Here is a 56,158-nt window from a genome sequence, read left to right as displayed (position 1 = left end):
AATGCCGAACGCGACCCGCTTGGTGCCCTCCAGCGGCAACCCGATGCCGACGTTCTCGGCGCCGATGGCGGTCCCGAGCTGGACGGCCTGCAGGGCGGTGGCCGCGTGGTACATGGCGGTCTTGCCGCCGGCCAGCGCGCCGCCCTCGATGTCGTTGCCCTTGCTGGCCGCGTTCTCCGGCAGACCGCCGGCCGCCTTGAGATCGAGCAGGAGTTGCAGGCTCTCGACGCCCTCGGGGCCGTTGAAGGCCACGCTCTTGCCGTCGGGAGCGAAGACGCTGCCGCCGTTGGCCCACAGGAACGGGTAGAAGCTCTGGTTCAGGCTGACCTCGGGTTTGCCCGGGTAGTCCAGGATCGCGACCTTCTTGGCGGCCAGCTTGGGAGCGGCCTCCTTGAGCTCGGCCAGCGTCTCGGGCACCTTGTCCACGCCCGCCTCGGCGAACAGCTTCTTGTTGTAGATGGGGGCGGTGATCGTCTGATAGATCGGGACGCCGTAGAGCTTGCCGTCCACTGTCAGCGCGGTGAGCGAGTTGGGCAGGTACGCGGCCTTGTCCGGGGCCACCAGATCGTCGAGGGCCTCGATGGTGCCCTGCTGGGCGTACTGCGGGATCTGGTCGGGGCCGAGCACCACCAGGTCGAAGCCCTTACGCGAGACCAGAGCGGTGGTGATCTTCTCCTGACGACCCTCCCACGGCTGCTGGTCGATCTTGACGTCGACGGTGGGGTTCTTGGCCTCGAAGTCCTTCTCGACCTTGGCCCAGAACGCCTGGTTCTTGGCCTGGTCGCTGATGACGGGGTACATCCACAGGGTCACGGTGCTCTTGTCCGAACCGCTGGATGATCCGCACCCGGCGGCGGCGACGCTCAGAGCGAGTGCGACGCCGGCTGCCGTGGTCTTCCTCATGGCGCGACATCCTTTCGTTTAATACCGGTCCTGACCGAAACCTAGTAATGCGTGTTAGTCGAGTCAATGGCTGATACATGACCGTAACTACGGCCGAGGCCGAAATCTCATGATCTCGCGCGCCACGAGGCTGACGTGATCAGGGGTGTAGTTCTCGTTCCAGTCGATGACCAGCAGCGTCCGGCCGACCATCCGCTCGGCCTCCGGGCAGGAGCGGGGCGCGTAGCCCTCCAACGGAAAGCGAGAGCTCCCGTACACCGGCCCGGCCCACACCGGCGCGTGGTTCAGCGGCTGGTCCAGATAACCGGCCCGCGCCGGAATCCCGGCCTCCCGCAGCCGCGCGGCCAGCTCCGGCGCCTCTCCCCCGGGCAGCACGATCGGGAACAGCCACCAGGCATGCCCCTCCTCCCGCGGTGTCCAGAGTCCCGGCACCCCCTCCAGGGCCCGCAGGAGCAACCGGGCGGTCCGGCGGCGGGCCGCGACCACGCCGGGCAGCTTGGCCAGCTGCGCCCGCGCGACGGCGGCCTGGAGCTCGGTCATCCGGTAGTTCAGTCCGAAGGAGGCGTGCGAGCGGCCGGCCGCGCGGTCCCAGCCCTTGTCCGAGAACAGCCGCATCCTCCTGGCCAGCTCGTCGTCGCCGGTGAGGGCCAGGCCGCCGTCGCCGCAGGTGATGTGCTTCCACTGCTGGAGGCTCAGGCACGCCACGTCGCCCACCGTTCCGGCCAGCCTCGTCCCGGCCGACCCCGTAGCGGACACGCCGGATGTGCCGGACGTGCCGGACGTGCCGGACGTGCCGGGCAGTTCGGTGAGCCATGCCTGGGCACAGTCCTCGATCAGCGCCAGGCCGTGCGCGTCGGCCAGCGCGCGCAGCTCGTCCACCCTGGCCGCCGCCCCGAACAGGTGCACCGCCATGATCGCCCGGGTACGCGGCCCGATCAGCTTCGCGACCGCCCCGGGATCCAGATTGCCGTCAGAAGGATCAACGTCCGCGAAGACAGGAACCGCGTTCTGCGCCAAGATGGGGGCCACAGTCCCGAAGTCCGTGATCGGCGTCGTGATGATCTCGTCTCCGGGATCCGGCGCGGCGGCCACGACCGCAAGATGGAGGGCAGCGGTGCCGGAGCTACACGCGATCGCGTGGCGCACGCCGTACCTCTCGGCGACCTCGCGTTCGAGTGCCCGCGCCTCGGTGCCCCACACCGCGCTGAGCATGCCGGAGCGGATCACCCGCTCCGCGGCGGCCACCTCCTCGTCACCCAGGGTGCGGCCATCGGCCTCGGCCATGGACGGAAACTTCATTGAGCACCTCACAAGATACAATTGCGGTCTTGACCGAAACGAGCGAGAGGGAGGCGGGTGTGGCGATCGTCATCGGTGTCGTCGGTCCGCATGACCTGGTGGACCAGGTCGCGGCCACGTGCGAGGAGCAACCCGGCGTCAGCGCGCTGCGGCTCGACTACGACCACGAGTCGCAGGCTCCCTCGATCGTCGAGGCGCACGCCTCCGCCGTCGAGGGCTGGCTGTTCACCGGCATCGTCCCCTACATGCTCACGCGCGACGCCGAGGCGCTGACCCGGCCGGCGGCGTTCGTCGACTACTCCGGCGCGACGCTGCTCAGCGCCCTGGTACGCCTCCAGCACCAGGGCCAGGATGTGACCCACCTGTCGATCGACACGCTGTCGGCGAGCGACGTGACGGCGACGTTCGCCGAGGCCGGGCTGCCGACCGAGTCGCTGCGCACGCTCCCCTACTGGCCCGGGATGACCTCCAGGAAGGCGATCGCCTTCCACCGGCGCGGCCCGGAACACCCGGTGATCACCTGTCTCAGCTCGGTGCACGAGGCGCTCCGCGACGACATGCGCGTGCTGCGCCTCGCGCCGTCGGTGCATTCGGTCCGGGTGGCGCTGCGCCAGCTGCTGCTGACGGCCGAAGGCCAGGCCCAGGAGGACGCCCAGATCGCGCTCGGGCTGATCGAGGTGCGCAACGAGGACGGCCTGCTGCGCGAGGCCACCGCGCTGGGCGGCACGATCGCCGCCTTCCGCGGCGGCACCCACCTGCTGGTGACGACGCGCGGCCCGCTGCACGACGCCACGGGCGGCTTCACCGGCCTGCCCATGCTGGGCCGGCTGGCGGCCCAGAACGACATGGTCCGCGTCGGTTTCGGGCTGGGCCGCAGCGCCGCGGAGGCGGAGAGCCTGGCCCGCCGCGCCCTGGCCAGGGCGCGGCGCATCGGTGACGTGGCAGCGGTCCTGTCGCTCAGGGCCGACACGGACATCGTGCTGGAGTCGGCTCCCACCGGCCCCGCGGCGCAGCAGAACCTCTCGGTCATCGCCCGCCGCGTGGGCCTGTCGGTACCGACCCTGGAACGGCTCCTGGAGGCCCGGGATGCCGCCGGCGACACGCCGCTGACCACCCGCGAGATCGCCGATCGCCTCGCCATCCAGCAACGCACGGCCCGCCGCATGCTGCACCGCCTGGAGCTCGCGGGGCTGGCCGAGCGGACGGGCAACCTCACCAGCGGCTCCAGCGGCCGCCCGCTCACCCTCTACCGCCTCACCCTCTGACCCGCCTGACGCCGGCCCGCCCGCGGGTGGCCCGGCGGGGCGGCCGGCGTGAAGTGAACGGACGCTCACGGGTCAGGAGAGCCAGCGGCTCAGGCCGTCGGAGACGAAGTCGTCGTCCCGGAGCCACGGGTAGGCGGCCCAGATCCGATCGATCTCCGCGTGCTGCCCCGGCGAGAGCTCCTCCGCCGGGTCGAGACACCAGCGCCCCGCCAGCAGCCCCTGGCGGCGCAGCACCTCGTGGATCCCCGGGACACACCCGTGAAAGGCGTTGGCCGTGTCGAAGATGGCCGCGTTCGCGTCGGTCAGGTGGCCGTCCAGGGTGAGCAGCCGCCGCACCGCGGCGTCGTCACCCGAGCGGGCCGAGGTGGCCTCCTCCAGCAGCTCGACCGCCCGGCGCACCCAGACCGCCCACTGACCGAGCAGCCCGCCGACGAACTCGACCTCCACCTCGCGCCCGTCGATCACGACCCGGTGCGTGGTGATGAGATCCGTCAGGATGTGGTCGTCGTTGCCGGTGTAGAGGGCGACCTCGCCGGCCCGTCCGGCCCGCGCCACGCCGTGCAGGACGTCGAGAGTCCGGTAGCGGTCGAAGGGGGCGACCTTGATGCCCACCACCGACTCGATCGCCGCTAGCCTTGTCCAGAAATTTCGCGACAAGGGGCGTCCGCCCACGGCGGGCTGCAGGTAGAAGCCGATCACCGGCAGCACCTCGCCCACCGCCCTGGCCCGTTCGATCAGCCCGTCCTCGTCGAGCTCCCGGTAGGGGCTGAGCAGCACCATGTGGTAGCCGAGCGACCTGGCCAGCTCGGCCTCCGCGACCGCCTGCGCGGTCGGCCCGGTCGCGCCGGCCACCAGGACGACCTCGCGGTCGTACTCCCCGGCCGTGCGCGCGGCCAGGTCGAGCACGGGCGCCAGCAGGTCCGTGCCGTGGATCGCGAACTGCGTGGTGTGCACGCCCACCGCGAGCCCGCCCGCGCCCGCCTCGACGTAGTAGCGGGTCAGGGCCCGCTGGCGCCGCTCGTCGAGCCGCCGATCCTCGGTCAGCGCGAGCGGATGCGCCGGGATCACCAGGCCGCGCCTGAACAGGTCGCGCACGGACGTCTGCGCCTCTGGAGCCGTGCTGAGCACGTCAGTCCCCTCTTCCGTGAAATGAGTTGATATCGGGCACGCGGTCAGAAGCGGCCGTCACGCCGTTCGAACTTGGTCGGCTTGCCGAGCAGCGGCCCGCCGCCGGCCACCCACCGCGCGGTGTGCTCGATCAGTTCGGCGGGTGTGAGCTCCGGGTAGCCGAACAGCCGGTGGCACCGGGAGGCGTTCGACAGCAGCGCCGTCGGCGCCTCCTCCCCGGTGAACACCGGCTCCTTGCCGAGAGCGGCGCCCAGCGCCTGAGCCGCCTGCCGTACCGAGATCAGCTCGGGGCCGGTGACGTTGAGCACGTACGGCGGAGCGGAGGCGAGCAGCAGCGAGCGGAGCACGACCTCGTTGGCATAGCCCTGCCAGACGACGTTGACCTGGCCGGTGGCGAGGTCGACGGGCTCACCCGCCAGCACCTTCTGGGCCAGGTCGACGAGCACGCCGTAGCGGAGCTCCACCGCGTAGTTGAGCCGGATCAGCGACATGGCCGTGCCGTTCGTCTCGGCGAAGTGCGACAGCACGCGCTCACGGCCGAGGCAGCTCATCGCGTAGTCGCCGACGGGGCCCACCGGGGAGTCCTCGGTGCTGCCGCCGCTCGTGACGGGGACCAGCGGGTAGACGTTGCCGGTGGACAGGGCGGCGATGCGGCTGCCGGAGAACCGGTCGGCGACCCGGCCGGGCAGGTAGCCGTTGGTGAACCAGGTGGCGTGCTCGCGGCCCTGGGTGCCGAACTTGGCGCCGACCAGGAACACCACGTTCGGCGCGTCGGGCAGGTCGCGCAGCGCCCGCTCGTCGGCCACGTCCGCCGCCACCACGGTGGCACCCGCGTCCCGCAGGGCCTCGGCGAGGCCGGGCTCGGAGAAGCGCGACACGGCGATGATCCGCCGCTCGCCTCCGGCCGCGTTGAGCGCCAGCCGTACCAGGCTCGGCCCGAGCTTGCCGCCGGCGCCGAGGATCATGATGTCGCCGTCGAGCCGGCCGAGATCGCCGACGAGCCCGGCGCTCGGCCGGGCCAGCCGCTCCTCGAGTTCCGCTGTCGTCCGCACGCGTCCCCCTCTGTCCACAAGTAACGGTCCAGACCGTAACTGGGTCAGAGTCCGGCTGTCAACGGGCCGGGGCTCGCTCAGGTGTTCTCGCGCGCGTGGACGAGGACGTCGAGGATGGCCCTGGTCTGCGCCCACGGCACCGGGCTCGGCGCTCCGGCGACCATCGACAGGAACGCCTCGACCGTCGCTTCGTAGCCGAGCCCCTTCATGGGGTCGTCGCCGCTCTCGATCACGATCGTCTCGCTGCCGTCGCGCCCGTGCAGGGTGACGGTGTAGGACTCGTCATCGGACACGCCGAGGATCTCGACGACGCCGGTGATGCCGTTCGACCAGCGCAGCGCCATGACCGCGGTGTCCTCCGAGCGCAGCGTCCCGTAGTGCCGCCTGGACCCGGCCGCGCCCGCCAGCCGCACCTCGGGCCCCAGCAGCGCGACCAGCAGCTCGACGCCGTGGATCCCCATGGTCACCATCGTCCCGCCGCCCTGCTCGGGGGTGTCCTGCCAGGCGTTGTAGCCGGTGGCCCAGAGCCCCACGTCATGCCGTACGGTGGCGCGCACGGACAGCACCCGCTCCGGGTCGGCCCGGACTCCCGCGAACGCCGGCGCGAACCTGAGCACCGAGCCGGACATCACCCGATCGTGGATCGGCAGCCGGTCGAGCCGCTCCAACTGCTCACGGGTGGCGGCGGCGGGTTTGTTGAGGAAGCACGCCGCCCCGGTCTCCAGGACGGCCGCCAGCGCCCCGGGCACGTCGGGAGTGGGCACCGTGAGCACCACCCCGTCGGGCTCGGCCGCCAGCAGCTCCGCCAGGCCGGGCACCACCGTGGCGCCGGGGTGCTCCTCGGTGAAGCGCCGCAACCGGTCCGCGTCCTTCTCCCACACCACCAGTTCGGCGTGCCGGGCGAGGGTGCGGGCGTCGGCGTAAGGATGGCTGGTGGCGAGACCGGCGAGCGCGATGCGCACGGTTTTCTCCGTTTCAGGCGGCAAGTCCGTATCCGTAAAGGGAGACCATCATGCCAGCCGGCCGTCCGGCGCATCCGGGCGACGGAACTCCTTACAACTCGTCCACCTCGGCGTGCGTGCGGCCACCGGAGAGTCTCGGGTAGCCGGGGCCGCGGTCGAAGAAGCGGCCGGCGGCGGGGCGCAGGTTGGCGCGGAGCTGGGCGGTGCCCTGCTCGTCGATGCGGTCGCCGTCGAGCACCACCCCGTAGTCTCCGAGCGCCCCCGCGATGGAGACCTTGCCGTCGCGGACGTCGGCGGCCACCGCGCGCGGGTCGCGGTCGTAGGGCGAGCCCCAGCCGCCGCCCCCGGTGGTGCGGATGCGGATGATCTCGCCGGCCTGCACCGGGTGGTCGTCCACCAGGCCCTCCATCTCCTTGCCGGCGATCTCCACCCGGAACGGGCGCCCGGCCAGGCCGCCGTTGACGCCCCAGCACGACAGGATCGAGCGATCGGCGATCGACATGTACGAGGCGTCGCGCAGCATCCGGATGTGCTTGTCGTAGCCGAGCCCGCCCCTGAACATGCCCGGCCCGCCCGAGTCGCAGGCCAGGGCCAGCCGCTCGACCCGGAACGGCCAGCGGGCCTCGGCGAACTCGACCGGGATGTTGCGCGAGTCGGGCACCACGTGGATGGTGTCCTCGCCGTCGGCGTACCAGCGCCCGCCGGAGCCGCCGCCGAGGACCTCGCGCATCAGGTAGGGCCGGCCTTCGGCGTCGGCGCCGTAGACGCCGGTGTAGCGGATGGTCTCCTGGTCGGCGGGCATGCGGCCGCCCGTGGCCTTGGCCAGCACGCCGGCGAGCACGCCGAGCAGGCGCAGGATGACGAAGGTCCGGGCGTTGGTGGGGGCCGGGAAGACCGGGGTGAGCAGCGTGCCCTTGTCCGGGAAGATCATCTTGATCAGGGGGACGACGCCCTCGTTGACGTCCAGCTCGGCCATGCGCTCGGGGCTGTCGGCCAGGTTGCGCAGGATCGGGGCCAGCCACTTCTTCAGGAACACGCCGCCGGCGTAGTCGCCCGCGTGGTTGATCGGCCCTTTGGCCTGCGGTGACGTGCCGGTGAAGTCGATCGTCAGCGGAGATTCGGCGGCGTGGTCGACGGTCAGCGTGATGCGCTGGGTGTGCAGCCGGGGCTCGTCGACGCCGTCGTGCTCGGCGTAGTCCTCCCAGGTGTAGGTGCCCTCGGGGATCTTGGCCAGCAGCTCGCGGCGGAACGTCTGCGTGGTCTGGTCGATGATCGCGTCGAAGCACTCCTCGACGGCGGCCCGGCCGTACCTCTCGAAGAGCTCGCCGAGGCGGCGCGCGCCCATCAGGCAGGCCGAGCACTCGGCGTCGAGGTCGCCCGCGAGCGAGTCGGGCATCCGCGAGTTGCGCGTCATGATGCGCAGCGCGGCCTGGTTGGGCACGCCCTCGTCCCACAGCTTGATCGGCGGGACCATCAGGCCCTCCTCGAACACGCTGCGCGCGTGCGAGGGCATGGAGCCGGGCACCGACCCGCCGATGTCGTCGTGGTGGCCGAACGCCTGCACGAACGCCACGACGGCGCCCTCGTGGAAGACCGGGACCGTGACGCACAGGTCGGGCAGGTGGCCGATGCCGCCCTCGGACAGGTAGACGTCGTTGTGGAAGTAGACGTCGCCGGGCTTCATCGTGTCGATCGGGAAGTCACGGACCACCGGCTGGACGAGCGCGCTGTAGGAGCGGCCGGTCAGCTTGCGCAGCCGGGCGTCGTGGATGCCGGCCCGGAAGTCGTGGGCGTCGCGGATCATCGGCGACCGCGCGGTGCGCGCGATCGCGGTCTCGACCTCCTTCTCCACCGAGGCCAGCGTGCCCTCGACGATCTCGACGAGGATCGGGTCAGCCACGCCGCACCTCCACGTTGCCGTACTCGTCCACCTTCGCGGTGAAACCTGGGTGGATGGGAATGGTCGAGCCGTACTCCTCGATCACCGCCGGGCCCTCGACCACCGCGCCGGGGTCGAGCGCGGCCCGCTGGTGGATCGGGGTGTCGTGCGGCTCCTCGAAGTGCACCGGCCTGCGCACCGCCGTCGGCTCCACCTTCTGGTAGGGCCTGCGCCTGATCGCCGGGCGGGTGATGGGCCCGATGCCGGAGACCCGGAGGTTGACCCATTCGACCTGGTGCCGGGGGTCGTCACGGTAGGCGTAGCCGTACAACTTGTCGTGGGCGTCGTGAAAGCCCTCGATCACCCGCGCCCGCCAGTCGTCGTCGAGAGGACCGGACGGCACCGGGACGCGCACCTCGTAGGCCTGGCCGTAGTAGCGCAGGTCGGCGCTGCGGGCGTAGACCGGGTCGTCGAAGCCCTCGCGGTCGAGCGCCTCAGCGGCCTCGCCCTCCAGCTCGCCGTAGATCCGGGCGGCGGTCTCCAGGGACAGGTCACGGGTGACGTACGTGCGCACGTAGTCGTTCTTGACGTCCACGGTGAGCAGGCCGAACGCGGAGACGTTGCCCGGGTCGGGCGGGACGACCACCGCGGGCAGCCCGAGGATGTCGATCAGCCGGCAGGCCAGCAGCGGCCCGGACCCGCCGAACGTCACCAGCGGGAAGTCGCGCACGTCGAGCCCGCGCTTGACGGTGAGCCGGCGGATCGCGTTGCTCTGGTTGAACGCGCTGATCTCCAGGATGCCCGTCGCGGTGCGCTCGGGCGCGAGGCCGAGCTTGTCGGCCAGCGCCTCGATGCCGGCCCGCGCGGCGTCGGCGTCGAGCGGGATCTCGCCGCCGAGCAGGTGGGGCGGGATGCGGCCGAGGAAGACGTGCGCGTCGGTGACCGTCACCTCGGTGCCGCCCCTGCCGTAGCAGAGGGGGCCGGGGTCTGCGCCCGCCGACCTGGGCCCCACCTTCAGCGTGCCCTCGGGCGAGATCCAGGCGATCGAGCCGCCGCCCGCGCCCACGGTCACGATGTCGATCATCGGGATCTTGCACGGATAGCGGCCGACGGAACCCTCCGTGGTGATCGAGGGCTCGCCGTCGATCACCACGGCGACGTCGGTGGAGGTGCCGCCGCCGTCGAGCGTGATCACCGACGGATGCCCGGCCGTGGAGGCGATGAGCGCCGCGCCGAGGGCACCGGCGGCGGGCCCCGACAGCACGGTGGTGATCGGCTGGTTGACCACCTCGCGCGCCGACAGCACCCCGCCGTTGGACTTCATCACCGAGAACGGGATGCCGAGGCGTCCGGACAGGTTGGCGATGTAGCGGCGCATGGCCGGCTTGACCGCGGCGTCGACGAGCGTGGTGACCGAGCGTTCGTACTCGCGGTATTCGCGCAGCACGTCGCTGGAGATCGAGACCACGGCCTCCGGATGCTCGCGGGCCAGCACGTCGCGCATGCGGCGTTCGTGCTCAGGATTGGCGTAGGAGTGCAGGAAGCACACGCCGATCGAGGTGATGCCCCTGGCCCTGAACCAGCGGGCCACCTCGACCGCCTGGTCCTCGGCGAACGGCCGCACCTCCGCGCCCAGGTGGTCGAGCCGTCCTCCGACGGTCTTCACCAGGTGCACCGGCACGATCCTGGGCGGTTTGACCCAGAAGTAGGAGTTGCCGTAGCCGTCGGGCACGCTCTGCCTGGCGATCTCCAGGATGAACTCGAAACCCTCGGTGGTGATGAACCCGAGATCGGCGATCCGGTCCTCGAGCAACTGGTTGGTGGCCACGGTGGTGCCGTGGACGATCGAGCCGACGTCCAGCTCGCCCAGCTTCTCGATGCCCGTGACGAACCCGTCCGCCGGGTTGGCGGGCGTGGAGGGGGTCTTCGTGGTGACGATCTCACCGGTCTGCTCGTCCACCGCCACCACGTCGGTGAAGGTGCCCCCGGTGTCGACTCCGATACGGACGCTACGCATGGCTCCTCAGATTCGGCGTCGGCCGAGAACTTCGTCGATGACGCGGGGCGCGTTCGCCGTGCCGACATAGGCGGCGAGCCGGATCACCAGCTCGTTGGAACGAACCAGTTCGGCCTCCACCCTGGCCTTCCCCGACTGCCCCGCCTGCACCCCGAAGTACGCCCCGATGATCGTTCCTATCACTCCGGCCACCCCCGCGAACAGGGCCGCGAACTGACCGGTGGCGAAGACGGCGGCGCCGAAGGCCACGAGGACCGCGACGATGCCCGTCAGGACCACGTAGAACCCGTAACGCCATCGCGCGGCGTCGGCCTGTGCCGCCGTGATGTCGTCGGGCGTCATCAGCGCTTCGAGCGCCGCGGGGGGCTTGTCTGTTACCACGCCTGCCTCCTGATGCTTCAGGGGAGAAATGTCCCACGAGGTCAGGGAACAAGCCAACCGAGCGCCGCCACGCCCGCCGCCGTCACCGCGACGGCGGCCCACGTGGCGGCGCCCGCCTCGAAGCCAAACGATAATGTGGCACCCCGTGATCGAGATGTCCGCCTTGTCAGCCGTGCCGTCCGGCTCCCGCGATGCCGTGCTGAAGTTCTACTTCGGCCCCATGGACTGCGGGAAGTCCACGCTGGCCCTGCAGATGAACTACAACCACGGCCGCCAGGGCAGGCGCGGGCTGGTGCTGACCAAGCACGACCGGTCGGGCGGGCCCAAGGTCACCAGCAGGATCGGGCTCGGCCTGGAGGCGATCGAGGTGGTCGACTCCCTCGACCTGGTGGAGCTCGTCACCGGGCACGACCGGATCGACTACCTGATCTGCGACGAGGCCTGCTTCTACACGGTCGAGCAGATCGAGCAGCTGGCGGACCTGGTCGACGAGCACGGCGTCGACGTGTACGCCTTCGGCCTGGCCTCGGACTTCCGGTCGGTGATGTTCCCGGCCGCTCAGCGGCTGTTCGAGCTGGCCGACGAGGTGTGCCGGCTGCAGGTCGAGGTGCTGTGCTGGTGCGGGCGGCCCGGGCTGCTGAACGGCCGGATCGTGGGCGGCCGGCTGGTGCGCACGGGCGAGCAGGTCGTGATCGGCGACACCGACGCGTCTCCGGTGCGCTACCAGGTGCTCTGCCGGCGCCACCACCGCTCGGGCCTGCTCGGCGAGGGCCCCGGGCGACCGGCCCCCCCGACGGGCGATCGTCCGATCGGAGATCGGCCCGTCGGGAAGGCGCCGGTCGGGGATCGTCCCGTCGGAGATCCGCCGGTCGGGGATCGGGTCGTCGGAGATCGGGTCGTCGGAGATCGGCCCGTCGGGGATCCGCCGGAGGCGCCGGTCGGGGAGGCGGGCGTCGCTCGCTGACGGCGATCGCCGGGGTGGCCGGCGAGATCGTCTCTCAGACGGCGCAGAAGCCGTCGTCACAGCCGTCGGCGGGGGCGGCGAGCTGGGTGACGGGGGTCTGACCGGTGCGTTCGGCGACCTCGTCGATGGCGGCCGAGAACGTCTCCTCCGGCTGCGCGCCCGACACCGCGAACTGGCCCTCGAACAGGAACAGCGGCACACCGGAGATGCCCAGCCGCCCGGCCCGGCCGAGCTGGGCCCGCACCTCTTCGGCGCCCTCGCCGGTGTCCCGCACTCCCGCCTCGGCGGCCAGCCGGGCCAGCACCGCGGGATCCGCGACGTTCAGCCCTTCGGTGAAGTGGGCGCGGAACAGGCGCTCGGCCAGCTCCTCGCCACGGCCCTGCCCGGTCGCGACCTCGATCAGGCGGTGCGCCTCGAACGTGTTGGCGCTGATCGCCTCGTCGAAGCGGAGGTCCAGGCCGTCTCCGGCGGCCGTCTCGGTGACCCGGGAGGTCATCTGGCGGGCGTTGCCGCCGAACTTGCGCTCCAGGGCCGCGAGCAGCGGCTCTCCCTCGGCGGGGGCGTCGGGGGACAGCTGGTAGGGGCGCATGGTGATCTCGATCGTGCCGCCCTTGGCGCGGAAGCGCTCCGCGGCCCGGGCGAAGCGGACGTGTCCGATGTAACACCAGGGGCAGACGATGTCCGAAAATATTTCAACCTTCATGTTTCCGCACAACCACCGGCCGCTCCGGGCGATTCCCGGCTCAGCCGGCCGCCAGCTCCTCCTGCCGGAAGGGGCAGGCTCCCGGCTCAGCCCGCCGCCAGCTCCTCCAGCCGGAAGGGCAGGTAGGCCGAGTCGTCCACCAGCGCCGAGGCGCCGCGCCACCAGCCGAACCACTCGCCGCTGCGCCACATCCAGTCGACCCGCTCGATCGCGGCCACCACGTCGCCGACGGTCCGCCACCGCTCGCCCAGCTGCTCACGGGTGGCGCCGTGGCGCATGGCCCAGGCGCGCAGGATGCCGACGGCGGCGGAGTCCACCTCGCGGGCGTAGGGGTCGGGCTTCTCACCGGGCAGCCGGTGCGGGCCGAGCCCGGCGGCCACGCCCCAGCTCCACTGGGCCTCGGCCGGGCGGGAGTAACGCAGCGACTGGAAGTCGAGGTTGGATCCCAGGTCGTCGTCGGGCCTGCGCGTGACGACCGCGTCGAGCCGGCCGCCGGCGTCGAAGTGCACGACGAGCCGCTGACCGGGCCTGACCCCCGGCGGCAGCGCGAAGCGGTCCTCGGCGTGCCAGGAGTTGAGGTCGACCTCGGCGACGGGCCGGCCCCAGAGCTGGTCGGCGGCGTCGTCGGAGATCCACGCGGCCAGCATCTCCAGCGCGGTGAGGTCGGTCCACGGCTCGATCGCGACGGACGTCTCCAGCACCTCGTCGGGGGCGGGCAGCTTGCCGTCCCTGGCCTGCTGCCACCAGGCGGCGCCCAGCTCGCGGGTGCCGACCAGCAGCGCGGCGACGGCCGCCAGCTCGGCCGACCGTCTGGTGAGCGACGCGCCGAGCGCCAGGTCGAGGCAGCGCCCGGTCCGCTCGTCGCCGAGCACCGGGCGCGCGTCGGCGATCAACGCCTCGGCCGTCGGACGCTCCTCGCCCAGCAGGTTGCGCACGACTCGCCTGGCCTCGGTCCGAGCGTCTTCAGCATGTGCCTGCCGCATACAGCCACGCTACGCCCGGAGATCCTTTTCCGCGAGAGCCGGGGGAGGTGGTCAGCGGCCCCGGCCTCGCCCGAGCAGCCAGCCCAGGGCCACGCCGGCGAGCGCCACGCCCGCGCCCATGCCGAACGAGGCCAGCATCGTCCACGGTCTCGTCCCGGCCGCGGGCTCGGCCCGGCGCCCGGCGGGACGCTCGTACACCACGGCGCCGGCCCGCCCGGCCGCCTCACCGCCCGCGAGCCCGGCTGCTTCGGCTGCTTCGGCTGCTTCGGCTGCTTCGGCGGGAAGGGCCGTGCCCACCTCCCCCACCGCGACGGGAGCGCACAGGTGCTGCTCGACGGCGGCGAAGAACTCGCCCGCGGTCCTCTTGGCCACGGAACCGAGCATGCGCTGGCCCACGCCGCCGATCATGCCGCCGATCACCGCGTCGGCGTCGTAGTCGACCCGGGTCCCGCCGTCGATCTCGCTGAGCCGTACCAGCACGGTGGCGTCCACCGTCCCGGGAGCCCCCTGGCCGCGCGCCCGCAGCACGAAGCGCTCCGGCGCGAGCGGCTCGGCCAGCGCCACCTCACCCTGGTAGAGGCCCTTGATGGAGGCGACTCCCGCGGTGACCGTCATTCTGTAGGTGTCGGGCCCGCTCTCCTCCAGGCGCTCACAGCCCGGGATGGTGCGCACCAGCACCGCCGGGTCCTGGAGCGCGGCCCATACTCGATCTCTCTCGACGCCGATCACGGCGCTGCCTGCGACCTTCACATCGCCACTCTAGGGACGGGCTCCCGCTCCGATAAGGGCAACACCTGCCAGTTGGACGATCGGTGGTCCTCCGCGGGAGGTAGCCGGACATCAGCCCGCCGGGTGACGCGGCGTCGTGACCTCCTGCGACATGCTCGATAGCACCGATACGAGTGCGTGTGTGACCAAGGTCGCATCGCGTTGCTCTACAACGCGTAGTACTACAATAAGTAGATCGCACTATGGCCTGTAGAGCTCAGCAGCTGGGTGGGGGAATGGACGCGCTTGATCTCGCGCGGTGGCAGTTCGGCGTGACCACCGTTTATCACTTTCTGTTCGTGCCGTTGACGATCGGGCTCGGCGTCTTCGTGGCCGGACTGCAGACCGCGTGGCACCGGACCGGCAAGGAGCACTACCTGCGGCTGACCAAGTTCTTCGGGAAGCTCTTCCTGATCAACTTCGCCATGGGTGTGGTGACGGGCATCGTGCAGGAGTTCCAGTTCGGGATGAACTGGAGTGAATACTCCACGTTCGTCGGTGACGTGTTCGGCGCGCCGCTCGCCTTGGAGGCGCTGCTGGCGTTCTTCATGGAGTCCACGTTCATCGGGTTGTGGATCTTCGGCTGGGACCGGCTGCCGAAGAGGGTGCACCTGGCGTGCCTCTGGGCCGCAGTCATTGGGTCCAATTTGTCGGCATATTTCATCCTTGCGGCCAATGCCTGGATGAAGCATCCCGTCGGCTACGAGGTCGTGGACGGCAAGGCCAGGATGACCGACCTGTGGGCTGTGCTCACCAACTCCACCGCGCTCGCCCAGGTGCCCCACGTGGTGGCCTCGGCGTTCATCGTGGCGGGCGGGTTCGTGCTGGCCGTGTGCGGCTACTGGCTGCTGCGGACGAGGAACGAGAACAGGAACGAGAACAGGAACGGGAAGAGGAGCGAGACGAGGAACGACATGTGGCGCGGCGCCGCGCGGGGCGCGCTGGTCATGACGGCGATCGCGGGGGTCGTCGTCGTAGGCAGCGGCGACATGTCCGCCAAGCTCGCGTTCGAGCAGCAGCCGATGAAGCTGGCCTCCGCCGAGGGCCTGCGCCACGACACCGCCGGCGCGCCGTTCTCGGTCGCGCCCGGCATCGAGATCCCCGGCGTGCTCAGCTTCCTGTCCACCGGCGACTTCGGCGCCACCGTGCAGGGCACCGAGAACCTGCAGCAGCGGTTCGAGCAGGAGTTCGGGCCCGGCGACTACCGGCCCGACCAGGCCGTGGTGTTCTGGTCCTTCCGGCTGATGATCGTTTTCGGGATGGCCACGGCCGGCCTGTCGGTGCTCGGCCTCTGGCTGACCCGGCGCGGGCGCCCGATGCCCCGCTGGCTGTCCAGACTGTTCGTGCTCGCGCTGCCGCTGCCGCTGCTGGCGGTGACCGCCGGCTGGCTGCTGAGCGAGGTGGGGCGCCAGCCGTGGACGGTCGCGGGTGAGCTGCTGACCGCCGCGAGCGTCTCCCCCGGGGTCGGCCTGACCGAGGTGGCCGTCTCACTGGCGATCTTCACGCTCCTGTACGGCGCACTCGCGGTGGCCGAGGCCGTACTCCTGACCAGGCACGTCCGCAAGGGCCCCGAGGAGCCGCGGCGCGTGGCCGTGGCCGAGCGGCGCGAGCCGTCGCTCATGTACTGAGGTGGAGACCGTGATCGACCTGTGGTTCGTCATCATCGCCTTCCTGTGGACCGGCTACTTCGTGCTGGAAGGCTTCGACTTCGGCGTCGGGCTGCTGTCGCCGTTCGTGAGCGCCAACGACGAGGAGCATCGGCAGGGCCTGGCGACGATCGGCCCGGTCTGGGACGGCAACGAGGTGTGGCTGATCACCGCCGTGGGCGCCATGTTCGCCGCCTTCCCCGCCTGGTACTCCGGCCTGTTCAGCACCTTCTACCTGCCGGTCGTGCTCATTCTGGTCGGGCTCATCGTGCGCGGCATCGGGCTGGAGTGGCGGAGCAAGGTCTCCTACCCGGCCTGGTGCGACCTCGGCATCGTGATCGGCAGCGCGCTGCCGGCGTTCCTGTGGGGCGCGGTCTTCGCCAACCTGCTGTTCGGCAGCGCGGTCGCGGCCCTGGTGGGCGGGATTTTCACGCTGGGGCTGTGCGTGCTGCACGGCGCCGTCTTCCTGGCCCTCAAGACCGGCGGCGAGGTGCGCCGGCGCGCCCGGGTGGCGGCGCTGGCCGCGAGCGTGGTGGTGCTGCCGCTGGCGGTGGTGGCCCTGTCCAGCCTCGACTCGGTGCCCGCCCTGGTCGCCATGGGGGCGCTGGCCGCGGCGGCCGCGCTGATCTGGCGCCACCGGGAGGGCTGGGCGTTCACCGCGACGGCGGCGGCCATCGTGCTGACCTCGGTGTCGGTCTTCGCCGACCTCCGCGGTGCGCCGCTGCCGGGGCTCACGCTGGCCGAGGCGGCCTCCGGGCCCTACACGCTGACCATGCTGAGCTGGATCGGGCTGATCGCGCTGCCGTTCGTCCTCGTCTACCAGGGGTGGACGTACTGGGTGTTCAGGAAGCGCGTCCAGGTGGCGCCGGCCGGTTAGGAGGCTGGGGCGACCCGGGCCGCCCCAGCCGGTCCATCCCGCCCAGGCCGGGTCAGCCGGTCAGCCGATCGTCTCCATCTTCTTGGTGCGGTGGTCCTTGAGGTGGAGGTCGCCGCCGAGCCGCTCCTTGAGCGAGTCCAGCACCTTGCGGCTGGACAGCACGGTCCACAGGTTGCCGACCAGGTGCGGGTTGTACTCGGGCGCGATGTCCATCCAGGCGTCCTTGCCCGCCTGGCTGGTGAACGTGGTGACGAAGAACTCGCCGTCCTTGGTCTTGCAGTAGCCGGTGCGGATGTCCTCGGCGTCGACCTGCATCCGCGGCTTGCAGCCGACCTTGGCGGAGAGCTGCTCGACGGAGAGCTTCTCCTTGGGCGCGTCTGAGGGCTGCTCCGCGTGCTGCTCGCCGGCCGCGGCGTAAGCGCCGCCGGCCCCGCCCCCGCCATCGGGTGCGCAGGCGGCAAGTCCGACCAGCAGCAGCGCAGAAGCGGCCAGACGTGGAAATGTCGTCATGTGCCGAGATACGCAGCCCTCCCGGCCCGGGTTCACCTACGAACCGAGTTCACCTCGGGCTTGGTTCAGGCCCGCGTTCAGACCAGACCCGCGTTCAGACCAGACCCGGGTTCACGTCAGGACGACGCAGCCGCGTTCGCGGAGACGGCGCACGACCTCCCGCTCGCCGTCGAGCTTGTTCCAGCGCAGGTCCAGCTTCTCCAGCGCCGGCAGCCCGGCCAGGTCGTCCGGCAGCGTCCTGAGCCGGTTGGCGCGCAGGTCGAGATGGGTGAGCCGGGTCAGCCCGGCCAGCCCGGCGGGCAGCGCGCCGAGCTGGTTCCCGCGCAGGTCGAGGTGGCGCAGCTCGCCGAGCCGGGTGATCGACGCGGGCAGCGCGGTCAGCAGGTTGCCCTTCAGGTGCAGCTCGCGCAGCCGGCCGAGGTCGCCGATCGCGTCGGGCAGCGCCTCCAGCCGGTTGTTGTAGAGCCGCAGCTCCACCAGCGACGCCATCCGGCCCAGCGCCTCGGGCAGGCGCGTCAGCCGGTTGTCGGTGAGGTTGAGGTAGGCCAGCCGGTCGAGCCGGCCGATCGCGGCGGGCACCTCGGTGAGGCGGTTGTCGCTCAGGTAGAGGTAGCCGGTCAGGTTCAGGTCGCCCAGCTCGGGCGGGATCGCGGTGAGCCGGTTGTGGCCGAGGTCGAGCATCCGCAGGCGGCCCAGCCCGCTGACGGCCGGGGACAGCTCGGTGAGCTCGTTCTCGGCCAGGTTGAGCGACTCCAGCCGGGCCGCCTTCCACAGCGACTCGGGCACCCCGGTCAGCCGGTTGCCGCCGGCCGACAGGTGCCGCAGCCGGCCGCCGAACCGGCCGGGCAGCGTCTCGATCGCGTTGCCGTACAGGAAAAGCGCCTCCAGGTGGGGCGGGCAGGCGGGGACGGTCGTGAGCCGGTTTCCGTCGAGATGCAGCGCGCGCAGCGCGGTCAGGCCGGTGAGGCCGGGCAGGGCGCGCAGGCGGTTGCCGTCGAGCCGCAGCTCGGCCAGCGACCGCAGGCCGCCGATCCACGGGGGCAGCCCGGCCAGTTCGTTCCAGGCCAGGTCGATCAGCCGCACCCCGGCGAGCTCGGCCGGGCCGCCGGGCACCGACGCCAGGCCCGCGCCGGGCGCCCGCAGCTCCGTCACCTCGCCGCCGGCCCGCACGTATCGCACCGCCGCGCCACCCGCCCGCACATATCGCACCGCCGCGCCGTCGCCCCGCGTGGACCGCTCCGCCATGCGGCGATCCTGCCATGATCACTGGCGGAGGTCGTACAGCTCCGACGGCGAGATCGGCATGCGGTCGATCTCGATGCCCTCGGCGTCCTCGACGGCCGAGGCGATCACCGCGGAGACCGGGATCACGCCCGCCTCGCCGGCGCCCTTGATGCCCAGGGGGTTCAGCGGCGACGGCGTCTCCAGGTGGGCCGTCTCGACGTGCGGGATCTCCGTCGCGTACGGCATCAGGAAGTCCATGAACGAGGCGTTGAGCAGCTGGCCGTGCCCGTCGTAGACCATCCGCTCGTACAGGGCGCCGCCGATGCCCTGGGCCACCCCGCCGTGGATCTGCCCTTCGACGATCATGGGGTTGATCAGCCGGCCGCAGTCGTGCACCACCGCGTAGCGCACCACCCTGATCTCGGCGGTCTCCGGGTCGGTCTCGACGATGGCGGCGTGCATGCCGGAGGCGAACGTGGACCTGATCGGCGAGTAGTAGTCGCGCCCCTCCAGCCCCGGCTCGTCGCCCTCGGCGACCGGCGGCCGGTCCGGCGAGGCGGTGCCGGAGAACTGGGTGGCCCGGGCCGCCTCCTCGTCGAACGCGTAGCGCAGCGGGTTGGCCAGCACCGCGACCGTGGCCAGCGGGATCGACGCCGACGGCGCGCCCACGACGTGCACCAGGCCGTCGGTGATCTCCAGGTCGGCGGGGTCGGCCTCCAGCGCGTCGGCGGCGATGCGCAGCGCCTTCTCGCGGACCTTGCGGCAGGCCAGCGCGATGGCGTTGCCGCTCATCACGGCGGCCCGCGAGGCGAACGTGCCGACCGCGTAGCCGAACCTGCGCGTGTCGCCGGTGACCACCGAGATCCGCTCGATCGGCACGCCCAGCTCGGTGGCCGCGATCTGGGCGAACACGGTCTCGTGGCCCTGCCCCTGTGAGGTGAGCCCGGTCGAGACGTGCACCCGGCCGTCGGAGGTGATCTGCACGTGGCCGCCCTCGTAGGGGCCCACGCCGGTGCCCTCGACGTAGCAGCCGATGCCGATGCCCCGGCCGGGGGCGGGCCGGAAGTCGTCCCAGCCGATCAGCTCCTTGAGCATGCGGAGCATCTCGGGGTAGTCGCCGCTGTCGTAGATGAGCGGCCGGCCGTCCTGGAAGGTCATCTTCTGGTCGTACGGGAACTCGTCGGGGCGGATGAAGTTGACCTCCCGCACCTCGGTGCGGTCCTTGCCCAGGTAGCGGGCGATCTTGTCCATCGTCCGCTCCATGCAGAACACGCCCTGCGGCCGGCCGGCTCCCCGGTAGGGGGTGACCTGCACGGTGTTGGTGTAGATGGCGCTGAACTCGACCCGGTAGGCGCCGATCCGGTAGGGCCCGAGCAACTGGGTGGAGGTGATGATCGGCACGATGATCCCGTAGGGGGTGTAGGCGCCGTGGTCGTGCAGGATCGTCACGTCGAGGCCGAGGACGCGTCCGTCGTCGTCGAACCCGACCCTGACGTGCTGCACCTGGCCGCGTTCGTGCGCCGAGGAGACGAAGTGCTCGCGCCGGTCCTCGGTCCACTTGACCTCGCGGCCGAGCAGCATCGCCGCCCACGGCACCAGGATCTCCTCCGGCCACGGGTGCACGATCTTCACGCCGAACCCGCCGCCCACGTCGGGCGCGATCACCTCGACGTGCGGCAGCGGCAGGCCGAGCGCGGCGGCGATGGCCATGCGGACACTGGTGGAGGTCTGGGTGCTGGAGTAGACCCGCAGGTCGGTGCCGTCCCAGCGGGCCAGCACGCCGCGGCCCTCCAGCGGCATGCTCGCGCTGCGCTCGATGTCGAGCCGGAAGGACAGGGTGTGCGGCGCGGCCTCGACGGCCTCGGGAGCGCTCAGGCCCGCGGCCGAGCTGACCTCCTGCACCAGGTGGGCGCCCACGTTGCCGGGCACGTCCTCGTGTACGAGCTGCGCGCCGTGCGCCGCCTCCTCCAGGCCGACGACCGGCTTGAGCGGCTCGTAGTCGACCTCGATCAGCGCGCAGGCGTCCTCGGCCAGGTAGCGGTCGGCGGCCACGACCATGACGACCGGCTCCCCCACGTGCCGGACGATCTCCCTGGCCAGCGGGTAGGCGGTGCGGCCGTGGGTGAGCGCGGGGTGCGGGATGAGCAGCGGCAGCGGACGTCCGACCCGCTCGGGCAGGTCCTCCCAGGTGTAGACGGCGACCAGGCCCTCGACGTCGAGGGCCGCGGTCACGTCGATGTCGCGGATGCGGGCGTGGGCGTGCGGCGACCGCACGAACGCCACGGCCAGCGCGTCCGCCCCCAGGTCGTCGAGGTAGCGGCCCTGGCCGGTGAGCAGCCGCGGGTCCTCCCTGCGCTGCACCGGCTCCCCGAACAGCCTGGTCGTCATCGGATCACGTCTCCTCGGCCAGCAGCTCGGCGGCGCGGTGGACGGCCTTGGTGATGTTCTGGTAGCCGGTGCAGCGGCACAGGTTGCCGGAGATGCCCTCGCGCACCTCCTCGTCGGTCGGCGCGGGGTTGTCCCGCAGCAGCGCGGTCACCGTGCACAGGAAGCCGGGCGTGCAGAACCCGCACTGCAACCCGTGGCACTCCGCGAACGCCCGCTGCACCGGCGAGAGCCCGTCGGGCCCGGCCAGCCCCTCCACCGTGGTGATCTCGTGCCCGTCCACCGTCACCGCGAACGTCAGGCACGACCGCACCGGCAGGCCGTCGAGCAGCACCGTGCAGCACCCGCACACCCCGTGCTCGCAGCCGACGTGGGTGCCGGTCAGGCCCAAATCGTGGCGCAGGCAGTCGGACAGCAGCCGCCGTCCCGGCACCCGCACCCGCCGCGCGTCGCCGTTGACGACCAGCGTGATCTCGTGCTCCACTGCCCTCCCTCAGTCCGCGGCGGCCTCGCGGGCCGCCTCTCTCAACGCCTGCCCGGCGAGCACACCCACCAGATGCCGGCGGTACGCGGCCGTCGCGTGGATGTCGTCGTCGGGCTCCGTGCCCTGCCGCACGGCCCGGACGACCGCCGCCCAGTCGGCCGTGGCGGCGGGGCGGCCGTCGCACTCCGGGGTCACGTCCACCACGATCGGCACCGGGCCGACACCGATGCAGGACACCCGGGCCGAGCCGATGCGCTGGTCGTCGTCCAGCGTCACCACGGCGCACACCCCGGCCAGCGCGTAGTCGCCGTGCCTCCTGGCCACCTCCCGGAACGCCGTCCCCGACCGCTCAGGAAGCGCCGGGAAGTGCGCCGAGACGGCCAGCTCGCCCGGCTTCACCGCCGACTCCATGGGGCCGGTGAAGAACTCCGCGGCGCTCACGTCCCGCACGGCGGGCGCGCCGGCCGTCGCGTCGTCTCGCGCGAGCCGTACGGAACCGTCGAGGACGGCCAGCACGGCGGGTAGTTCGGCGGCCGGGTCGGCGTGCACCAGGCTGCCCACCACCGTGCCGCGGTTGCGGATCACGGGGTGGGCGACGAGCCGGAGCGCCTGGCCGAGCAACGGGTGCGCGCCGGAGTGCTCCACCGTGGAGTGGCGGGCCAGCGCGCCCACCGTGACGCCCTCCGGGGTCGTCTCCACCGTGGCCAGCGACTCGATCCGGTTGATGTCGACCAGGTGCTCCGGCGCGACCAGCCGCATGTTGAGCAGGGGGATCAGGCTCTGGCCGCCGGCGAGCACCTTGCCGTGCGCCCCGGCGAGGGTCTCCAGCGCCTCGCCGAGGTCACGAGGAGCGTGGTACTCGAACGACGGCGGTTTCACGTGACGTCGCTCCCGACCGGCACGGGCGACCTGCGGGCGATGACCCGCAGCAGGTGGTAGCCGCCCACCACCACGATGGTGCCGAGCGCGATGCCCTCCAGCCTGAAGTCGCCACTGATCGTCTGCATGACGGGTCCGATCGCCAGGATGATGCCCGCGCCGATCGGCACCATGTTGACCGGATCGGCGAAGTCCACTCGGTTCTCGACCCAGATCTTGGCGCCGAGGAGTCCGATCATGCCGTAGAGGATCACGGTGACGCCGCCCAGCACGGCTCCCGGCGTGGCGGACACCAACGCGCCGAACTTCGGGCTGAAGCCGAACGCGATCGCGATGACGCCGGCGATGTAGTAGGCGGCCGTGGAGTAGACCCGGGTGGCCGCCATGACGCCGATGTTCTCGGCGTAGGTGGTGGTGGGCGAGCCGCCGACCGCGCTGGTGAGCACCGTGGCCACGCCGTCGGCGCCGATCGCGCGGCCCATGTAGGGGTCGACGTCGGTCCCGGTCATCTCGCCGACGGCCTTGACGTGGCCGATGTTCTCGGCGATCAGCACGATGACCGCGGGCAGGACGAGCAGCACGGCCGAGAACCTGAAGTCGGGCGCGAAGAGGTTGGGCGGGCCGAACAGGTCGGCGGAGCTGAAGGTGGAGAAGTCAACCCGGTCGTGCGTGAACGCCGTGGCCAGGCAGTAGGGCCCCTCCGGCGCGCACACGGCACCGGCCGCGTCACGCAGGTTGGCGCCGGGCAGCACGGAGGTGATCTGCCCGATCGTCTTGTCCAGCACCAGGGACAGGAGGAAGCCCACGATCAGCCCGACCAGCACGCCGATCCGCCCGATGAACCCCTTGAACGCGACCACGAGCACGAACGTCACCACCATCGTGATCAGCGCGACCCACTGGTCCTGCGGCCAGTAGACGTCGGCCACCACGTAGGCCAGCCCGAACCCGATCAGCATGACCACCGCGCCGGTCACCACCGGCGGGAAGATCTTGTGGATGACGCCGACGCCGAGGAAGTGCACGGCCAGCCCGACGAGCGCGAGCACGAACCCCGCGACCAGGATCGCGCCGGTCACGATGGCGTCGGCCCCTGCCGTGTCGCCGCCGAACAGCGCCCTGATCGCCAGCACCCCGCCGACGAACGACGCGCTCGTGCCCAGGTAGCTGGGCACCTTTCCCTTGACGATGAGCAGGAACAGGATGGTGGCGAATCCCGACATCATGATCGCGGTGTTCGGGTCGAGCCCCATCACCAGCGGGAACACGAACGTGGCGCCGAACATCGCCACCACGTGCTGGGCCCCGAACCCGATCATGCGCGGCCAGCTCAGCCGCTCGTCCGGTCTGACCACCTCACCGGGAGCCAGATGCTTGCCGTCACCGTGTTTGGTCCAGCCGAAAACCATGAAAGCCCCTCATCAGCCGGGCCGTCGGACAGGTGGCCGCCCCGCAGGCTCCTCCGCGGCGGTACTAAACCATTGCGGGCAGATTAGGCCCGTCTCCGCACTCCTACACGGGCATGATCTGCCAAATTCGCATTCCTGACCAGCGTTCCCCTCACTCACTCCGCCCATCCGAGCCGGTGAGGCCGCTCCCGGCGGCCCGCCGGACCGAAATCCCGGCGCCGTCTCAGTTCCAGTGGGGCGGCCGGTGATAGCTCGCCCCATCCCGCCCCGCCACGACCTCCGGCAACTGCGACCGCCTGATGACGGCCGCCCCGAGCGGCAGCCACGCGTCGCTGCACTTGCGCAGACCGTCCGCGCTCTTACCCGGCGGGAAGACGGAGACGACCCTCGTCTTGGCACCACGGCGCGCGTCGATCTCGCGGAGCGTCTCGACGGCCGCGCACAGATCGGAGTCGGCCGAGACGAGCATCACGACATCGACCCGCCCGAGGGCGACGTCGGCGACCATGGCGCTCGCTATCGCCACGTCGGTCTTCTTCTCCTCGTAGGACCGCCAAGTGGCACCGCACGTCCGGCACCGCTTCACCTGCTCCTGGAACCTGCCCAGGACCACGTCGGTGCCGTGGCACCGCAGAGCCGCCAGGTAGGCCCGCTGCCGGGCCACGGCGGGAGGATCCGCGCGGACCAGCGTCGTGAAGTAGGTGACATGCTCCAAGCGCTGTCCGCTTCGCAGCAGGTTGCGCGCCAGCTCGCCCAGATCGAGCCAGAGATCACGGCGACGGCTCATCAGCCTGAGCCCGTAATAGAGGTTGAAGCCGTCGACGTAGACCCCGACGCGCGCCATCTCTCCGTTCGGCTTGTCACCCAAGGCGATAGCCCCCTAACATGGAGTCATCAACGCCCGGGGCTACGTTCCCGGGCTCTACGGCCCCCGGTTTCGGGGGCCGTTTCTTTTCGCTCGCATGTTCGAGTATAGTCAACAGCCGGTAACGCCGCCGCCACTTTCCGTGAAGGTCAGAGCACCCGGATCGAGAAGCCGTCGCCGGTGACCAGTTGGCCCGAGCGGATCTTGCAGGTCTTGCGCAGCTCCACCTCACCGTCCACGAGCACCATGCCTTCGGCGATCAGTTGCTTGGCCATGCCCCCGGTCTCTGTGATGCCGCAGTATTTCAGCAGGTCACAGAGCGGGATGTAGTCGGAGCGCAGTTCGAAGTCCACGGCAGCCAAGCCTAGATGCCCCGCATCCGCAGCACGTGCAGCGCCAGGGTCAGGTTGAGCCGCAGGTGGGGGTCGTCGGTGAAGTTGCCGAGCATCCGTTCCAGCTTGCCGATCCGATAGCGCAGCGTGTTGTAGTGGAAGTGCAGCCGCCGGGCGGTCTCGGCCACGTTCAGGTTCGTCTCCAGCAGCACCTGGAGGGTCCGTCGCAGGTCGGCGTTCTCGGCGTCGTCGTCGGAGGCCAGCGGGCCCAGCGTCTCGCGGACGAAGGCGTGCAGCTCGCCGGTGTCGTTCACCAGCGACAGCAGCCGGTAGACGCCGAGCTGGTCGAAGTGGGCGACCGCGCCGGGGCCGTGCAGCTGGCGGCCGACCCGGGCCGCCTTGAGGGCCTGCGCGTACGCCTCGGGAAGGGTTCCGGCGCCGGGCGACGGCCGGGAGGTGCCGGTCGAGAACGTGGCGGGCGGGGTGTCGGAGAAGGCGGAGGCGGCGTCCTTGGCCACCCTGGCCGCGTCCACCTCCGAGTCCACCACCGCCACGACCTCGTGGGAGAAGCCGGCCACCGCGCCGCGGGGGTCGTGCCGGCGCATCGCCGCGGTCCAGCAGGCGACGAGCCGGTCCTGGGCGCTGCGCTCGTCGCCGTCGGGGTCGAGCTCGGCGACGAGCACGGTCACCGGCCGCTCCAGGTCCCAGCCGAACGCCCTGGCCCGCGTGGCGACCCGTTCGGCGGTGCCGGCCCGGCCGGTGAGGACGTCGCGCAGGAAGTCGGCGCGGTATTTGCTCTCGACCGCGTTGACCGCCTCCTGCCTGGTGACGACCAGCGCGGCGACGGTGGCGGCGCGTTCGAGGATGCCGACGTCGCTGTCGCGGATCGAGCCCGCCGGGCTGTAGGCGACGATGCGGCCGTGGTGGTGCCCGCCCGCCACGACCGGCACCGAGGCGAGGTCGCGTCCCCGGCCGCCCCCGGCCACGCGGACCGCGCCCACCGAGGGGCCCTCTCGGCCGATCGAACCCCGCAACGCCGCCACGTGGTCGGGCGGGCCGGCCGTGGCCAGCACCCGCCCGCCGCCGTCCACCGCCGCGACGGCCACGTCGAGCAGCCCGGCCACCCCCTCGGTCACCTCGTCCAGCCCGCCTCCGGCGAGCACCACCTGGACCAGGGCCCGGTGCGCCTCCTCGGCGCGGGCGAGCACCGCGGCCTGCCGGTTCAGGATGTCGGTCAGCACCTGGTTGAGGATGTCGTCGAAGCCGACGTCGTTCGGCAGCAGGATGAGCGGGAACCCGAGCCGGTCCGCCTGCTCCACCATCTCCGCGGGCAGCTCGTCCACGTAGCGGCCGAGCTTGATGGCCAGCGCCGCCAGGCCGCGCTCGTCGAGGTCGGCGACGAGGCGGCCGAGCGACTGGGGCGTGTTGCGCAGCGGGTAGCCGGTGGTGAGCAGCAGCTCGTGCGGTTTCACCCAGGCGAGGACGTCGGGCACCTCCATGACGTTGAGGCGCTGCACGATGCGGCCCAGCCCGCTCTCCCCCGCGATCAGCCGGGCATCGGCGAGGGTCGAAACGCCGAGCACCTCTCCGACGGAGACGCCGTGGATGATCGTTCCGGTGCTGGCGAGACGGACGGGGGGTTCCATGTGGAGATTGTGACCCCACAGGCGGTCTGTCAGGAAGAGCCAACCTTCCCGCGCACTGTTGGCAAATTTCTCCGTACGGAGGGTTGGTGGGCCGTTCTACGGTCAGGTCCAAGGTCGGTAAGGAGGTCCGGTGACCGTCGGTACTCATGCGAGACGGCCGCGTACCCACGTGACCGGGGCCGCGAGCTCGGCGGTGCGGCCGCTGCTGGACGCGCCGCGCTCACCCGCCCGGGTGCTGGCCGCGTTCCCCACGGGGGTGTATCTCGAGGTCAGGTCGGACGTGGAGCCGTCGGTGATCGCCGTGATCACGGGCGAGGCGACCCGGCTGCCCAACTCCGTGCTGCTGGCCGCCGACCTCCCGCACGTCACGGTCGGTGACGAAGGGTGGGTGGGCGACGGCTGCGTCCAGCTCGGCCGGCTGAGCCTGCGGGCGCACCGCTGGTGGGATCCCGCGCCGCCGCTCGGCGAGGTCGATCCGGTACGCCTGGAGCTGGCCGCGCCCCGGCTGACCGTCGGCAGTCCGGGACTGGCCGGCAACGCCGCCGTCGACCTGCTGGCGACCAGTTGCGCCCGGGGCTGGCTGCTGGGCGTGATGACGGCGGCGGAGCAGCTCGTGGGCCTGGGGCCGGGGCTCACACCGAGCGGTGACGACGTGCTCGCCGGGCTGCTGGTGGCGCTGCGGCATCTCGGCGCGGGCACGGGCACGGAGCGCGCGGTGTGGCTGGCGGACTGGCTGGCGGCGACCGTCACCTACGACGCCCGCACCCGGACCACGCCGATCTCGGCGACGCTCCTGCACTGCGCGGCCCGGGGGGAGGCGAGCCCCGAGGTGATCGCGGTGCTGCGCGGGCTCGCCGGGCGGCAGGCCCTGGAGCCGGCGGTGCGGCGGCTGCACCGCCTCGGCCACACCTCCGGCTCGGACCTCGCGCAGGGCATCGCCATCGGCCTCGCCACCGTCCTCGCCCTGGGCGGCCCCGCATGAGCGACGCGCCCCTGACCGGCGGCGACGGCCTGCCGGGTGACGCCGACGTGGTCCTCGTACGTACCGGGATTTATCACGACTCGGTGGCCCTCATGCGGGTGAGCAGGGCGCTGACCGAGTTGCCCGGCACCGAGGTGGCGATCGTCGCCATGGCGACGGAGCTGAACCTCGCCCTCGCCCGCGACCTGCGCTTCGAGCTGCCGCCGGCCGGCCCGAGCGACCTGCTGGTCGCGATCCGCGGCCACGACGCGCAGGCGGCGGCCCGCGAGCTGGACCGCCTGCTGGCCGCCCTGTCGAGCTCGCGGACGGGGGCCGCCGCGGCCGACCAGCCGCCGCTCACCACCAAGTCGGCCGCCCGGCGACCGGCCGACATGGTGCTGGTCTCGGTCCCGGGCGAGCACGCGTTCGCCGAGGCCCTGGACGCCGTCCACGCCGGCCTGCCTGTGATGATCTTCAGCGACGGCGTCTCCGTGGAGCGGGAGGTGCTGCTCAAGCGGCTGGCCGAGGAGCGCGGCGTGCTGGTCATGGGTCCCGACTGCGGCACGGCGGTGATCGCCGGAGCGGGTCTCGGCTTCGCGAACGTGCTCAGGCCGGGTCCGGTGGGCGTGGTCGCCGCGTCCGGCACCGGCGCCCAGCAGGTGACGTCCCTGCTGGACCTGGCCGGGACGGGAGTCAGCCACGTGCTCGGCGTGGGCGGCAGGGACCTGTCGGCCGAGGTGGGCGGCCTGTCCACGGTGCGGGCGCTGCGCCTGCTCGACGACGATCCGGCCACCGAGCTGATCGTGCTCGTCTCCAAGCCGCCCGCCCCCGAGGTGGCGCGGGCCGTACGGGAGGTCGTGGAGACCCTGCGCACGCCGGTCGTGTCCGCGCTGCTGGGAGAGCGTGACCTGACCTGGGCGGCGGAGGAGGCGCTGCGGGCGCTCGGCCGGTCCGTGCCCGAGTGGCCGGCCTGGCCGGGATGGTCCGGCAAGGCGGTGACCGGCACGGTGCAGGGCGTCTACTCGGGAGGCACCCTGTGCACCGAGGCGCGGCTGATCGTGGGGCGGGGAGAGTTCGTCGACTACGGCGACGACGCCTACACGCTGGGCCGCGCCCACCCGATGATCGACCCGGCGCTGCGGCTGGAGGCGCTGGCGAAGGCCGCGCCCGGTGACGTGGTGCTGATGGACATCGTGCTCGGCCACGCCGCCGACCCCGACCCGGCCGCCTCGTTCGCCCACGCCGTCGCCCGCTGCCCGGCCACCGTCGTCGTCGCGCTGGTCGGCACCGAGGGCGACCCCCAGGACCTGCACCGCCAGGCCGCCGCGCTCCGCGAGGCGGGGGCCTCCGTCTTCACCTCCAACGCCCATGCCGCCCGGCACGCGAAGGACCTGACATGACGCTTCTCTCCGGTCCGCCGCACGTGATCACCGTGGGAGCCGGCCTGCTCCAGGAGGCGCTGGAGGACCAGGCCGTCGCCACGACGCCCGTGGAGTGGCGCCCGCCGCTGCCCGGCACCGCGGACGCCCTGGCCAGGGTGCTGGCCGATCCCCGTCTGCCGGCCGCCAACGAGCGCGCCGTCGCCCGGCTGACCTCCGCCCGGCCCCAGTTGGTGAGCGTCCGGCGGGCGTCGGAGGTGCTGGACCTGGCCGGGCGGATGTTCCTGCACGCCGGCCCGCCCATCGACTGGGAGCGCGCGTCGGGGCCGATGCGGGGCGCGCTGATCGGCGCGACGCTGCTGGAGGGGTACGCGCACGACGAGCGCGGCGCCCGCTCGCTGCTGGAGTCGGGCGGCGTGCGGCTGGAGCCGTGCCACGGGCACCGGACCGTCGGCCCGATGGCGGGCGTGGTCAGCCCGTCGATGTGGATGTTCGAGGTGCGTGACGCCGAGCACGGCGGGCTCGCCTACTGCTCGCTCAACGAGGGCCTGGGCAAGGTGCTGCGGTACGGCGCGTACGGGCCCGAGGTCCTCGACCGGCTGCGCTGGATGGACCGGGTGCTCGGCCCGGTGCTGTCCGCCGCGATCGAGCTGACCGGCCCGATCGACCTGCGCGCCCTGATCGCCCAGGCGCTGCAGATGGGCGACGAGCTGCACAACCGCAACCGGGCCGCCACCTCCCTGCTGCTGCGTGAGCTGGCTCCGGCCGTGGTGGACGCGGCTCCCGGCCACGCGGCCGAGGTGCTGCGCTTCGTCAACGGCAACGACCACTTCTTCCTCAACGCCGGCATGGCCGCCGGCAAGGTGAGCACCGACGCCGCCCGGAACGTGCCGGGCTCCTCGCTGGTGGTCGCCATGGCGCGCAACGGCACCGACTTCGGCGTGCAGGTCTCGGGGCTGGGAGACCGCTGGTTCACCGGGCCGGCGGGCGTGCCGGACGGGCTCTATCTCGGCGCGTACGGGCCGGCGGACGCCAACCCGGACATCGGCGACTCCACGATCACCGAGACGTCGGGCCTGGGCGGGTTCGCGATGGCGGCGGCGCCGGCCATTGTGCGGTTCGTGGGCGGCGAGGTGTCGGACGCCGTCGCGGCCACCCGGTCGATGTACGAGATCACGTTGGCCGAGCATCCCGTTTACCAGATCCCGGGGCTCGGATTTCGCGGCACGCCCGTCGGTGTCGACGTCACGCTGGTGGCCAGGACCGGCCTGTTGCCCGTGGTGAACACCGGCATCGCGGGCCGGGTGGCGGGCACGGGGCAGGTCGGCGCCGGGCTGGTTAATCCCCCCGCCGAGGCGTTCACCAGGGCGTTGACGGCACTCGCCGATTCCGCCGTTGATCATTTTTGATTTTCCACATATCGGCACGTAATGCCGTTTGTCAGGAGTGCCCTCGCTTCCGTTCTTCAATGAACTGCCTATATCGTGGCGAACCTCATAATCTGGAAGTATGGCGCGGCGCATGTGACGGATGATGCTGGAGATGGGGGCGGAGATGGCAGCCGACCGCGTGCTCAGCGGGCCGGGCGCGGAAGGAAACGCGTCGCAGAGCCAGGGCCGCCTGATCGGCAGGCGCTACCGACTGATGTCGCCGGTCGGCCGGGGCGGCATGGGCATGGTGTGGCACGCCCACGACGTGCTGCTCGACCGGGCCGTGGCGGTCAAGGAGCTGATCCTGCCGTTCGGGCTCGACAACACGGGCAAGCAGATCGCCCACCGCCGCATGCTGCGCGAGGCCAGGTCCGCCGCGCGGCTGACGCATCCGGGCATCGTGACCGTGCACGACGTGGTCGAGGAGGACGGCCGGCCGTGGATCGTCATGGAGCTGGTCCGCGCCTGGTCGCTGGAGCAGGCCGTGCGGCAGAGCGGCCCGCTCCCCGTGATCCAGGCGGCGGAGATCGGCATCCGGGTGCTCGACGCGCTCCGGCACGCGCACGCCGCCGGGATCCTGCACCGTGACATCAAGCCGGGCAACGTGCTGCTCACCGCCGACCGGGTGGTGCTGACGGACTTCGGCATCGCGGCCATCGAGGGCGACGTCACGATCACGCAGACCGGCCTGCTCATGGGCTCGCCGGCCTACATCCCGCCGGAGCGGCTGTCCGGCCAGCCGATCACGCAGGCGGCCGACCTGTGGTCGTTCGGCGCGACGCTGTACGCCGCCGTGGAGGGCCGCCCGCCGTACGAGGGGCCGGACGCGATCGCCGTGCTGGGCGCGGTGCTCACGCAGGACCCGACCAGGCCGCAGCGGGCCGGGGCGCTGCTGCCGATCATCGAGCGGCTGCTGCGCAAGAACCCGGCCGAGCGGCTCACCGCCGAGCAGGTGAGCGAGGCGCTCGAACGGGTGCTGCACGCGCACGGGTCCGTCCGCCCGCGCACACCGGAGACGCAGCCGTCCCTGCCCACGCAGGCCGACTCGACGCCCATGGCGCTGCTGCCGCCGTTCGACGCGTCCTCCGGGCCGATGCCGTCGCGGATCGTGGAGACGCCGTCCGGGCCGGTACGCGTGCCGTACGACCCCGCGAGCGGCCCTCCGGACACGCCCGACGCGATGTCGAGCCCGTCGGGCGGCCAGTTCCCGCCGCCACCCCGGCCGGACGGGTTCGACGCGTTCACCAGCCACTCCGGGCCGCTGCGCGCGCCCGAGTCGCCCTCCGGCCCGCTGCGGCTCCCGGAGCCTCCGGCCGGCGCCCGGCCGCCCTTCGGCGGGCCCGCCGGGGCGGGTGATCCGGCCATGCCGCCGTTCGGCGGACCGTCGGGCCCGCACCCGACCCTGGAGCCACGCGAGCTCGGCGACCCCTCGGGCCCGCATCCCGTCCCGAACCCGCCGCGCGAACTCGGCGCCCCCTCGGGCTCGCATCCGATCCCGAACCCGCCGCGCGAGTTCGGAGGGCCGTCGGGGCCGCATCCGGTCCAGAGCCCGCCTCCCGGCCCGGGCGGCCCAGGAGGCCCGACAGGGCCCCATTCCGTCCCGGACCGGCCGGCCGGACCACAGCCGATCCTGCCGCTGACCACCGACAGCCGGGCCGTTCCGTGGCCGCTCGCCACGGACGACGACCTGCGCGACCACTCCCGCGCCCTGTCACGCGACGTCCCCCGCAGCCGCCTCGCCGCCCGGCCGAGCGTCCCCGACCGGACGACCAGGAGCAGGCGCAGGCCGGAAGCCGGCGGGGGCAACGCCTGGATGCGGGACGGCCGGCCGACGGCGCGCCTGATCCTCGCCTCCGTCGCGGCCGTGGGCACGGTGGCGGTGGCCATCGCGCTCGTCGCGTCGAGCAGGTCGCCGGAGCCGGTCGTGAGCACCCCGCTCGCCTCCGCGAGCGCCTCGGCCCAGCCGCTCCAGGCGGCCGTCCCCGACGGCTACACGAAGCACACGCCGCCGGGCTTCTCCGCGGCGGTCCCCGACGGCTGGAAGCTGACGGCGTCCGCCGGCGAGGCCACCTTCACCGGGCCCAAGGACTCGGGCCTGCGGATCCTGGTGGAGCAGACGACCCCGCAGCCCGACGGCGGGCTGTCGGAGCTGGGCAGGGAGGAGGCGGACGGCGGCCGGGAGGGCTACATCCAGGTGCAGTTGCAGGCGACCCAGTTCCGCACCTGGAAGGCGGCCGACTGGGAATACACCTACACGCTGCCCAACGGCGTCCCGATGCACGCGCTGACCCGGTACGTCACGATCGACGACGACACCGCCTACAAGATCACCTTCGACATGCCGGAGCTGACCTGGGACGACCAGGCCAAAAGCCGCAAGGTCTTCCTCGACACCTTCCGCCAGACCACCTGACCGCGCATCCGGCTCACCCGGGCGAGGTGTCCACCGTCCGCTGGGCGACGCCCAGAACGCATCGGGAAAGCGTTCTTGTCCTCTTTGGGGCCATCTCGTGGGCTATGCGAGACTTCACAAGTGACGAGCACCCCCACAAAGGCCGCTATCCCCCTCGATGACCAAATCCGTGCCGTTCAGCGCCGCACCCTGGGTGTCCTGTCCGGCGCGCAGATCGCGGGCGGGGTAGGGGTCGCCGTCGGGCTGGCACTGAGCTCGGTCGTCGTGGACGAGCTGTCGGGATCCACCGTGATCAGCGGGTTCGCCGGCACCGCGACCGTGCTCGGCGCCGCCCTGCTCGCGCTGCCGACCGCCAAGGTGTCGGGACGGAGCGGGCGGCGCGCCGGGCTGGCGCTGGCGTACCTGGCGGCGCTCGCGGGATGCGCGCTGTCCGTGGCCGCCATCTCGATGGGCAACTGGCCGCTGCTGCTGGTGGGGCTGGTGCTGGTCGGCGGGGGAAGCGCGGGAAACCTGGCCGCGCGCTACTCGGCGACCGACCTGTCACCGAAAGGGCACGCCGGCAGGCACCTGTCGCTGGTCGTCTGGGCGGCCACCATCGGCTCCGTGGCCGGGCCCAACCTGGCCAGACCCGCCGACCAGATCGGCATGAACGCGGGCCTGGTCGAGAAGGCGGGCCCGTTCGCGTTCGCGGCACTGGCCTTCGCCGCCGCCCTGCTGATCATCGTGGCCGGACTGCGTCCCGACCCGCTCAAGCTGGCGCGCGAGCGCGACGGCGCGCCGCAGGCCGATCCGGGCGGGAGCAGGACGGTCAAGCATGCCTGGCGGACGCTGCGCACCACGCCGATGGCCCGCCGGGCACTGATCATGATCGCGGTCAGCCACACCGCCATGGTCTCGGTCATGTCGATGACCCCGGTCAAGCTTCACCATGACGGCTCGAATCTGGACGTCATCGGCCTGGTGATCAGCCTGCACATCGCCGGGATGTACGTCATGTCGCCCGTCGTGGGCTGGCTGGCCGACAAGGCGGGAAAGGTGCCGGTGCTGCTGCTCGGCATGTCGCTGTTGCTCAGCGCCGCCGCCCTGGCGGGCACCGCCGATCACCGGGTCTGGCAGGTGACGACGGCGCTGGTCCTGCTCGGGCTCGGCTGGTCGTGCGGCCTGGTGGCGGGCTCGGCGCTGCTCAGCGAGTCGGTGCCGGTCGGCAGCCGCCCCTCCGTGCAGGGCCTGTCGGACCTGCTGATGAACGTGTGCGGCGCCACGGGCACGATCGTGGCCGGAGCGATCGTGGGCGGACTGTCGTACGGCGTGCTCGGCCTGGTGGTGGGCGTGATGGTGGCGCTGGCCGGCCTCTGGCTGGCCGCCGGCTGGCGCCGCGGCGGCGGCTGACTCACCGGCCCACCGTCCGGCACGAACGGACGGCCGGCCGCCAGGCCAGGCCGTTCGGCACGGCCGGCACGAACGGCGAGCCGGCCGTCAGGCACGAACGGCGGGGCCAGGTCGTCGGGGCGGGGCGCTATTTGGCGTCGGCGTAGCAGTTGACGGCGACCGCCTCCATCGGGAAGCGCACCGGGGTGCGGCCGAACAGCAGCCGGGTCGCCTCCGAGGCCGCGTCGGAGACCGCGCCGATCACCTGCTCGGCCTGGTCGAGCGGGCAGTGCACCATGACCTCGTCGTGCTGGAAGAACACCAGCCGGGCGGGGTCGGGCAGCAGCCCGCGCAGCACCGCCATCAGCGCGAGCGCCCACTCGGCGGCGGTGGCCTGGACGACGAAGTTGCGGGTGAACCGGCCACGGTCGCGCGCGGCCCGGCCGCCGTCGGGCCCCGACACGGCCGCCTTCCACCGCTCGGAGGGAGGCGGGCTGGTGCGCCCGAGCCAGGAGCGGACGAGGCGCCCCTCCTCGCCCGCCTTGGCGGCGTCCTCGACGAACCGGTAGGCCTGCGGGAAGCGCTGCCGCATCATCGCGAGCAGCTTGGGGGCGTCGCCGCTGGTGCCGCCGTACATGGCGGACAGCATGGCGATCTTGGCGTTGTCGCGCTCGCCGCCGAACGACTGCGCCAGCGCGGAGTAGAGGTCGATCTCGCCCGCGGCCCGGGCCAGCCCCACGTCGCCGGCCATCGCGGCCAGCACCCGCGGCTCCAGCTGCGCCGCGTCGGCCACGATCAGGACCCAGCCCTCGTCGGCCCGCACCACGCGGCGCATCACCTTGGGGATCTGCAGCGCCCCGCCGCCCGAGGTGGCCCAGCGGCCCGACACGACGCCGCCCACCACGTATTCGGGCCGGAAGCGCCCGTCGCGCACCCACTGGTCGGCCCACGCCCAGCCGTGGAAGCTGTGCAGCCGGGCCAGCTCCTTGTAGGCGAGCAGCGGCGCGACGGCCGGGTGGTCGATCTGTTTGAGCTCCCACGACCGGGTGGTCTTGACCGCCACGCCCGCGCTCTTGAACGCCTTGACCAGCTGTTGCACCGAGTCGGGGTTGACCGGGTGGCCGAAGGCGGCCGACACCTCGTCGGCCAGCGTCTGCAGCTTGGCCGGTCGCATGCCGTGCACGGGTCTGGGCCCGAGCAGCTCGGTGAGCAGGGCGTCATGAGCGTCGCGGCGCCACGGCATGCCGTCGTGGCCCATCTCGGCGGCGATCAGCGCGCCGGCCGACTCGGCCGCGACCAGCAGCCGGAACCGCCCGGGATCGGGCAGCGCCTCGATGCGGCGCAGCTGGTCGGCCAGCACCTCGGCCACCGCCTCGGCGGCCAGGGGCTCGGGCGCGAACAGGGTGCCGGGCAGGCTGGGCCGTTCGTCGGGCGCCGGCAGGCCGTGCAGGCGGGCGTGGACGGCCCTGGCCGAGCGGGGCTCGCCGTAGCGGCCCTCGCCGGCCAGCAGCAGGCCCTCGGTGAGCGCGAGGTCGTGGCAGCGCGACAGCCGGACACCGGCGCGCAGCAGGGGCGGGTAGTCGTCGCGCGCGTCGGCCCAGACCCAGCGCGGACGCTCGCGCTCCAGCTCGCCCACGGCCCGCGCCAGATCCGCGGGCCGACGGACCGTCCCCACGGGAAGGCTCGCGCCCCCGGCCGGAGGGGCCGTCGCCGCGACGGGGAGGATCGTCTCTCCCGCAAGCACCACGTACACGCCTCCAGCGTGCCAGGCGCCTACGACAGTGCGATGCGCACCTCGTCCTCCAGCGGCGGCTGGTGTTCCTGCTCCAGGCAGCCGGTGGCGGCGAAGCAGCGGATCTTCAGCAGCTCGGGTGTGACCGACAGGTGCAGGAACTGCTTGAAGAACGGCGGGGTGTCCCAGTCGGACAGCTCCGACAGGTAACGGTGGAAGACCCGGTCCACCGGCAGCCGGAACGGCCACGGCCACGCCCCGAGCAGCCGCGCGGCCCACCGCATCCGGCGGGTGATCGTCACCTGGCCGTCCAGCGGCCGCACCGGCGTGTTGCCGATCTGGCCGGCCATGATGCAGGCGGCCTCGGCCGGCGTGAGGTAGATCCACTTCATCCGGAGCCGCTTGGCGTAGAGCTGGCTGTAGAACGACAGCGAGTCGCCGCGCAGCGGGTAAAGCCTGAAGTCGTCCTCGTGCACGCCGGCCACGTCCACCCGCCGGATGGTGTGGGTGGCGTGCATGAACGCGCCGCCGCCGCCGGAGACGATGTAGTGGATCACCCGGTCGCCCACCTTGACCGGGTAGCGCTGGTAGTTGTGCACGTCGCCGCCGATGGCCGCCACGTAGCGGTGCCCGGGGTCGCGCACGATGTCGTCGATCGTGCCGCCGCCCTCCAGCGGCGACGGCTTGTAGTCGTTGCGGGTGTAGATCGGCTTGCCGGTGACCAGGATCTTGGGCCGGGGGTCGCGCGAGACGCGGCGCAACCACTCCGTCTGCGTCGCGTCGATCGTCCCCCTGATGCCGGTGTCGACGCCGACGACGAGCAGGCTGTCGCTCTCGATCACCCAGTAGGGGCCGGGCTGTACGGCCCGCTGCGACGGCTGGTCCCTGAGCTTGCGGGCCTCGGCCAGGCGCTGCTCGTCGACGGCCTCCGGCCTGCGCCAGAGCAGCCCGCGCAGCCATCCGGTGTCGGGCTTGGGCTTGAGCGGCGGGGCGTCGCAGAAGATCCGCATGAACCCGCCCAGCCCGTCGTACCAGTCGTGGTTGCCGGGGATCGCGTAGATCGGCGCGCCATAGTCCTTGTACGGCCGGAAGAACTTGTCGCCGTACTCGTTGGGCGATCCCGCCGGGTAGATCACGTCGCTCGCGATGACGGCGAAGGACGTGCCCTCCCCCACCTTCAGCAGGCCCGGCACGACGGCGTACTGGGAGGCGTCGCCCTCGCCCGTGTCGCCCAGCAGCAGGAAGTCGAAGCTCGGGCCGATCTCGGGCCGGATCCGGAACCCGACGTCGGCGCCGCCCTCCAGTTGCCCGGCCACCCACCGCTGCCGCACCTGCCCCGACGGATCGCCGAACAGCCCGGCCAGGATCTCGTTGCGCGAGCGCCACAGGGTGGCCAGGTTGAGCCAGCTGAACCCGGTGTCGTGCGGTCTGAGCTGTTCGAACGTGCCGATCTGCTGACACGACCAGCCGGCGCCCTCCTCGGAGACCCGGGACGAGAGCTGCTTTCCACGCTCAGCCGCGACTTCCACCATGGCCATATCTTTGCCGCGATCTTCCGGAAATGCATCCGAACGCTCCGTGCTGCAGCCAACACAGAAGGTTCGCAATGGTGTAGCCTCACGCCCCAAGCAAGCGGTTGTCGGCCGTGAGGGGGGCTGCGATGGCCCGGAACGGTTCGGACGATACGACTCGGCGGGGCACCACGGGGGCTGATGCCGTCGAAGGCCTGCTGGCCTACGCCGCGACCCGCCCGCGCTGGAGCCGGGGCGCGCTGCGCGACCTCCGGGAGGCGGTCGCGCGCAGCCGCGAGCTCGCCGCCGCGGACCCCGCGCACACCGCCCTGCTCGTGCGCTCCCTGCACACCGCGGCCACGCTGCTGCTCAAGCGCGGGCGCGCGGCCGAGGCGCTGCCGCTGGCGGTCGAGGCGGTCGAGTTGTCCCGCCCCGAGGGCGGCGCGGCGCTGGTCGCCTGCCTGTGGTGCCTGTCCCAGGTGTACGAGGCCCTCCAGCAGTACGCCGAGGCCGCCGCGGCGACGGACGAGGCGGCCCAGGCCGTCCCCCCGGACGAGGCGTAGCCGGGCCACCGCGCCTGCCACCCTGCCTGCCACCACGCCTGTCACCCTGTTTGCCACCGTGCCAGCCACCGTGCCGGCCACCGTGCCGAGGGTCGGGTCAGGGGACGAGGACTCCGGGGTTGAGGATGCCCGCGGGATCCAGCCGCGACTTGACCGCGCGCAGGATCTCCACGCCCACCGGCCCCAGCTCGGTCGCGTAGGCGCGGCGGTGCTCGCGCCCCACGCCGTGGTGGTGGGAGACGGTGCCGCCCGCCTCGACGATGGCCGTGGTGACCGCCTCCTTGGCCCGCGCCCACTGCTCCACCGGATCCCCGTGCTGGGCGGTGACGACGGTGAAGTAGAGCGAGGCCCCCGTCTCGTACACATGGGAGATGTGGCACATGACCAGCGGCGAGCCGAGTGAGCCGAGCAGCGCCAGCCGTACCGCGTCGTAGAGCCGCGGCAGGCCGGACCAGAACGCGGCGGTCTCCAAGGTCTCCACGGTCGCCCCGGCGGCGAGGAGCGAGTCGCGCAGGTAGGGCGCCGAGAAGCGGCCGTGCTCCCAGGCCTCGCCGGGCGCCTCCCCGAGCGGTGCGCCGCCGAGCCGCGACAGCACCGCGGCGGCTCCGGCCCGCCGCTCGGCCACCGACGCCCCCTCGTACCCCGCGATCACCAGGCAACCCGTGTCGCCGCCGCCGATGGCGTCCGGCCTGGCCAGCCCGATCATCGTCTCGGTCTCGTCCGACAGCCGCAGCACGGTCGGCAGCGGCCCCTCCTGGGCCAGCGCCCGCAGCGCGGCCGAGCCCTCCCGGAACGAGGCGAACCGCCACCCCTCGTAGACCTTCTCCGCGGGCAGCCGCCGCACCCGCAGGCGCAGCGAGGTGATGACGCCGAACACCCCCTCCGAGCCCAGCATCAGCTGCCGGAGGTCCGGCCCGGCCGCCGACCTGGGCGCCCGGCCCAGCTCCAGGGTGCCCGCCGGGGTGGCCACCGTGAGGCCCGCCACCATGTCGTCGAACCGGCCGTAGCCGGCGGAGGCCTGCCCGCTGGAGCGCGCCGCGGCGAAACCGCCGAGCGTGGCGTACTCGTACGACTGGGGGAAGTGGCCCAGCGTCAGCCCGTGCGCGCCCAGCAGCCGCTCGGCCTCGGGCGCCCGTAGCCCCGGCTGGAGCTCGGCGACCATCGACTCGGCGTCGACCGACACCAGCCGGTCCAGCCGGCGCAGGTCGAGCGCCACCACCCCGGCGAAGCCTGACCGCGAGGCGACCAGGCCGCCCACCACGGAGGTGCCGCCGCCGAAGGGCACGACCGCGATCCGCTCGGCGGCGCAGAGCGCGAGCAGCGCGACCACCTCCTCGTGCGAGCCGGGCAGCACCACCGCGTCCGGCGCGTCGGAGCCGTCGCCCACCCGCATCAGCAGCAGGTCAGGCGTGGACTTGCCGCGCGTGTGCCGGACCCGCGCCTCGTGGGAGGTCAGCACGTGCTCCGCCCCGGTCACGCCGGCGAGCGCCTCCAGTTGCCCGGCGGACAGCGTCGCCGGCGGCAGCCGCACCGAGTCGAGGGGCACGGGCGGGGCGTCGGGCGAGCGCACGCCCAGCACCTCGCGCAGCAGCTCGCGGACCTGCTCGGGCAGCTCGCGGGCCAGGGCGGGGTCGCCCCAGCCGGACCACAGCATGGATTCGGTAGGCACGTCTACACTGTGACATATGACGTTGATTCGTCACAATGATGGAGTTCTCGACGCGGCCCGCGACTGCGTGCTGGCCTACGGGGTGCGGCGCACCACGCTCACCGACGTGGCGCGCAGGGCCGGGGTGTCCCGGATGACCCTCTATCGCCGATGGCCCGACGTCCGCTCGCTGGTCGCCGACCTGATGACCCGCGAATGGGTGCGGATCCTGGCCGATCTCGACTTCTCGGACCCGGTCGCGGCCGTGGTGCTGGGCGTGCGGCGGCTGCGCGGGCACCCGCTCTGGCGCAAGATCGTGGAAGCCGATCCCGACCTGCTCCTGCCCTACCTGCTGGAGCGCAGGGGCGCCACCCACGAGGCCGTGCTGGACGTGCTCGAACGCGCCATCGGCGACGCCCGCAAGGCCCGGGGGGTGCTGCTGGTGGCCCAGTCGTTCCTGGTGTCCGCGCCCACGATGCTCGCCCCCACACCGCCGCTCGCCCCCACGATGCTCGCCCCCACGCCGCTCGCTCCCGCGGCACACGACCCGACGCTCGCCCCCATGACGCTCGACGACCTCGACGCCGAACTCACGGCACTGCTGGAGGGATACCTTGGACAGCTCGCTGAACGCGCACAGGAGGGCCCGTGAGCTGGCCCTCGCCGCCGAGCGGCCGGTCGACCTGCTCGTCGTGGGGCTCGGCGCGACGGGCGCGGGCGCCGCGCTGGACGCCGCCTCGCGCGGGCTGAGCGTGGCCGCGATCGACGCGCACGACCTGGCGTTCGGCACGTCCAGGTGGAGCTCCAAGCTGGTGCACGGCGGCCTGCGCTACCTGGCCAGGGCACAGCTGGACGTCGCCTACGAGAGCGCGGTCGAGCGCGGCATCCTGCTTCGCCACACCGCCCCGCACCTGGTCAGGGCGCACCCCTACCTGCTGCCGCTCACGCCGGCGGTGTCCCGGTCGCGGGCGGCCGTGCTGATGACCGGCTACCGGCTCGGCGACGGCCTGCGCGCCGCCGCCCGCACGCCCCGCCACCTGCTGCCCGGCCCCTCCCGGCTGGACGCCTCACGGGCGCACCGGCTGGCGCCGGCCCTGCGCGAGCGCGGGCTGAGGGGCGGGCTGCTGTCCTGGGACGGCCGCCTGGTCGACGACGCCCGCCTCGTCGTGGCCATCGCCAGGACGGCGGCCTCGTACGGCGCCGCGATCCTGACCCGCTGCCGCGCGCTGGAGCTGACCGGCGCCGGCGCCACCGTCCGCGACGAGCTGACCGGCGAGGAGTTCGCGATCCGCGCGAAGGCCGTGGTCAACGCGACCGGGGTGTGGGCCGGGCAGCTGGACCCCCAGGTGAGGCTGCGTCCCTCGCGGGGCACGCACCTCGTGTTCAGGCCGGGGACGCTGCCGGGCCTCACCGCAGGGCTGCACGTGCCGATCCCGGGGGCGAGCAACCGGTTCGCGATCGTGCTGCCGCAGGCCGACGGCCGCGTCTATGTCGGCCTCACCGACGAGCCGGTCGACGGGCCCGTGCCCGACGTGCCGGAGGCGCCCGAGGAGGACGTCAGGACGCTCCTCGGCGTGCTGAACACGGTTCTGGACGTTCCCGTTCACCGGGACGCCGTGGCGGGCGCCTACGCGGGCCTGAGGCCGCTGCTGGCCGCCGACGGCGGCGCGGCCGGCCTTCCGGACGCCGGCGGCGGCACGGCCGACCTTTCGCGGCGGCACGCCGTGCTGGCGGACGGACGGCTCGTCACGGTCGTCGGCGGCAAGCTCACGACCTACCGGCGGATGGCCCAGGACGCGGTGGACCGGGCGGTCTCGGCCGCGAACCTCCCGGCGGGTCCCTGCCGCACCGCGCGCCTGCCTCTCGTCGGCGCGGACCCGGGGCGCGCCGACGGAGCGCCCCGGCGGCTGGTGGAGCGCTACGGCGGCGAGGCGGCGGCCGTGCACGAGCTCGTCCGGGCGCACCCCGAGGAGGTCGGGCTGGGCATCACCAAGGGCGAGCTGCTCTGGTCGGTCAGGCACGAGGGAGCGCTCGACGTCGGCGACCTGCTCGACCGGCGCACGAGGATCGGACTGGTGCCCGAGGACCGGGCCGCGGCCCTGCCCGCCGCCCGCGACACGCTGGGCTGAACCCCCACATCTCGATCGCCAAACTCTTAGGTTAGTCTTACCTAATCTACGAAGGGGGCGGTGTGGCCAGGGGCTGCGGACATCCGGCGGGAAGCCACGACGGCGCCGTGCCCACGCGGGCCAGCGCCACGGTGGGGGCCCGGCTCTGGCTGCTCGTGGAATACCCCGGCGCCTGGCCGTCCCATCTGGAGAACTTCGAGCTTCCTGACAACATCGCCGAACTCGTGCGGCGGGCGCTCGATCGCGGTATCAGGCCCCAGCTGATCCGCCGCCCCGGACGGCGCACCCGTCCGGGGGAGCAGGGCCTGCGTGTGCTAGTGGCCTACGGAACGGGCCCGGACCCCTGGCTGGCCTCGGGAGTCATCGCAGGTCCCGACGATCTTGACCTTGACGCGCTGGTGGCCGGAGTGGTCCCGGAGTCCTGCATACTGGATGACGAGCCGGTATTTCTGGTCTGCACGCACGCCAAGCGCAATGCGTGCTGCGCCCGCATTGGACTACCCCTCGCTCGTGAGCTGGCGAAAATTTTGCCGGACAGAGTATGGGAAACGTCACACGTTGGCGGCGATCGTTACGCCGCCAACCTCGTGTGCTTGCCACACGGAATTTTCTACGGCAGCATGTCTCAGGCTGCTGCGATCGCAGCGGCTAACGCGTACCGGTCGGGCGAGGTCATTCTCGACCGTTACCGGGGACGCGCGGGCATCCCTGAGCCATTGCAAGCCGTCGAGCACTTCGCCCGATCCCATACGGGAGAGTGCTCTGTCGGCGCGGTGGCCGTGGAATCCTCCAGGTCGGACGGCGACGTCACCGAAGCCATCGTGCGAGTCAGCGCGCGAAGCGGCGGCGACGTCCGGTTCCGGGTTGTGGTTGCGCCATCGGCGTTCCAAGCGCCGTGTGGTACGGCTTGCGCCGAGACGATCACCACCTACCGGCTGGTTTCGCTGGACAGGCTCACGCCTGTGCGGTACACCACGCTCGCCCTCACCTGATCACGGGAACATCTGCGGCCCCTCCCTGCGTTGGAACAGTGACGCCAAAAGCGTCCAATGCGGCTCAATTACCGAAATACCTCTCACGAAGGTGGTTTTCTCATGTCTCAGGTACGTCGGCAGCTCGCCCGCCCGCGCCCCAGCTGGGGTTGGCAGGATGATGCCGCGTGCCGGGGTGAGGACCTCGTGCTCTTCTTCGGCCCCGACGGGGAGCGGCAGCCCGAGCGTGACGTACGTGAGCGGAAGGCCAAGGCGATCTGCGCCCAGTGCCCCGTCCGTAACGAGTGCCTTGACTACGCGCTTTCCCGTCCGGAGAAGTACGGCACGTGGGGTGGCCTGAACGAGGACGAGCGCGCCTCCGAGCGTCGCCGTCGCATGCGCCGCGCCGCCAGCGCCGGCATCTCCGCCGCCTGACCTACCCGGCAGCGCCGAACGAGCACGCGTGATCCCGCAGTTGTCCCGATGAAGCGGGGCCTGGCCGTCCAGACCCTGCCGAACCCGGTCGGGGCAACTGCCTGATCAGGCGCGAGTCTCAATCCCGAGCACGAAGAGAGCCCGGCGTCCTCGACGCCGGGCTCTCGTGGTTCGCGGACCCCCGAAATCAGACGATCAGGTCGTCGAACTCTCCGTCCTTGGCGCCGAGGACGAACGCGGCGATCTCGGCCGGCGTGTAGACGAGCGCGGGATCGTCGGGGAAACGCGAGTTGCGCATGGCGACCTCGCCGGTCGGCAGTCTGGCCACCTCGACACAGTTGCCGTTGGGATTGCTCCGCCTGCTCTTCCGCCAGACGACGGGAAGGGTGCGGGCAGGCGTTCCGTTGCGGAAGTCATGCATGGAGAAACTCCTCGCGCTTACAAATGCACGTGCATCCGTGCTTTGCGAGCAGACAATACGGCAGCACGCCGAAGGCCATATACGGGATGACCAAAATTCCGTTATGGGGTGGATCACACAGACGACAGCAACCGCTCCAGGAAGCTCCTCGAATCGGCCGGGGACTCGGCCTGGATGCTCAGCCGGTCCATCACCTGCGTGTAGCGCTCGGAGTCGGCGGGTTTGTCCAGGTAGAGGGCGCTGGTGAGCTGCTCCATGTAGACCACGTCCGGCAGGTCTCGCTCGGGGAAGCGCAGGATGCTGAACGGCCCTCCCGCCGCCGCGTGCCCGCCCCGCTCGAACGACATGATCTGCACGGTCACGTTGCGCAGCGCGGTCATCTCCAGCAGGTGCGCGATCTGCTCGCGCATCACCTCCGGACCGCCGAGGGCGCGGCGCACCACGGCCTCGTCGATCACCGCCCACAGGGTCAGCGCGTTGTCGCCGGTCAGGCGCCTCTGCCGGGCGGTGCGCAGCGCGACGCGGCGGTCGATCTCCTCCTCGGGGGCCGCCCAGTGGGCCAGCTTGATCACGGCCCGGGCGTAGCCGGGCGCCTGCAGCAGCCCGGGCACGAACTGGTTCTCGTACGTGCGGACGCTGGAGGCCGCGCCTTCCAGGCCGATGTAGACCTCGAACCAGCTCGGCAGCAGGTCGCCGTACTTGTGCCACCAGCCCTGGGCGTTGGCCTGCCGGGCCAGCTCGATCAGCGGCGCCCGCTCCTCCTCGTCGATGACGCCGTAGAGGGTGAGCAGGTCGGCCACGTCGCGCTCCTTGAAGCTGACCTGGCCGAGCTCCAGCCGGCTGATCTTGGCGTGGGAGGCGCGGATGGCGTAGCCCGCGTCCTCGCGGGTGATGCCCCGCTGGGTGCGTAGCCTGCGCAGTTGCGTGCCCAGCAGGATCCGCAGGACCGTGGGGCTCCCCAGCGAGTGGCCAAGGACCTTCCCCTCCGCACCAGGTACGCTCACGCCTTCACTCCCAGATCATCTGCACGTGCAGATGCAATTTGCATCTGTAAACTATGAAAAGTCTTGCATCACTAAGCGCGTGCCGTAAAGATGGAACTGATCAACCAGACCGCGCTTCGGGGGCCAGGATGACGACTTTCGACGCTCGGCCGCAAGCCGCCATCGGGGCCCGGCCGCCTGGATGGCTTGCGTCCATTCTGCTGGATGGACGCTCAGCCCCTTGCGACGTGGTCTTCCCTTTTTACCGGTTGAGCACGATCGAGCCCGGATGCGTGGCCACGGCCAGGCGTTTCGTCGACCACACGCTCACCGGCTGGGGCTCGGACGGGATCACCTACGACGCGCAACTCGTGGTCTCCGAGCTGGTCACCAACGCGATACGGCACGGCGGCGGCGCGATCGAGCTGCGACTGGTCGGCCACGGCCCCGAGCTGGCCTGCGTGGTCAGCGACCGCAGCCCGGCCGCTCCGATCACCGTCTCCCCCGACGTCTTCGCCGAGTTCGGGCGCGGGCTGCGGCTGGTCGAGGCGCTGTCCGCGGCGTGGGGCTGGATCATCCCGAACGGCCCCCGCAAGTTCGTCTGGGCCGTGCTGGCGGTCTAGGCGGCGTGCTGGGCCCATGGCCGTGGCCTACGCCTCGGCCAGCAGGCCCAGCACGTCTGCGTCGGTGAGCTGGTCGAAGCGCTCGTACCACTGGCCGACCGCCCGGAAGTCCCCCGGCGTGGCCAGCACGATCACCTCGTCGGCCTCCCCCCGCAGCGCCTCGACGGTCTCGCGAGCCCCCACGGGCACGGCCAGGGTCACCCGGGCCGGCTTGGCCCTGCGCACGGCCCGCAGCGCGGCCCGCGCGGTGCCTCCGGTCGCGAGCCCGTCGTCGACCACGACCACCTCCCGGCCGGTCAGCTCGGGCAGCGGCCTGCCCTGACGGTAGGTCTCCACCCGGCGGGCCAGCTCGCGCCGCTCGTCCGCGACCACGTCGGCCACCGACTCGGGCGTCATCCCGAGCCGGCGCAGCAGCGAGAGGTCGAAGACCGGCTCGCCACCCTCGGCGATCGCGCCGACGCCCAGCTCGGGCGACGGCGGATAGCCGATCTTGCGGGTGACGAGCACGTCGAGGACGGCCCCCAGCCGGTGGGCGACGGGCACGGCCACCGCGACGCCACCTCGCGGCAGCGCGAGCACCACCGGGTCACGCAGGTGCAGGAGCCGCTCGGCGAGCATGGCCCCGGCTTCGGCCCGGTCGGCGAACACGATGTCCATGCACCAGGTGGTACCCCCGGTTCGCGCGGGCTCCCCGCCCGGCGGCCCGGGAGTTCGCCCGGCCGGACGCCCTCATGGCCGGTTTCTGCCGGAACGGCGCATCTCCTTATGGATGATCTTCCATTTGTTCTGCTGTTCCTTGCGGAGCCGGGCGTCGGTGCGGCCGGCCATCCACGCGGCCTCCCGCTGCAGCTTGCGCCAGCTGTGCAGCCGCCGCTCGGGCAGCTCACCGCTCTCCAGGGCCGCCAGGACCGCGCAGCCGGGCTCGCCCACGTGCCCGCAGTCGTCGAACCTGCAGCGCTCGGCCAGCGCCTCGATGTCGGAGAAGACCAGGTCGACACCCTGGCCGATCTCGTAGAGGCCGACCCGGCGGATGCCCGGCGTGTCGATGACGAGCCCGCCGCCGGGCAGCGGGATGAGCTCCCGGTGCACGGTGGTGTGGCGGCCTCGCCCGTCGGCCGCCCGGACCTGCTGGGTCTCCATCACGCCGCCTCCGGCCAGCGCGTTGACCAGGGTGGACTTGCCGGCGCCCGAAGCGCCGAGGATGACGGCGGTGCGCGAGCCGTCGAGGTAACCGCGTACCGGCTCCACGCCCTCGCCGAGCGTCGAGGAGACGGCGTGCACGTCCACGCCGGGCGCGGCGCCGCGCACGTCGGCGAGCAGCTCGTCCAGGCCCAGCTCGAACAGGTCGGACTTGGTGATGAGCACGACGGGCGTGCCGCCCGACTCCCAGGCCAGCGCGACCAGCCGCTCGATGCGGCTCAGGTCGGCGAAGTCGGTGGAGTGCATGGACGGCTCGGCCACGAACACGATGTCGACGTTGGCCGCGAGCACCTGGCCCTGGCCGTCGCCCGACAGGCCGCCGCGGGAGTCTCGGCTGACGCCGCCGCGGACGAAGGCCGAGCTTCTCGGCAGGACCGCGTCGACCTCGAAGCGGCCTTCCGGCAGCTGCCTGAGGGCGACCCAGTCGCCGACGCACGGCAGCGCCACCGGGTCGTCCGCCGAGGCCCGGCGGACGCGGGCGCCGTATCGGGCGTGGTGCTGGCCGCCGGCCGCGATCACCTCGGCGGCGCCGCGATCGACGCGCGCCACGCGCGCGGGGACGGTGTCAACGGGAAGCTCGGCGGCGCGCACGTCGGACCAGCCGAGCAAGGAGAGGTCGAAGGACAACGGAGTGATTCCTTTGGATCGAAGAGGACCCGGGTGGCGCTCAGGCAGGCACCCGGAGGTTGACGGACGGCAGACGGAACAGAACTATCCGCATGGTCCTCACCTCCTCGATCTCGTCGGTGGCGACTCTACGCACCATGTCCCGAAGGTCGCAATCGCATTTATCTTCGCGATCCGTTGAACCCCGCCCGGAGCGCCGGCCGTACTCCCTGCCGACGCACTCGAGAAAGGGGAATCATGCGAGTCAGCACGTATCCCCCACCCTCGGCAGAGGGAGCCGCCCCCATGGGCAAGCCGCGTTTGAGCCACTGGATCAGGCGCGTACGGCCGGATGACGACCTGGTCGTCTCCGCGCTCTACCGGGAATACCACCGGCCGCTGCTGGCCTTCGTGGTGCGGCTCACGGCGGGCGACCGGCAGTGGGCCGAGGACGTCGTACAGGAGACCATGATCCGCGCCTGGCGGAGCGCGGAACGGCTCGATCCCGCGTCGGTGTCGCTGATGCCCTGGCTCGCCACCGTCGCCAGACGTATCGTGATCGATGACCGGCGGCGCAGGGACGCCCGCCCTCAGGAGTCGGGTGACGGGCCGCTGGAGAGCGTGCCCGTGCCCGACGAGATGGAGGGGCTTCTGCATCAGGTGGTCGTGGCGGACGCGCTCAGGGCGCTGTCACCGGCACACCGCGAGATCCTCAACGAGACGATCCTGCGGGACCGGTCGGTCAACGACGCCGCCGAGGCGCTCGGCATCCCGGTGGGCACCGTGAAGTCCCGGGTCTACTACGCGGTCCGCGCGTTGCGTGTCGCACTGCAGGAGAGAGGGGTGACGGCGTGAGCTCGAAGGTCGAACACACCGATGTGGGCGCCTACGCCCTCGGACTGCTCGACGGCGACGACCGCCGGGCCTTCGAAGCGCATCTCTCGGTCTGCCCGTCGTGCGTGGCCGAGCTGTCGGAGCTGTCCGGCGTGGCCGGCGCGCTGACCGGGATCGGCCCTCTCGAGGACGACCCCCCTCCTTCCCGGGACGGGGAGGCCGAGGTGATCGACCTCATGCGGCGTAAGCAGCGGGCCGACCGGCGCGACCGCAGGGGGACCGTCCTGATCGGCCTGGCCGCCGCGGTCACGCTGGTGGCGGGCGGCATGACGATCGGCACCCAGCTCGGCGGCGGCGCGACCGCTCCCCCGGTCGCGGCGGGCCACGGCGACCATCAAGGCCCGGCCGAGGAGTTCTACGCCGAGGGCATCCCGGTGCCGGGCGTCGGGGCCGGCGGGGTGACCGGCGGGCTGGTGCTGGAGTCGAAGGCGTGGGGCACCCATGCCGCGCTCAAGCTGGCAGGGGTGAAGGGGCCGCTGGAGTGCGAGCTGGTGTCGGTGTCGCTGTCGGGCGAGCGACACGTGATGACGGGGTGGTCGGTGCCCAAGGCCGGCTACGGGGTGCCGGGACAACCGGAGCCGCTCTACATGCACGGCGGAAGCTCGGTGCCGCTGAACCAGATCGACCGGTTCGAGGTCGTCACCACGGGCGGCAAGAAGCTGCTCACCGTCGACGTCTAGCCGCTCGCCGCTGCGGTCGCCGTCGCACCAGGCAGGTGCCGCGCGGCCCGGCGTTTGCCCGCCGCGTCATTCGAGGCCGGGCATCCCCGAAGGGAACTGTTCATCGGACAGACCCGACAAGGTGGTCGTGAGCGTGGCGAGTAGAGCGCTTCCGAGCACGAACGTCCAGAGGGTGAACGGATCGAGCGCAAGTCGTTCCAGGGCCCCGAACCAGTTGGCAGACGGTTGGAGCGCGAAGAGTGCGGTGCCCACGACGCCGATCGCTCCGATGATGATGGAGAACGCGCCGAGCCTGGGTCGTTGGTGGCGGAGGGCAAGCCCGAGGAGCAGCGGCGCGATCACACCGGGGACCTGAAACAAGGCCCCGACACTGTGCAGCTGCGGCGCGATGTCGGATGGCGCGATGCCGACCAGAACTCCGCCGACACCCGCGGTGATCACACAGAGCAGCGCCGTCGTCGTCAGCCGTCTACGCGGCCACACCCGCCAGGTCAGGACGGCCCCGGCCGCGGTCATGACCCCGACGACCAGGAACCCCATGTTCATCAGCAGATGCCGTGGCGAGCAGGCGAACACTTCGCGACCGGGGAAGGGGTTCGACATGCCGCAGGTCGTGATGCCGAGATCGCTGATGGTGTTGACCATGAGCGAGTAGGGCTGAGGCCACGCCAGCGCCACGACAAGCTGCACCGGGAAGTAGAGGATGGTCGCCATCCAGGCCACGGCGCCAAGCCGGATTCGGGTTCGGGTAGCCGGCATGTCGACCTGGTCCTATCGGGACTCTTGAGTCGATGGTTGCGAGATGCCCGCGGGCACCGTTCGGAGCAGGTAGACGCCAAGGATGACGATCCAGAGGTTGACGCCGATGATCGAGCCGGCGAAGACCAGCCAGTCCGGAACGATCTCGACGCGCAGCGCGAGCAAGAGTCCACCGGCTAGCGAGAAGACACCCAAGAGCAAACCTGACCAGCCCAGTGGCGCGCGGCCTGCAAGGACGAGTGACGATCCGGCCAGGATCGGCGTAATGCCGTAAAGGAGTGCGACCCATGTCAGAGCAGTTCCGATGAGGGCTTCCGGGGCGATCTCTGCAATGGCCTCGAACACGTCTTTCGTGCTGCCCGGCTCCGACCACAGCGCTGCCAGGGCTTCCATTCCGATCCCGTCCAAGGAGAACTGCACGGCCAAGACCGCAGCTCCTATCAGCGCGACACGGCCTGCCGCTCCGGCTAACCACTGGCTAGCCGGCGTCGATCTAGCTACTCGCCACCCGGTGAGTCCCAACGCCCAGAGGATTGCGCCAAGGATCGAGAGGATGTGGACGAAGGCGTACGCTGGGTGATCTGCCACGAACTGGAGGGCCGCGGCTCCAGAGCCTTCGGGCAGGTCTCCGTGGGTGGCGCCCCCGATCAGCCCGACGGCCCCACCGACGACGAGGAGGGTCGGTCCGATGCGCGTCATGTGATCCGTCGTCGCGCTCAAGGTGTCACCCCTCGCTGGAATTCGCTTTCGCTAGAAGACTCGCCAAGTGGCCGAGGACTTCTCGTGCCAACGGCGGATCGAGCCTTACCCCCTTTACCGTTGCGATGACCAACTCGACCCTTGTGGTGTCGCGGTCGAGAAGGTGTTCCAGACCGAGCCGCCATCCCGCTTCCACTCGATCGAGGATCGCCCGGATCCCCGGATCTCTTCGGGCTCTCAAGTCGATCTCTGCCAGAACCACGAAGAGATCGGGCTCGGTTTCGATCATCTCGGCCAGGATGCGTAGGTGATCTCGCAGACGGTCGCCGGGCGATGACCCCGCTGGGATCGTCGTATAGAGCGGCACCGTCGCCCGCTCGACCACGGCCACTATCATGTCCTGCTTCGTCGGGAAGTAGTGGTGAAGAGTCGAGTGGTCGATCCCGGCAGTGGCCGCAACCTCTCGAAGGCGCAGTCCCTCAAACCCGTGATGCGCGATGGATCGGAACGTGGCCTCCACCAAGGCGGTTCTGCGATCGATGGGGCCCTCTGGCGTGTCCATTGTCGATGTAACGTATCCACCAACCAGTTGGTTGTCAACCAAGTGGTTGGGGGAGCGCCCGCAAGGCATGGCGCCAGGCACGCGGCGCTGTCGCGCCAGGCGCGAAGCGAGTGCTGCACGGCAGCGACCGGCCGCGGTGCGCGGCGAGGTCGTCTCACGGACGCCGAACGGCGCCCGGAACATCCCCGAGCTCGTGCTGGTCGCCACCCCGTCGGGGGCGGGTGGCGGCCTGCTCTCCCACGCCACCCAGATCCTGCGGCTCAACACCGAGGGCGGCCTCGCCCCAGCCGGTTCCTGCAGGCCGGGCAGCAAGGCGCCGGCGCCCTACCGGGCCGACCACGTGTTCCTCGGCTGACCGCTGAGAGCGAGCGCCTGAGGAGAACGCCCCGCCGGCATGGCGGGGCGTTTCGCGGGTGCCGGATCGTCAGGACAGGCCGGGCGCCGGGAACTGGGAGGTGAGCTCGCTGACCTCGTGGTGCACCCGGGTGATGACGGACTCGGCGTCGCCCTTGGCCAGGGCGGTGACGACCTCGTCCATCCACGCGCCGATCTGCCGCATCTCCGCCTCGCCCATGCCGCGCGAGGTGACCGACGGGGTGCCGATGCGGATGCCCGACGGGTCGAACGGCTTGCGCGTGTCGAACGGGACCGTGTTGTAGTTGGTCTCCAGCCCGGCCCGGTCGAGCGCCTGGGCCGCGGGCTTGCCGCCGATGCCCTTGGGCGTGAGGTCGAGCAGGATCAGGTGGTTGTCGGTGCCGCCCGACACCAGGTCGAAGCCGCGGCTCGCGAGCTCCTCGGCCAGCGCCTTGGCGTTGGCGACCACCTGGTGGGCGTAGGCCTTGAAGTCGTCGGTGGCGGCCTCGTGCAGGGCGACCGCGATGGCGGCGGTGGTGTGGTTGTGCGGGCCGCCCTGCAGGCCGGGGAAGACGGCCTTGTTGAGGGCGGTGGCGTGCTCGTCGGTGGTGGCCATCAGCATAGCGCCGCGCGGGCCGCGCAGCGTCTTGTGGGTGGTGGTGGAGATCACGTCGGCGTGGCCCACCGGGGACGGGTGGGCGCCGCCCGCGACGAGGCCGGCGATGTGGGCGATGTCGGCCGCCAGCACGGCGCCCACCTCGCGGGCGATCGCGGCGAAGCCCTCGAAGTCGATCGTGCGCGGGATCGCGGTGCCGCCGCAGAAGATCAGCTTGGGCCGGTGCTCCAGCGCGAGGGTGCGGACCTCGTCGAGGTCGATGCGGCCGGTGTCCTTGCGCACGCCGTAGCGGACCGGGTTGAACCACTTGCCGGTGGCCGAGACCGACCAGCCGTGCGTGAGGTGGCCGCCGAACGGCAGGCCCATGCCCATCACGGTGTCGCCCGGCTGCAGGAAGGCCATGTAGATGGCGAGGTTGGCCGGGGAGCCGGAGTAGGGCTGGACGTTGGCGTGGTTGACGCCGAACAGCGCCTTGGCCCGCTCGTTGGCGAGGGTCTCGATCTGGTCGATGACCTGCTGGCCCTCGTAGTAGCGCTTGCCGGGGTAGCCCTCGGAGTATTTGTTGGTCAGGACGGTGCCGGTGGCCTCGAGGACCGCCTTCGACACGTAGTTTTCGGACGCGATCAGCTTGACGGTGTCGGCCTGGCGGCGCTCCTCCGCCTTGATGAGCTCGGCGATCTGCGGGTCGACGCTAGCGAGAGAACTCATGACTCCCCTGTCATCATTGACAACGGCGAAGACCCAGGCGCACGGCCTCCGCTCCCTCCGCTCCCTGGTGGTCGATCCCACCCAATGCGCCAGTCGCGTCCTTCTAGACGATAGCGGATGGGGTGGGGGGCGAACTCCGGGCGATGAGCACGTCAGGCGGGCCGCGCCCGGCTCCGGCGGCTCCGGTCAGGCCTCGGCGGTGCGGCCCAGGCCCGGCCACAGCCGGTCCACCTCGGAGTTGAGGATGGCCCCGATGAGCACGGCCAGCGCGGTGATGTAGAGCCAGAGCAGCAACGCTATGGGGGCCGCCAGCGAGCCGTAGACGGAGACCGGGGAGAACCACGCGGCCAGCACGGCCCGCAGCATGGCCGCGCAGACGATCCACAGGAACAGGGCCAGGATCGCGCCGGGCAGCTCGCGATACCACTTGGTGCGCACCGGCACGCTCAAGTGGTAGAGGACGGTCAGGAAGAGCACCGATCCGATGATCACCACCGGCCAGTAGAGCACGTCGATGAGCACGCCGTACTCGCCGGGCAGCACGCCCTTGAGCAGCGTCGGCCCGATGACCAGGATCGGCATGACGATGATGCCGATGAGCAGCCCCACCACGTAGAGGCCGAACGACATCAGCCTGGTCCGGACGATGCCGCGTTCCTCTCCGAGGCCGTAGGCGACGGAGATCAGGTCCACGAACACGTAGAGCGCCCGCGACCCCGACCAGAGCGACAGCAGGAAGCCCAGCGAGATGATGGAGACCTTGCTGGCGTCGTCGCGAAGCACGTCGTTGATGAGCGGGTTGACGACGGAGTCGATCGTCTCCTCGGTGAACAGCACGCCCGCCTGGTCGATCACCCAGGTCTTGATCGTGTCGACCTGGGCCTTGCCCAGCCAGGTGCCGAGCTTGCCCAGCACGCCGATCAGGCCGAGGACGAACGGCGGCAGCGACAGCAGGGCGAAGAACGCCGCCTCCCCCGCGAGGCCGGTCACCCGGTAGGCGACTCCGGCGTTGGTGGCCGCCCGGACGACCGACCACGACTTGGAGTCTCGCACCCAGCTCAGCCTGGCACGCGCGTTGGCGGTGAACCGCCTCTTCGGCCGAGCAGGCGCTTCGGTGGAGGTCATGGCACCCAGACGTGATTTCGCAGTGACTCTACGGAACAGCTTACGTCGCTCGTACGCTGCCCCGGTCGGCGTCGACGATGCGCGCGCCCAGTGGGAGCAGCGAAACCGGGATGAGCTTCAGGTTCGCGATGCCCATGGGGATGCCTATGACGGAGATGAACAACGGGATCGACGTCACCACGTGCCCGATGGCCAGCCAGATCCCGGCGACGACGCACCAGATGATGTTGCCGATCAACGAGAACACCCCGGCCTCGGGGTCGCGTTCGACGGTCCGGCCGAACGGCCACAGCGCGTAGGCGGCGATCCTGAAAGAGGCGATGCCGAACGGGATCGTGATGATCAGCACGCAGCAGATGACCCCGGCGACGGCGTATCCGATGGCGAGCCAGATCCCCGCGAAGACCAGCCAGATGACGTTCAGAATTGTCCGCATGGTTCAAGCATGTCACCGCACTCGCGCAAGGGTCATCCGGACTGTCCCTGATCTGTCCCCGACCTCGGCGCGCGGCCCTTTCCGGGGGGTCCGGCGAAGGCCTGGGCGATCTCCATCCAGGCGCGGGCCGTCGCGCCGGTGATCTCGAGCGCGGTGTCCGACAGGTGCACACGCTGCGTGACGAGCAGGCAGAAGTCGAGCATCGGGCCGCGCACCACGTCCGTCGCGTCCACCGGGCCGGCCGTCCACGGCTCGCCGCCCGGCGTCGTCAGCTCCACCCGCACGGGGTCCCGCGGCGCCGCCAGGCCCCGCACGGCGAAGCCGTACGGCATGGCCCTGAACCCGATCGTCGCGACGTGCCGCAGCCTGGCCGTGGGCTCCCTGGTGACGCCGAGCGCGTCGGCCACGTCCTGGCCGTGGGCCCAGGTCTCCATGAGCCGGGCGGTGACGAATGACGCGGCCGACATGTCGGGCCCGTACCAGGGCACCCGGTCCTTGGGGGCGAGCCCGGCGAACGCCTCGGCGCTGCGGGCGCGGGCCGTGCGGAACCAGGCGTGCAGCTCGGCGGCCGGGAGCCCGCGCGAGAGCGCCGCGAGGTCGTCCACGGAGGTGAGCTCCGCGATCGAGGCGCGGAACGCGGCGGGATCGGTCACCGCGGCGTGCGCCGCGTCGTCGAACCAGGCCAGGTGGCTGATCTGGTCGCGCACCGCCCATCCCTCGGCCGGCGTGGGCAGCTCCCAGTCGCCGGGCCGCAGCGGGCGCAGCAGCAGCTCCAGCGACTCGGTCTCGGCGCGCAGATCGGCGAGCAGCTCGGGCATCAGGTTCACGTCCGACACCCTAACCCGAACATCGTTCTACGAGGAATAATGTGAACCGTGATCTGTGACAGCTGCAAGGAGAAGCGCCACGAGGACTGCCGTGGCGGCTCCTGGTGCGACTGCCAGCACCAGAGCCGTGAGGAGAGCCACGAGTCGGAGTTCGGCTGGCTGCGTCAGGGATGATCGAGTCCAGACTCTGGACCCCATCTTGGACATCCCGGACCGTCAGAGTATCTTCGTGTACATGCCAGCGGACCCCATGCTCGTCGGTCGACGCCACGTCGACCTTCTGCGTGTCCGCAGTGCCATCTGTTGCGACGCCCGCTGACCACTCCTGTTTTCACGCTGAGCGCGTCGCAATTCCTCAACCCCTGCACTCGATGACGAGGCAGGAGGACAGCTGCGCGCGCCCATGATCTGAAGGACGCGCAATGAGCACTCCCGCCAGCCGGCATCACAAGCGACCGCGCGGCGAAGGCCAGTGGGCTCTCGGTTACCGTGAGCCTCTCAACAAGAACGAAGAGAGCAAGAAGAACGACGACGGGCTCAACGTCCGCCAGCGCATCATCGACATCTACGCCAAGGGCGGCTTCGACTCCATCGACCCGGCCGACCTGCGCGGGCGCATGCGGTGGTACGGCCTCTACACCCAGCGCAGGCCCGGCATCGACGGCGGCAAGACGGCGATCCTGGAGCCGGAGGAGCTCGACGACCGCTACTTCATGCTCCGCATCAGGATCGACGGCGGCCAGCTCGACCTGCGCCAGCTGCGGGTGATCGCCGACATCTCCAACGAGTACGGCAGGGGCACGGCCGACATCACCGACCGGCAGAACGTGCAGCTGCACTGGGTGGAGATCGAGTCGGTCCCCGACATCTGGGAGCGGCTCGAGGCCGTCGGGCTGTCCACCACCGAGGCGTGTGGCGACACCCCGAGGGTGATCCTGGGCTGCCCGCTGGCCGGCATCGACACCGACGAGGTGCTCGACGCGACCGAGCAGATCCGCGTGGTGCACGAGCGGTTCATCGGCGACCCGGCCTACTCCAACCTGCCGCGCAAGTTCAAGACCGCGATCAGCGGCTGCCCGGCCCACTGCACGGTGCACGAGATCAACGACGTGGCGTTCGTCGGGGTCGAGGGCCCGGACGGTGAGAAGGGGTTCGACCTCTGGGTGGGCGGCGGGCTGTCCACCAACCCGATGTTCGCCAAGCGGCTCGGCGTGTTCGTCCGGCCGGAGCAGGTGGGCGACGTCTACGGCGGTGTGATCGGGATCTTCCGCGACTACGGCTACCGGCGGCTGCGGCACCGGGCGCGGATCAAGTTCCTGGTCAACGACTGGGGCGTGGAGAAGTTCCGGGACGTCCTGGAGACCGAATACCTCAAGGAGCCGCTGCCGGACGGGCCCGCGCCGGAGCAGCCCCGCGGCTCGCGCCGCGACCACGTGGGCGTCCACCCGCAGAAGGACGGCAACTTCTACGTCGGCTTCGCGCCCAGGGTGGGCCGCCTCGACGGCGACCGGCTGCACGCGATCGCCGACATCGCCGAACGGCACGGCTCCGGCCGCGTCCGCAC

Annotated in this window: 55 protein-coding genes (2 of these 55 cut by a window edge); 21 read left to right on the top strand and 34 right to left on the bottom strand. The window is 71.7% G+C overall.

The annotated features are described in order from the left end of the window. Together AB0C16_RS02940 and AB0C16_RS02935 are read right to left on the bottom strand one after the other, a co-directional pair. Positions 1-903 carry the 5' portion of a sugar ABC transporter substrate-binding protein gene (locus AB0C16_RS02940; protein WP_357678209.1) on the bottom strand. The gene continues 342 nt to the left of window position 1, outside the view, so only the first 903 of its 1,245 coding nucleotides appear in the window; the start codon lies at positions 901-903; its stop codon lies beyond the left edge, outside the window. A gap of 87 nt (positions 904-990) precedes the next feature. Then, the gene (locus AB0C16_RS02935) at positions 991-2,202 is read right to left on the bottom strand and encodes a DegT/DnrJ/EryC1/StrS family aminotransferase (protein WP_357678207.1); all 1,212 of its coding nucleotides are present in this window, start codon (positions 2,200-2,202) and stop codon (positions 991-993) included. Positions 2,203-2,231: 29 nt separating this feature from the next. On the opposite strand from AB0C16_RS02935, the gene AB0C16_RS02930 reads away from it, so the two are divergent. Continuing rightward, the gene (locus AB0C16_RS02930) at positions 2,232-3,467 is read left to right on the top strand and encodes a hypothetical protein (RefSeq protein ID WP_357678205.1); all 1,236 of its coding nucleotides are present in this window, start codon (positions 2,232-2,234) and stop codon (positions 3,465-3,467) included. A gap of 72 nt (positions 3,468-3,539) precedes the next feature. Here the strand turns inward: AB0C16_RS02930 and AB0C16_RS02925 are convergent, their stop codons facing one another. The 6 genes from AB0C16_RS02925 to AB0C16_RS02900 all read right to left on the bottom strand — a co-directional run bounded on the left by AB0C16_RS02925 (position 3,540) and on the right by AB0C16_RS02900 (position 10,886). Continuing rightward, complete coding sequence (locus AB0C16_RS02925; protein ID WP_357678203.1) at positions 3,540-4,595, bottom strand: dihydrodipicolinate synthase family protein; 1,056 nt, start codon at positions 4,593-4,595, stop codon at positions 3,540-3,542. Between the two features lie 44 nt (positions 4,596-4,639). Then, positions 4,640-5,647 (bottom strand): NAD-dependent epimerase/dehydratase family protein, encoded by a 1,008-nt coding sequence (locus AB0C16_RS02920; RefSeq protein WP_357678202.1) that lies wholly within the window; start codon positions 5,645-5,647, stop codon positions 4,640-4,642. Positions 5,648-5,724: 77 nt separating this feature from the next. Then, a complete protein-coding gene (locus AB0C16_RS02915; protein WP_357678200.1) occupies positions 5,725-6,609 on the bottom strand; it encodes a Gfo/Idh/MocA family oxidoreductase in 885 nt (294 codons plus the stop codon). A gap of 91 nt (positions 6,610-6,700) precedes the next feature. Next, on the bottom strand, positions 6,701-8,509 hold the full coding sequence (locus AB0C16_RS02910) for a hydantoinase B/oxoprolinase family protein (protein ID WP_357678199.1): 1,809 nt from the start codon (positions 8,507-8,509) through the stop codon (positions 6,701-6,703). Beyond that, positions 8,502-10,505 (bottom strand): hydantoinase/oxoprolinase family protein, encoded by a 2,004-nt coding sequence (locus AB0C16_RS02905; protein WP_357678198.1) that lies wholly within the window; start codon positions 10,503-10,505, stop codon positions 8,502-8,504. The genes AB0C16_RS02910 and AB0C16_RS02905 overlap by 8 nt, the downstream gene beginning before the upstream one ends. Before the next feature lie 6 nt (positions 10,506-10,511). Then, the gene (locus AB0C16_RS02900) at positions 10,512-10,886 is read right to left on the bottom strand and encodes a hypothetical protein (RefSeq protein ID WP_357678196.1); all 375 of its coding nucleotides are present in this window, start codon (positions 10,884-10,886) and stop codon (positions 10,512-10,514) included. Between the two features lie 154 nt (positions 10,887-11,040). On the opposite strand from AB0C16_RS02900, the gene AB0C16_RS02895 reads away from it, so the two are divergent. Further along, a complete protein-coding gene (locus tag AB0C16_RS02895; protein WP_357678238.1) occupies positions 11,041-11,850 on the top strand; it encodes a thymidine kinase in 810 nt (269 codons plus the stop codon). Positions 11,851-11,884: 34 nt separating this feature from the next. On the opposite strand, the gene AB0C16_RS02890 is transcribed toward AB0C16_RS02895, so the two are convergent. From AB0C16_RS02890 to AB0C16_RS02880, 3 genes are all read right to left on the bottom strand, one after another. After that, a complete protein-coding gene (locus AB0C16_RS02890; RefSeq protein ID WP_357678195.1) occupies positions 11,885-12,553 on the bottom strand; it encodes a DsbA family oxidoreductase in 669 nt (222 codons plus the stop codon). Between the two features lie 86 nt (positions 12,554-12,639). Then, positions 12,640-13,536 carry a hypothetical protein gene (locus AB0C16_RS02885; RefSeq protein ID WP_357678193.1) on the bottom strand — a complete coding sequence of 299 codons (897 nt, stop codon included), beginning with the start codon at positions 13,534-13,536 and terminating at the stop codon, positions 12,640-12,642. Positions 13,537-13,587: 51 nt separating this feature from the next. Further along, positions 13,588-14,286, bottom strand: a complete 699-nt coding sequence (locus tag AB0C16_RS02880) for a carbon monoxide dehydrogenase subunit G (protein ID WP_357678191.1) — start codon at positions 14,284-14,286, stop codon at positions 13,588-13,590. 254 nt (positions 14,287-14,540) lie between these two features. Between AB0C16_RS02880 and AB0C16_RS02875 the strand changes: the two genes are divergently transcribed. Then, entirely contained in the window at positions 14,541-15,932 is a 1,392-nt protein-coding gene (locus tag AB0C16_RS02875; RefSeq protein ID WP_357678189.1) for a cytochrome ubiquinol oxidase subunit I, read from the top strand. Positions 15,933-15,942: 10 nt separating this feature from the next. Continuing rightward, entirely contained in the window at positions 15,943-16,827 is an 885-nt protein-coding gene (gene cydB, locus AB0C16_RS02870; RefSeq protein WP_357678187.1) for a cytochrome d ubiquinol oxidase subunit II, read from the top strand. A gap of 60 nt (positions 16,828-16,887) precedes the next feature. On the opposite strand, the gene AB0C16_RS02865 is transcribed toward cydB, so the two are convergent. The 9 genes from AB0C16_RS02865 to AB0C16_RS02825 form a co-directional block, all read right to left on the bottom strand. Further along, positions 16,888-17,337, bottom strand: coding sequence for a hypothetical protein (locus tag AB0C16_RS02865; RefSeq protein ID WP_357678185.1), 450 nt, complete (start codon positions 17,335-17,337; stop codon positions 16,888-16,890). A gap of 111 nt (positions 17,338-17,448) precedes the next feature. Beyond that, complete coding sequence (locus AB0C16_RS02860) at positions 17,449-18,582, bottom strand: leucine-rich repeat domain-containing protein (RefSeq protein ID WP_357678183.1); 1,134 nt, start codon at positions 18,580-18,582, stop codon at positions 17,449-17,451. Between the two features lie 18 nt (positions 18,583-18,600). Then, positions 18,601-20,949, bottom strand: a complete 2,349-nt coding sequence (gene cutA, locus AB0C16_RS02855; protein WP_357678182.1) for an aerobic carbon-monoxide dehydrogenase large subunit — start codon at positions 20,947-20,949, stop codon at positions 18,601-18,603. A gap of 4 nt (positions 20,950-20,953) precedes the next feature. Next, positions 20,954-21,430, bottom strand: coding sequence for a (2Fe-2S)-binding protein (locus tag AB0C16_RS02850; RefSeq protein ID WP_357678180.1), 477 nt, complete (start codon positions 21,428-21,430; stop codon positions 20,954-20,956). Between the two features lie 9 nt (positions 21,431-21,439). Further along, the gene (locus AB0C16_RS02845) at positions 21,440-22,309 is read right to left on the bottom strand and encodes an FAD binding domain-containing protein (protein WP_357678178.1); all 870 of its coding nucleotides are present in this window, start codon (positions 22,307-22,309) and stop codon (positions 21,440-21,442) included. After that, positions 22,306-23,718, bottom strand: coding sequence for a solute carrier family 23 protein (locus AB0C16_RS02840; protein ID WP_357678177.1), 1,413 nt, complete (start codon positions 23,716-23,718; stop codon positions 22,306-22,308). Before AB0C16_RS02840 ends, AB0C16_RS02845 begins: the two co-directional genes overlap by 4 nt. 223 nt (positions 23,719-23,941) lie before the next feature. Further along, a complete protein-coding gene (locus tag AB0C16_RS02835) occupies positions 23,942-24,562 on the bottom strand; it encodes an NYN domain-containing protein (protein ID WP_357678175.1) in 621 nt (206 codons plus the stop codon). Between the two features lie 170 nt (positions 24,563-24,732). Then, entirely contained in the window at positions 24,733-24,936 is a 204-nt protein-coding gene (locus AB0C16_RS02830; RefSeq protein WP_357678173.1) for an RNA-binding S4 domain-containing protein, read from the bottom strand. 11 nt (positions 24,937-24,947) lie between these two features. Continuing rightward, positions 24,948-26,561, bottom strand: a complete 1,614-nt coding sequence (locus AB0C16_RS02825; protein WP_357678171.1) for a PucR family transcriptional regulator ligand-binding domain-containing protein — start codon at positions 26,559-26,561, stop codon at positions 24,948-24,950. A gap of 130 nt (positions 26,562-26,691) precedes the next feature. On the opposite strand from AB0C16_RS02825, the gene AB0C16_RS02820 reads away from it, so the two are divergent. From AB0C16_RS02820 to AB0C16_RS02800, 5 genes are all read left to right on the top strand, one after another. Then, entirely contained in the window at positions 26,692-27,543 is an 852-nt protein-coding gene (locus tag AB0C16_RS02820; protein WP_357678169.1) for a DUF2877 domain-containing protein, read from the top strand. Beyond that, positions 27,540-28,922: an FdrA family protein gene (locus AB0C16_RS02815; protein WP_357678167.1), complete on the top strand. Its 1,383-nt coding sequence runs from the start codon at positions 27,540-27,542 to the stop codon at positions 28,920-28,922. The genes AB0C16_RS02820 and AB0C16_RS02815 overlap by 4 nt, the downstream gene beginning before the upstream one ends. Next, on the top strand, positions 28,919-30,310 hold the full coding sequence (locus AB0C16_RS02810) for a DUF1116 domain-containing protein (protein WP_357678165.1): 1,392 nt from the start codon (positions 28,919-28,921) through the stop codon (positions 30,308-30,310). The genes AB0C16_RS02815 and AB0C16_RS02810 overlap by 4 nt, the downstream gene beginning before the upstream one ends. Before the next feature lie 145 nt (positions 30,311-30,455). Beyond that, positions 30,456-32,744 (top strand): protein kinase, encoded by a 2,289-nt coding sequence (locus AB0C16_RS02805; protein WP_357678163.1) that lies wholly within the window; start codon positions 30,456-30,458, stop codon positions 32,742-32,744. A gap of 120 nt (positions 32,745-32,864) precedes the next feature. Beyond that, positions 32,865-34,133 carry an MFS transporter gene (locus AB0C16_RS02800; protein WP_357678161.1) on the top strand — a complete coding sequence of 423 codons (1,269 nt, stop codon included), beginning with the start codon at positions 32,865-32,867 and terminating at the stop codon, positions 34,131-34,133. A 127-nt stretch (positions 34,134-34,260) separates the two neighbouring features. Here AB0C16_RS02800 and AB0C16_RS02795 read toward each other — a convergent pair whose 3' ends face one another. After that, positions 34,261-35,787: a bifunctional 3'-5' exonuclease/DNA polymerase gene (locus AB0C16_RS02795; protein WP_357678237.1), complete on the bottom strand. Its 1,527-nt coding sequence runs from the start codon at positions 35,785-35,787 to the stop codon at positions 34,261-34,263. A 98-nt stretch (positions 35,788-35,885) separates the two neighbouring features. Continuing rightward, positions 35,886-37,376, bottom strand: a complete 1,491-nt coding sequence (locus tag AB0C16_RS02790; RefSeq protein WP_357678159.1) for a metallophosphoesterase — start codon at positions 37,374-37,376, stop codon at positions 35,886-35,888. A 128-nt stretch (positions 37,377-37,504) separates the two neighbouring features. On the opposite strand from AB0C16_RS02790, the gene AB0C16_RS02785 reads away from it, so the two are divergent. After that, a complete protein-coding gene (locus AB0C16_RS02785; RefSeq protein ID WP_357678157.1) occupies positions 37,505-37,918 on the top strand; it encodes a hypothetical protein in 414 nt (137 codons plus the stop codon). A gap of 97 nt (positions 37,919-38,015) precedes the next feature. Here the strand turns inward: AB0C16_RS02785 and AB0C16_RS02780 are convergent, their stop codons facing one another. Beyond that, entirely contained in the window at positions 38,016-39,572 is a 1,557-nt protein-coding gene (locus AB0C16_RS02780; RefSeq protein ID WP_357678235.1) for an FAD-binding oxidoreductase, read from the bottom strand. Between the two features lie 31 nt (positions 39,573-39,603). Here AB0C16_RS02780 and AB0C16_RS02775 point away from each other — a divergent pair, with 31 nt between their 5' ends. The 4 genes from AB0C16_RS02775 (at position 39,604) to AB0C16_RS02760 (ending at position 43,101) form a co-directional block, all read left to right on the top strand. Beyond that, entirely contained in the window at positions 39,604-40,218 is a 615-nt protein-coding gene (locus AB0C16_RS02775; protein ID WP_357678155.1) for a helix-turn-helix domain-containing protein, read from the top strand. Further along, positions 40,181-41,695: a glycerol-3-phosphate dehydrogenase/oxidase gene (locus AB0C16_RS02770; RefSeq protein WP_357678153.1), complete on the top strand. Its 1,515-nt coding sequence runs from the start codon at positions 40,181-40,183 to the stop codon at positions 41,693-41,695. The genes AB0C16_RS02775 and AB0C16_RS02770 overlap by 38 nt, the downstream gene beginning before the upstream one ends. 62 nt (positions 41,696-41,757) lie before the next feature. Further along, complete coding sequence (locus tag AB0C16_RS02765; protein ID WP_357678151.1) at positions 41,758-42,687, top strand: sucrase ferredoxin; 930 nt, start codon at positions 41,758-41,760, stop codon at positions 42,685-42,687. Positions 42,688-42,789: 102 nt separating this feature from the next. Further along, on the top strand, positions 42,790-43,101 hold the full coding sequence (locus AB0C16_RS02760; protein WP_080036407.1) for a WhiB family transcriptional regulator: 312 nt from the start codon (positions 42,790-42,792) through the stop codon (positions 43,099-43,101). A gap of 187 nt (positions 43,102-43,288) precedes the next feature. Here the strand turns inward: AB0C16_RS02760 and AB0C16_RS02755 are convergent, their stop codons facing one another. After that, entirely contained in the window at positions 43,289-43,522 is a 234-nt protein-coding gene (locus AB0C16_RS02755) for a DUF397 domain-containing protein (RefSeq protein WP_357678149.1), read from the bottom strand. 113 nt (positions 43,523-43,635) lie between these two features. Beyond that, a complete protein-coding gene (locus AB0C16_RS02750; protein WP_357678147.1) occupies positions 43,636-44,526 on the bottom strand; it encodes a helix-turn-helix transcriptional regulator in 891 nt (296 codons plus the stop codon). Positions 44,527-44,774: 248 nt separating this feature from the next. Between AB0C16_RS02750 and AB0C16_RS02745 the strand changes: the two genes are divergently transcribed. Further along, positions 44,775-45,128: an ATP-binding protein gene (locus AB0C16_RS02745; RefSeq protein WP_357678145.1), complete on the top strand. Its 354-nt coding sequence runs from the start codon at positions 44,775-44,777 to the stop codon at positions 45,126-45,128. Positions 45,129-45,155: 27 nt separating this feature from the next. Here AB0C16_RS02745 and AB0C16_RS02740 read toward each other — a convergent pair whose 3' ends face one another. Together AB0C16_RS02740 and rsgA are read right to left on the bottom strand one after the other, a co-directional pair. Further along, a complete protein-coding gene (locus AB0C16_RS02740) occupies positions 45,156-45,785 on the bottom strand; it encodes a phosphoribosyltransferase family protein (RefSeq protein WP_357678143.1) in 630 nt (209 codons plus the stop codon). Positions 45,786-45,857: 72 nt separating this feature from the next. Continuing rightward, positions 45,858-46,955: a ribosome small subunit-dependent GTPase A gene (gene rsgA / locus AB0C16_RS02735; RefSeq protein WP_357678141.1), complete on the bottom strand. Its 1,098-nt coding sequence runs from the start codon at positions 46,953-46,955 to the stop codon at positions 45,858-45,860. Positions 46,956-47,240: 285 nt separating this feature from the next. On the opposite strand from rsgA, the gene AB0C16_RS02730 reads away from it, so the two are divergent. Both AB0C16_RS02730 and AB0C16_RS02725 read left to right on the top strand, forming a co-directional pair. After that, on the top strand, positions 47,241-47,789 hold the full coding sequence (locus tag AB0C16_RS02730) for a sigma-70 family RNA polymerase sigma factor (protein ID WP_357678139.1): 549 nt from the start codon (positions 47,241-47,243) through the stop codon (positions 47,787-47,789). Continuing rightward, positions 47,786-48,508 (top strand): zf-HC2 domain-containing protein, encoded by a 723-nt coding sequence (locus AB0C16_RS02725; RefSeq protein ID WP_357678137.1) that lies wholly within the window; start codon positions 47,786-47,788, stop codon positions 48,506-48,508. The genes AB0C16_RS02730 and AB0C16_RS02725 overlap by 4 nt, the downstream gene beginning before the upstream one ends. A gap of 66 nt (positions 48,509-48,574) precedes the next feature. Here AB0C16_RS02725 and AB0C16_RS02720 read toward each other — a convergent pair whose 3' ends face one another. From AB0C16_RS02720 to AB0C16_RS02710, 3 genes are all read right to left on the bottom strand, one after another. Next, positions 48,575-49,222 carry a DUF998 domain-containing protein gene (locus AB0C16_RS02720; RefSeq protein WP_357678135.1) on the bottom strand — a complete coding sequence of 216 codons (648 nt, stop codon included), beginning with the start codon at positions 49,220-49,222 and terminating at the stop codon, positions 48,575-48,577. A 57-nt stretch (positions 49,223-49,279) separates the two neighbouring features. Next, a complete protein-coding gene (locus AB0C16_RS02715; RefSeq protein WP_357678133.1) occupies positions 49,280-49,693 on the bottom strand; it encodes a hypothetical protein in 414 nt (137 codons plus the stop codon). A gap of 298 nt (positions 49,694-49,991) precedes the next feature. Further along, complete coding sequence (locus AB0C16_RS02710) at positions 49,992-50,486, bottom strand: helix-turn-helix domain-containing protein (RefSeq protein WP_357678131.1); 495 nt, start codon at positions 50,484-50,486, stop codon at positions 49,992-49,994. Between the two features lie 178 nt (positions 50,487-50,664). Between AB0C16_RS02710 and AB0C16_RS02705 the strand changes: the two genes are divergently transcribed. After that, positions 50,665-50,883, top strand: coding sequence for a DUF3455 domain-containing protein (locus tag AB0C16_RS02705; protein ID WP_357678129.1), 219 nt, complete (start codon positions 50,665-50,667; stop codon positions 50,881-50,883). 69 nt (positions 50,884-50,952) lie between these two features. On the opposite strand, the gene glyA is transcribed toward AB0C16_RS02705, so the two are convergent. The 4 genes from glyA to AB0C16_RS02685 all read right to left on the bottom strand — a co-directional run bounded on the left by glyA (position 50,953) and on the right by AB0C16_RS02685 (position 54,585). Beyond that, the gene (glyA, locus tag AB0C16_RS02700; protein WP_357678127.1) at positions 50,953-52,206 is read right to left on the bottom strand and encodes a serine hydroxymethyltransferase; all 1,254 of its coding nucleotides are present in this window, start codon (positions 52,204-52,206) and stop codon (positions 50,953-50,955) included. 186 nt (positions 52,207-52,392) lie between these two features. After that, the gene (locus AB0C16_RS02695) at positions 52,393-53,331 is read right to left on the bottom strand and encodes a YihY/virulence factor BrkB family protein (protein ID WP_357678125.1); all 939 of its coding nucleotides are present in this window, start codon (positions 53,329-53,331) and stop codon (positions 52,393-52,395) included. Between the two features lie 40 nt (positions 53,332-53,371). After that, complete coding sequence (locus AB0C16_RS02690; RefSeq protein ID WP_357678123.1) at positions 53,372-53,767, bottom strand: YccF domain-containing protein; 396 nt, start codon at positions 53,765-53,767, stop codon at positions 53,372-53,374. 32 nt (positions 53,768-53,799) lie between these two features. Further along, positions 53,800-54,585: a TIGR03084 family metal-binding protein gene (locus tag AB0C16_RS02685; protein ID WP_357678233.1), complete on the bottom strand. Its 786-nt coding sequence runs from the start codon at positions 54,583-54,585 to the stop codon at positions 53,800-53,802. Positions 54,586-54,642: 57 nt separating this feature from the next. Here AB0C16_RS02685 and AB0C16_RS02680 point away from each other — a divergent pair, with 57 nt between their 5' ends. From AB0C16_RS02680 to AB0C16_RS02670, 3 genes are all read left to right on the top strand, one after another. Beyond that, positions 54,643-54,768 carry a hypothetical protein gene (locus AB0C16_RS02680; RefSeq protein ID WP_357678121.1) on the top strand — a complete coding sequence of 42 codons (126 nt, stop codon included), beginning with the start codon at positions 54,643-54,645 and terminating at the stop codon, positions 54,766-54,768. Positions 54,769-54,829: 61 nt separating this feature from the next. Then, positions 54,830-54,913, top strand: coding sequence for a putative leader peptide (locus AB0C16_RS02675; protein WP_354532976.1), 84 nt, complete (start codon positions 54,830-54,832; stop codon positions 54,911-54,913). Between the two features lie 103 nt (positions 54,914-55,016). Beyond that, positions 55,017-56,158 carry the 5' portion of a nitrite/sulfite reductase gene (locus tag AB0C16_RS02670; protein WP_357678119.1) on the top strand. Its footprint extends 532 nt past the window's final position, so the window shows 1,142 of its 1,674 coding nt (coding positions 1-1,142); the start codon lies at positions 55,017-55,019; its stop codon lies beyond the right edge, outside the window.

Source organism: Nonomuraea sp. NPDC048916 (assembly GCF_040649575.1).
Taxonomy (GTDB): domain Bacteria; phylum Actinomycetota; class Actinomycetes; order Streptosporangiales; family Streptosporangiaceae; genus Nonomuraea.
This window is presented reverse-complemented; position numbering and strand designations above follow the sequence as displayed.

What these genes read in the sequence shown, in the direction of transcription:
- AB0C16_RS02935 (WP_357678207.1), bottom strand. Translation starts at nt 2,202, where the DNA reads ATGAAGTTTCCGTCCATGGCCGAGGCCGATGGCCGCACCCTGGGTGAC.
- AB0C16_RS02905 (WP_357678198.1), bottom strand. Translation starts at nt 10,505, where the DNA reads ATGCGTAGCGTCCGTATCGGAGTCGACACCGGGGGCACCTTCACCGAC.
- AB0C16_RS02895 (WP_357678238.1), top strand. Translation starts at nt 11,041, where the DNA reads ATGTCCGCCTTGTCAGCCGTGCCGTCCGGCTCCCGCGATGCCGTGCTG.
- AB0C16_RS02890 (WP_357678195.1), bottom strand. Translation starts at nt 12,553, where the DNA reads ATGAAGGTTGAAATATTTTCGGACATCGTCTGCCCCTGGTGTTACATC.
- AB0C16_RS02885 (WP_357678193.1), bottom strand. Translation starts at nt 13,536, where the DNA reads ATGCGGCAGGCACATGCTGAAGACGCTCGGACCGAGGCCAGGCGAGTC.
- AB0C16_RS02875 (WP_357678189.1), top strand. Translation starts at nt 14,541, where the DNA reads ATGGACGCGCTTGATCTCGCGCGGTGGCAGTTCGGCGTGACCACCGTT.
- AB0C16_RS02865 (WP_357678185.1), bottom strand. Translation starts at nt 17,337, where the DNA reads ATGACGACATTTCCACGTCTGGCCGCTTCTGCGCTGCTGCTGGTCGGA.
- AB0C16_RS02860 (WP_357678183.1), bottom strand. Translation starts at nt 18,582, where the DNA reads ATGGCGGAGCGGTCCACGCGGGGCGACGGCGCGGCGGTGCGATATGTG.
- cutA (WP_357678182.1), bottom strand. Translation starts at nt 20,949, where the DNA reads ATGACGACCAGGCTGTTCGGGGAGCCGGTGCAGCGCAGGGAGGACCCG.
- AB0C16_RS02840 (WP_357678177.1), bottom strand. Translation starts at nt 23,718, where the DNA reads ATGGTTTTCGGCTGGACCAAACACGGTGACGGCAAGCATCTGGCTCCC.
- AB0C16_RS02835 (WP_357678175.1), bottom strand. Translation starts at nt 24,562, where the DNA reads ATGGCGCGCGTCGGGGTCTACGTCGACGGCTTCAACCTCTATTACGGG.
- AB0C16_RS02825 (WP_357678171.1), bottom strand. Translation starts at nt 26,561, where the DNA reads ATGGAACCCCCCGTCCGTCTCGCCAGCACCGGAACGATCATCCACGGC.
- AB0C16_RS02815 (WP_357678167.1), top strand. Translation starts at nt 27,540, where the DNA reads ATGAGCGACGCGCCCCTGACCGGCGGCGACGGCCTGCCGGGTGACGCC.
- AB0C16_RS02810 (WP_357678165.1), top strand. Translation starts at nt 28,919, where the DNA reads ATGACGCTTCTCTCCGGTCCGCCGCACGTGATCACCGTGGGAGCCGGC.
- AB0C16_RS02805 (WP_357678163.1), top strand. Translation starts at nt 30,456, where the DNA reads ATGGCAGCCGACCGCGTGCTCAGCGGGCCGGGCGCGGAAGGAAACGCG.
- AB0C16_RS02790 (WP_357678159.1), bottom strand. Translation starts at nt 37,376, where the DNA reads ATGGTGGAAGTCGCGGCTGAGCGTGGAAAGCAGCTCTCGTCCCGGGTC.
- AB0C16_RS02785 (WP_357678157.1), top strand. Translation starts at nt 37,505, where the DNA reads ATGGCCCGGAACGGTTCGGACGATACGACTCGGCGGGGCACCACGGGG.
- AB0C16_RS02780 (WP_357678235.1), bottom strand. Translation starts at nt 39,572, where the DNA reads ATGCTGTGGTCCGGCTGGGGCGACCCCGCCCTGGCCCGCGAGCTGCCC.
- AB0C16_RS02775 (WP_357678155.1), top strand. Translation starts at nt 39,604, where the DNA reads ATGACGTTGATTCGTCACAATGATGGAGTTCTCGACGCGGCCCGCGAC.
- AB0C16_RS02760 (WP_080036407.1), top strand. Translation starts at nt 42,790, where the DNA reads ATGTCTCAGGTACGTCGGCAGCTCGCCCGCCCGCGCCCCAGCTGGGGT.
- AB0C16_RS02755 (WP_357678149.1), bottom strand. Translation starts at nt 43,522, where the DNA reads ATGCATGACTTCCGCAACGGAACGCCTGCCCGCACCCTTCCCGTCGTC.
- AB0C16_RS02740 (WP_357678143.1), bottom strand. Translation starts at nt 45,785, where the DNA reads ATGGACATCGTGTTCGCCGACCGGGCCGAAGCCGGGGCCATGCTCGCC.
- AB0C16_RS02730 (WP_357678139.1), top strand. Translation starts at nt 47,241, where the DNA reads ATGGGCAAGCCGCGTTTGAGCCACTGGATCAGGCGCGTACGGCCGGAT.
- AB0C16_RS02720 (WP_357678135.1), bottom strand. Translation starts at nt 49,222, where the DNA reads ATGGCGACCATCCTCTACTTCCCGGTGCAGCTTGTCGTGGCGCTGGCG.
- glyA (WP_357678127.1), bottom strand. Translation starts at nt 52,206, where the DNA reads ATGAGTTCTCTCGCTAGCGTCGACCCGCAGATCGCCGAGCTCATCAAG.
- AB0C16_RS02695 (WP_357678125.1), bottom strand. Translation starts at nt 53,331, where the DNA reads ATGACCTCCACCGAAGCGCCTGCTCGGCCGAAGAGGCGGTTCACCGCC.
- AB0C16_RS02690 (WP_357678123.1), bottom strand. Translation starts at nt 53,767, where the DNA reads ATGCGGACAATTCTGAACGTCATCTGGCTGGTCTTCGCGGGGATCTGG.
- AB0C16_RS02685 (WP_357678233.1), bottom strand. Translation starts at nt 54,585, where the DNA reads ATGCCCGAGCTGCTCGCCGATCTGCGCGCCGAGACCGAGTCGCTGGAG.
- AB0C16_RS02675 (WP_354532976.1), top strand. Translation starts at nt 54,830, where the DNA reads ATGCCAGCGGACCCCATGCTCGTCGGTCGACGCCACGTCGACCTTCTG.